This window comes from Pseudomonas sp. UM16 (genome assembly GCF_050312595.1).
Classification (GTDB): Bacteria; Pseudomonadota; Gammaproteobacteria; order Pseudomonadales; family Pseudomonadaceae; genus Aquipseudomonas.
Genome location: NZ_JBNPJT010000010.1, coordinates 1 through 55,141 on the forward strand (window position 1 = coordinate 1; position 55,141 = coordinate 55,141).

At 58.1% G+C, this 55,141-nt stretch carries 57 protein-coding genes and 4 pseudogenes (1 of these 61 cut by a window edge); 25 read left to right on the forward strand and 36 right to left on the reverse strand.

Annotated elements, in window-relative coordinates:
- From ACQRAX_RS13235 to ACQRAX_RS13250, 4 genes are all read left to right on the forward strand, one after another.
- A partial coding sequence (locus ACQRAX_RS13235) for a hypothetical protein (protein ID WP_427867738.1) occupies positions 1–870 on the forward strand: 870 nt, incomplete at its 5' end.
- A 7-nt stretch (positions 871–877) separates the two neighbouring features.
- Entirely contained in the window at positions 878–1,798 is a 921-nt protein-coding gene (locus tag ACQRAX_RS13240) for a hypothetical protein (RefSeq protein WP_412038630.1), read from the forward strand.
- A gap of 7 nt (positions 1,799–1,805) precedes the next feature.
- Positions 1,806–2,744, forward strand: a complete 939-nt coding sequence (locus ACQRAX_RS13245; RefSeq protein ID WP_412038629.1) for a hypothetical protein — start codon at positions 1,806–1,808, stop codon at positions 2,742–2,744.
- Positions 2,745–2,749: 5 nt separating this feature from the next.
- Positions 2,750–3,724 carry a hypothetical protein gene (locus tag ACQRAX_RS13250; RefSeq protein ID WP_412038628.1) on the forward strand — a complete coding sequence of 325 codons (975 nt, stop codon included), beginning with the start codon at positions 2,750–2,752 and terminating at the stop codon, positions 3,722–3,724.
- 104 nt (positions 3,725–3,828) lie between these two features.
- On the opposite strand, the gene alaC is transcribed toward ACQRAX_RS13250, so the two are convergent.
- The 8 genes from alaC to ACQRAX_RS13290 all read right to left on the reverse strand — a co-directional run bounded on the left by alaC (position 3,829) and on the right by ACQRAX_RS13290 (position 12,418).
- Positions 3,829–5,043 carry an alanine transaminase gene (alaC, locus tag ACQRAX_RS13255; RefSeq protein WP_045188219.1) on the reverse strand — a complete coding sequence of 405 codons (1,215 nt, stop codon included), beginning with the start codon at positions 5,041–5,043 and terminating at the stop codon, positions 3,829–3,831.
- Positions 5,044–5,218: 175 nt separating this feature from the next.
- Positions 5,219–6,352 (reverse strand): hypothetical protein, encoded by a 1,134-nt coding sequence (locus ACQRAX_RS13260; protein ID WP_412038793.1) that lies wholly within the window; start codon positions 6,350–6,352, stop codon positions 5,219–5,221.
- Positions 6,353–6,515: 163 nt separating this feature from the next.
- On the reverse strand, positions 6,516–7,403 hold the full coding sequence (gene cyoE, locus ACQRAX_RS13265) for a heme o synthase (protein WP_045188208.1): 888 nt from the start codon (positions 7,401–7,403) through the stop codon (positions 6,516–6,518).
- Positions 7,404–7,414: 11 nt separating this feature from the next.
- Positions 7,415–7,747 (reverse strand): cytochrome o ubiquinol oxidase subunit IV, encoded by a 333-nt coding sequence (gene cyoD, locus ACQRAX_RS13270; RefSeq protein WP_412038627.1) that lies wholly within the window; start codon positions 7,745–7,747, stop codon positions 7,415–7,417.
- Positions 7,748–8,377, reverse strand: a complete 630-nt coding sequence (locus tag ACQRAX_RS13275; RefSeq protein WP_045188204.1) for a cytochrome o ubiquinol oxidase subunit III — start codon at positions 8,375–8,377, stop codon at positions 7,748–7,750.
- Positions 8,378–8,380: 3 nt separating this feature from the next.
- Positions 8,381–10,399 (reverse strand): cytochrome o ubiquinol oxidase subunit I, encoded by a 2,019-nt coding sequence (cyoB, locus tag ACQRAX_RS13280; protein ID WP_412038626.1) that lies wholly within the window; start codon positions 10,397–10,399, stop codon positions 8,381–8,383.
- A 3-nt stretch (positions 10,400–10,402) separates the two neighbouring features.
- A complete protein-coding gene (cyoA, locus tag ACQRAX_RS13285; RefSeq protein ID WP_412038625.1) occupies positions 10,403–11,347 on the reverse strand; it encodes a ubiquinol oxidase subunit II in 945 nt (314 codons plus the stop codon).
- Positions 11,348–11,911: 564 nt separating this feature from the next.
- Complete coding sequence (locus ACQRAX_RS13290) at positions 11,912–12,418, reverse strand: disulfide bond formation protein B (RefSeq protein ID WP_412038624.1); 507 nt, start codon at positions 12,416–12,418, stop codon at positions 11,912–11,914.
- A 227-nt stretch (positions 12,419–12,645) separates the two neighbouring features.
- On the opposite strand from ACQRAX_RS13290, the gene ACQRAX_RS13295 reads away from it, so the two are divergent.
- Positions 12,646–12,909, forward strand: coding sequence for a YebG family protein (locus tag ACQRAX_RS13295; RefSeq protein ID WP_412038623.1), 264 nt, complete (start codon positions 12,646–12,648; stop codon positions 12,907–12,909).
- Positions 12,910–12,915: 6 nt separating this feature from the next.
- Here ACQRAX_RS13295 and ACQRAX_RS13300 read toward each other — a convergent pair whose 3' ends face one another.
- Complete coding sequence (locus ACQRAX_RS13300) at positions 12,916–13,935, reverse strand: Leu/Phe/Val dehydrogenase (RefSeq protein WP_412038622.1); 1,020 nt, start codon at positions 13,933–13,935, stop codon at positions 12,916–12,918.
- A 125-nt stretch (positions 13,936–14,060) separates the two neighbouring features.
- Here ACQRAX_RS13300 and ACQRAX_RS13305 point away from each other — a divergent pair, with 125 nt between their 5' ends.
- Positions 14,061–14,867: a SirB1 family protein gene (locus tag ACQRAX_RS13305; protein ID WP_412038621.1), complete on the forward strand. Its 807-nt coding sequence runs from the start codon at positions 14,061–14,063 to the stop codon at positions 14,865–14,867.
- Position 14,868: 1 nt separating this feature from the next.
- Here the strand turns inward: ACQRAX_RS13305 and maiA are convergent, their stop codons facing one another.
- From maiA to hmgA, 3 genes are read right to left on the reverse strand one after another with little or no spacing between them, the layout of a single operon-like run.
- On the reverse strand, positions 14,869–15,495 hold the full coding sequence (maiA, locus tag ACQRAX_RS13310) for a maleylacetoacetate isomerase (protein ID WP_412038620.1): 627 nt from the start codon (positions 15,493–15,495) through the stop codon (positions 14,869–14,871).
- A gap of 12 nt (positions 15,496–15,507) precedes the next feature.
- Positions 15,508–16,800, reverse strand: a complete 1,293-nt coding sequence (gene fahA / locus ACQRAX_RS13315; protein ID WP_412038619.1) for a fumarylacetoacetase — start codon at positions 16,798–16,800, stop codon at positions 15,508–15,510.
- A gap of 3 nt (positions 16,801–16,803) precedes the next feature.
- Positions 16,804–18,105 (reverse strand): homogentisate 1,2-dioxygenase, encoded by a 1,302-nt coding sequence (gene hmgA / locus ACQRAX_RS13320; RefSeq protein ID WP_412038618.1) that lies wholly within the window; start codon positions 18,103–18,105, stop codon positions 16,804–16,806.
- Between the two features lie 173 nt (positions 18,106–18,278).
- Here hmgA and ACQRAX_RS13325 point away from each other — a divergent pair, with 173 nt between their 5' ends.
- Positions 18,279–19,064, forward strand: a complete 786-nt coding sequence (locus ACQRAX_RS13325) for an IclR family transcriptional regulator (protein ID WP_412038617.1) — start codon at positions 18,279–18,281, stop codon at positions 19,062–19,064.
- 295 nt (positions 19,065–19,359) lie between these two features.
- Here ACQRAX_RS13325 and ACQRAX_RS13330 read toward each other — a convergent pair whose 3' ends face one another.
- The 5 genes from ACQRAX_RS13330 to ACQRAX_RS13350 all read right to left on the reverse strand — a co-directional run bounded on the left by ACQRAX_RS13330 (position 19,360) and on the right by ACQRAX_RS13350 (position 22,985).
- Positions 19,360–19,710 carry a hypothetical protein gene (locus ACQRAX_RS13330; protein ID WP_412038616.1) on the reverse strand — a complete coding sequence of 117 codons (351 nt, stop codon included), beginning with the start codon at positions 19,708–19,710 and terminating at the stop codon, positions 19,360–19,362.
- A gap of 79 nt (positions 19,711–19,789) precedes the next feature.
- On the reverse strand, positions 19,790–20,701 hold the full coding sequence (locus ACQRAX_RS13335) for an SDR family oxidoreductase (protein WP_412038615.1): 912 nt from the start codon (positions 20,699–20,701) through the stop codon (positions 19,790–19,792).
- 128 nt (positions 20,702–20,829) lie between these two features.
- The gene (locus tag ACQRAX_RS13340) at positions 20,830–21,735 is read right to left on the reverse strand and encodes an alpha/beta fold hydrolase (RefSeq protein WP_412038614.1); all 906 of its coding nucleotides are present in this window, start codon (positions 21,733–21,735) and stop codon (positions 20,830–20,832) included.
- Between the two features lie 187 nt (positions 21,736–21,922).
- Entirely contained in the window at positions 21,923–22,609 is a 687-nt protein-coding gene (locus ACQRAX_RS13345; RefSeq protein ID WP_412038613.1) for an LrgB family protein, read from the reverse strand.
- Positions 22,599–22,985 (reverse strand): CidA/LrgA family protein, encoded by a 387-nt coding sequence (locus ACQRAX_RS13350; protein WP_412038612.1) that lies wholly within the window; start codon positions 22,983–22,985, stop codon positions 22,599–22,601. The genes ACQRAX_RS13345 and ACQRAX_RS13350 overlap by 11 nt, the downstream gene beginning before the upstream one ends.
- Before the next feature lie 97 nt (positions 22,986–23,082).
- Between ACQRAX_RS13350 and ACQRAX_RS13355 the strand changes: the two genes are divergently transcribed.
- Positions 23,083–23,970 carry a LysR family transcriptional regulator gene (locus ACQRAX_RS13355; protein WP_412038611.1) on the forward strand — a complete coding sequence of 296 codons (888 nt, stop codon included), beginning with the start codon at positions 23,083–23,085 and terminating at the stop codon, positions 23,968–23,970.
- On the opposite strand, the gene ACQRAX_RS13360 is transcribed toward ACQRAX_RS13355, so the two are convergent.
- Positions 23,971–24,426 (reverse strand): flavodoxin, encoded by a 456-nt coding sequence (locus tag ACQRAX_RS13360; RefSeq protein WP_412038610.1) that lies wholly within the window; start codon positions 24,424–24,426, stop codon positions 23,971–23,973.
- Between the two features lie 139 nt (positions 24,427–24,565).
- Between ACQRAX_RS13360 and ACQRAX_RS13365 the strand changes: the two genes are divergently transcribed.
- Positions 24,566–25,024 (forward strand): PAS domain-containing protein, encoded by a 459-nt coding sequence (locus ACQRAX_RS13365; RefSeq protein WP_412038609.1) that lies wholly within the window; start codon positions 24,566–24,568, stop codon positions 25,022–25,024.
- 71 nt (positions 25,025–25,095) lie between these two features.
- Positions 25,096–25,713 (forward strand): hypothetical protein, encoded by a 618-nt coding sequence (locus ACQRAX_RS13370; RefSeq protein WP_412038608.1) that lies wholly within the window; start codon positions 25,096–25,098, stop codon positions 25,711–25,713.
- On the opposite strand, the gene ACQRAX_RS13375 is transcribed toward ACQRAX_RS13370, so the two are convergent.
- Positions 25,698–26,648 carry a MerR family transcriptional regulator gene (locus ACQRAX_RS13375; RefSeq protein WP_412038607.1) on the reverse strand — a complete coding sequence of 317 codons (951 nt, stop codon included), beginning with the start codon at positions 26,646–26,648 and terminating at the stop codon, positions 25,698–25,700. The two genes, ACQRAX_RS13370 and ACQRAX_RS13375, sit on opposite strands and share 16 nt — an antisense overlap.
- A 223-nt stretch (positions 26,649–26,871) precedes the next feature.
- Between ACQRAX_RS13375 and ACQRAX_RS13380 the strand changes: the two genes are divergently transcribed.
- The 4 genes from ACQRAX_RS13380 to ACQRAX_RS13395 are packed head-to-tail and all read left to right on the forward strand — an operon-like array spanning position 26,872 to position 28,847.
- Positions 26,872–27,441 carry an antibiotic biosynthesis monooxygenase gene (locus ACQRAX_RS13380; protein WP_412038606.1) on the forward strand — a complete coding sequence of 190 codons (570 nt, stop codon included), beginning with the start codon at positions 26,872–26,874 and terminating at the stop codon, positions 27,439–27,441.
- A 55-nt stretch (positions 27,442–27,496) separates the two neighbouring features.
- Entirely contained in the window at positions 27,497–28,195 is a 699-nt protein-coding gene (folM, locus tag ACQRAX_RS13385; protein ID WP_412038605.1) for a dihydromonapterin reductase, read from the forward strand.
- A gap of 24 nt (positions 28,196–28,219) precedes the next feature.
- Entirely contained in the window at positions 28,220–28,516 is a 297-nt protein-coding gene (locus ACQRAX_RS13390) for a DUF1244 domain-containing protein (protein WP_412038604.1), read from the forward strand.
- Positions 28,509–28,847 carry a HopJ type III effector protein gene (locus tag ACQRAX_RS13395; protein WP_412038603.1) on the forward strand — a complete coding sequence of 113 codons (339 nt, stop codon included), beginning with the start codon at positions 28,509–28,511 and terminating at the stop codon, positions 28,845–28,847. Before ACQRAX_RS13390 ends, ACQRAX_RS13395 begins: the two co-directional genes overlap by 8 nt.
- Here ACQRAX_RS13395 and ACQRAX_RS13400 read toward each other — a convergent pair.
- The 8 genes and pseudogenes from ACQRAX_RS13400 to ACQRAX_RS13435 all read right to left on the reverse strand — a co-directional run bounded on the left by ACQRAX_RS13400 (position 28,834) and on the right by ACQRAX_RS13435 (position 37,899).
- Positions 28,834–29,781: an alpha/beta hydrolase family protein gene (locus tag ACQRAX_RS13400; RefSeq protein WP_412038602.1), complete on the reverse strand. Its 948-nt coding sequence runs from the start codon at positions 29,779–29,781 to the stop codon at positions 28,834–28,836. The two genes, ACQRAX_RS13395 and ACQRAX_RS13400, sit on opposite strands and share 14 nt — an antisense overlap.
- Positions 29,782–29,788: 7 nt before the next feature.
- A complete protein-coding gene (locus ACQRAX_RS13405) occupies positions 29,789–30,475 on the reverse strand; it encodes a GNAT family N-acetyltransferase (protein ID WP_412038601.1) in 687 nt (228 codons plus the stop codon).
- Between the two features lie 177 nt (positions 30,476–30,652).
- Positions 30,653–31,867: an enoyl-ACP reductase FabV gene (gene fabV / locus ACQRAX_RS13410; protein ID WP_412038600.1), complete on the reverse strand. Its 1,215-nt coding sequence runs from the start codon at positions 31,865–31,867 to the stop codon at positions 30,653–30,655.
- Between the two features lie 170 nt (positions 31,868–32,037).
- Positions 32,038–32,751, reverse strand: a complete 714-nt coding sequence (locus ACQRAX_RS13415; RefSeq protein ID WP_427867740.1) for a methyl-accepting chemotaxis protein — start codon at positions 32,749–32,751, stop codon at positions 32,038–32,040.
- Positions 32,752–32,892: 141 nt separating this feature from the next.
- Positions 32,893–34,035 (reverse strand): annotated as a pseudogene (locus ACQRAX_RS13420) (HAMP domain-containing protein); the annotation flags it as partial.
- A 189-nt stretch (positions 34,036–34,224) separates the two neighbouring features.
- The gene (gene ampE, locus ACQRAX_RS13425) at positions 34,225–35,058 is read right to left on the reverse strand and encodes a regulatory signaling modulator protein AmpE (protein ID WP_412038599.1); all 834 of its coding nucleotides are present in this window, start codon (positions 35,056–35,058) and stop codon (positions 34,225–34,227) included.
- Positions 35,055–35,621 carry a 1,6-anhydro-N-acetylmuramyl-L-alanine amidase AmpD gene (gene ampD / locus ACQRAX_RS13430; protein ID WP_412038598.1) on the reverse strand — a complete coding sequence of 189 codons (567 nt, stop codon included), beginning with the start codon at positions 35,619–35,621 and terminating at the stop codon, positions 35,055–35,057. The genes ampE and ampD overlap by 4 nt, the downstream gene beginning before the upstream one ends.
- Before the next feature lie 79 nt (positions 35,622–35,700).
- A complete protein-coding gene (locus ACQRAX_RS13435; RefSeq protein ID WP_412038597.1) occupies positions 35,701–37,899 on the reverse strand; it encodes a DUF1631 domain-containing protein in 2,199 nt (732 codons plus the stop codon).
- 251 nt (positions 37,900–38,150) lie between these two features.
- Here ACQRAX_RS13435 and nadC point away from each other — a divergent pair, with 251 nt between their 5' ends.
- Positions 38,151–38,999, forward strand: a complete 849-nt coding sequence (gene nadC, locus ACQRAX_RS13440) for a carboxylating nicotinate-nucleotide diphosphorylase (protein WP_412038596.1) — start codon at positions 38,151–38,153, stop codon at positions 38,997–38,999.
- Positions 39,000–39,056: 57 nt separating this feature from the next.
- Here nadC and trxB read toward each other — a convergent pair whose 3' ends face one another.
- Together trxB and ACQRAX_RS13450 are read right to left on the reverse strand one after the other, a co-directional pair.
- Positions 39,057–40,019: a thioredoxin-disulfide reductase gene (gene trxB, locus ACQRAX_RS13445; protein WP_412038595.1), complete on the reverse strand. Its 963-nt coding sequence runs from the start codon at positions 40,017–40,019 to the stop codon at positions 39,057–39,059.
- A gap of 136 nt (positions 40,020–40,155) precedes the next feature.
- Complete coding sequence (locus ACQRAX_RS13450) at positions 40,156–40,755, reverse strand: peroxiredoxin (RefSeq protein ID WP_045188136.1); 600 nt, start codon at positions 40,753–40,755, stop codon at positions 40,156–40,158.
- 266 nt (positions 40,756–41,021) lie between these two features.
- Between ACQRAX_RS13450 and cysZ the strand changes: the two genes are divergently transcribed.
- The 4 genes and pseudogenes from cysZ to ACQRAX_RS13470 all read left to right on the forward strand — a co-directional run bounded on the left by cysZ (position 41,022) and on the right by ACQRAX_RS13470 (position 43,620).
- On the forward strand, positions 41,022–41,774 hold the full coding sequence (cysZ, locus tag ACQRAX_RS13455; RefSeq protein ID WP_412038594.1) for a sulfate transporter CysZ: 753 nt from the start codon (positions 41,022–41,024) through the stop codon (positions 41,772–41,774).
- Positions 41,775–41,859: 85 nt separating this feature from the next.
- Positions 41,860–42,198 (forward strand): DUF6538 domain-containing protein, encoded by a 339-nt coding sequence (locus ACQRAX_RS13460; protein ID WP_412038593.1) that lies wholly within the window; start codon positions 41,860–41,862, stop codon positions 42,196–42,198.
- Positions 42,199–42,215: 17 nt separating this feature from the next.
- Positions 42,216–42,353, forward strand: a pseudogene (locus ACQRAX_RS13465) (recombinase family protein); the annotation flags it as partial.
- 199 nt (positions 42,354–42,552) lie between these two features.
- Positions 42,553–43,620 carry a DNA methyltransferase gene (locus ACQRAX_RS13470; RefSeq protein WP_412038592.1) on the forward strand — a complete coding sequence of 356 codons (1,068 nt, stop codon included), beginning with the start codon at positions 42,553–42,555 and terminating at the stop codon, positions 43,618–43,620.
- Here the strand turns inward: ACQRAX_RS13470 and ACQRAX_RS13475 are convergent.
- Both ACQRAX_RS13475 and ACQRAX_RS13480 read right to left on the reverse strand, forming a co-directional pair.
- Positions 43,613–44,563 (reverse strand): hypothetical protein, encoded by a 951-nt coding sequence (locus ACQRAX_RS13475; protein WP_412038591.1) that lies wholly within the window; start codon positions 44,561–44,563, stop codon positions 43,613–43,615. The genes ACQRAX_RS13470 and ACQRAX_RS13475 overlap by 8 nt on opposite strands.
- On the reverse strand, positions 44,517–44,801 hold the full coding sequence (locus ACQRAX_RS13480) for a helix-turn-helix domain-containing protein (protein ID WP_427867739.1): 285 nt from the start codon (positions 44,799–44,801) through the stop codon (positions 44,517–44,519). Before ACQRAX_RS13480 ends, ACQRAX_RS13475 begins: the two co-directional genes overlap by 47 nt.
- A gap of 192 nt (positions 44,802–44,993) precedes the next feature.
- Between ACQRAX_RS13480 and ACQRAX_RS13485 the strand changes: the two are divergent.
- Positions 44,994–45,221 (forward strand): annotated as a pseudogene (locus tag ACQRAX_RS13485) (EI24 domain-containing protein); the annotation flags it as partial.
- Positions 45,222–45,304: 83 nt separating this feature from the next.
- Positions 45,305–46,297: a cytochrome-c peroxidase gene (locus ACQRAX_RS13490; protein ID WP_412038589.1), complete on the forward strand. Its 993-nt coding sequence runs from the start codon at positions 45,305–45,307 to the stop codon at positions 46,295–46,297.
- On the opposite strand, the gene ACQRAX_RS13495 is transcribed toward ACQRAX_RS13490, so the two are convergent.
- Positions 46,290–47,225, reverse strand: a complete 936-nt coding sequence (locus ACQRAX_RS13495) for a LysR family transcriptional regulator (RefSeq protein WP_412038588.1) — start codon at positions 47,223–47,225, stop codon at positions 46,290–46,292. The genes ACQRAX_RS13490 and ACQRAX_RS13495 overlap by 8 nt on opposite strands.
- A gap of 150 nt (positions 47,226–47,375) precedes the next feature.
- Here ACQRAX_RS13495 and ACQRAX_RS13500 point away from each other — a divergent pair, with 150 nt between their 5' ends.
- Entirely contained in the window at positions 47,376–48,716 is a 1,341-nt protein-coding gene (locus ACQRAX_RS13500) for an amidohydrolase (RefSeq protein WP_412038587.1), read from the forward strand.
- Between the two features lie 61 nt (positions 48,717–48,777).
- On the opposite strand, the gene ACQRAX_RS13505 is transcribed toward ACQRAX_RS13500, so the two are convergent.
- On the reverse strand, positions 48,778–50,091 hold the full coding sequence (locus ACQRAX_RS13505) for a methyl-accepting chemotaxis protein (RefSeq protein WP_412038586.1): 1,314 nt from the start codon (positions 50,089–50,091) through the stop codon (positions 48,778–48,780).
- 178 nt (positions 50,092–50,269) lie between these two features.
- On the opposite strand from ACQRAX_RS13505, the gene ACQRAX_RS13510 reads away from it, so the two are divergent.
- Positions 50,270–51,484, forward strand: a complete 1,215-nt coding sequence (locus ACQRAX_RS13510) for a glycosyltransferase family 4 protein (RefSeq protein ID WP_412038585.1) — start codon at positions 50,270–50,272, stop codon at positions 51,482–51,484.
- Here ACQRAX_RS13510 and ACQRAX_RS13515 read toward each other — a convergent pair.
- The 3 genes from ACQRAX_RS13515 to ACQRAX_RS13525 all read right to left on the reverse strand — a co-directional run bounded on the left by ACQRAX_RS13515 (position 51,453) and on the right by ACQRAX_RS13525 (position 53,845).
- Positions 51,453–52,556, reverse strand: a complete 1,104-nt coding sequence (locus tag ACQRAX_RS13515) for an NADH:flavin oxidoreductase (protein WP_412038584.1) — start codon at positions 52,554–52,556, stop codon at positions 51,453–51,455. The two genes, ACQRAX_RS13510 and ACQRAX_RS13515, sit on opposite strands and share 32 nt — an antisense overlap.
- A gap of 165 nt (positions 52,557–52,721) precedes the next feature.
- Positions 52,722–53,204 (reverse strand): glutathione peroxidase, encoded by a 483-nt coding sequence (locus ACQRAX_RS13520; RefSeq protein ID WP_412038583.1) that lies wholly within the window; start codon positions 53,202–53,204, stop codon positions 52,722–52,724.
- Positions 53,205–53,359: 155 nt separating this feature from the next.
- A complete protein-coding gene (locus ACQRAX_RS13525; protein ID WP_301840838.1) occupies positions 53,360–53,845 on the reverse strand; it encodes an FKBP-type peptidyl-prolyl cis-trans isomerase in 486 nt (161 codons plus the stop codon).
- Between ACQRAX_RS13525 and ACQRAX_RS13530 the strand changes: the two are divergent.
- Together ACQRAX_RS13530 and pta are read left to right on the forward strand one after the other, a co-directional pair.
- A pseudogene (locus ACQRAX_RS13530) lies at positions 53,814–53,930 on the forward strand (DUF3565 domain-containing protein); the annotation flags it as partial. The gene ACQRAX_RS13525 and the pseudogene ACQRAX_RS13530 overlap by 32 nt on opposite strands.
- Positions 53,931–54,040: 110 nt before the next feature.
- Positions 54,041–55,141 carry the 5' portion of a phosphate acetyltransferase gene (pta, locus tag ACQRAX_RS13535; protein WP_412038582.1) on the forward strand. It continues 996 nt past the right edge of the window, so 1,101 of the gene's 2,097 nt are visible here — the first part of the coding sequence; it begins with the start codon at positions 54,041–54,043; its stop codon lies beyond the right edge, outside the window.

Sequence of the window (55,141 nt, forward strand, 5' to 3'; positions counted from 1 at the left end):
ATACTTGAGGCGAACAAATCGACGGGGGAACAGCCGATGGAGTTGTTTATCGTCGATGAGCACACGGAGCATTATTTGACTTTGCTAGCAGGCGGTGACTTTGATCGCGGACTCCTGACAGGAGTATTAGGCGGAATGGGTGGATGCGCATCGGTGGGGGTTACCTTAATGCTGGCGATGCAAGGTATTTTCGACCCCTTCATGCTTACTTTGGGTATTTTTTTGTTTCTAGTGCCATTCCTATGGGAAACCCTACGCCCCCTACCTCTCCCCATCCTGTTCAACCGCCGAACCCGCGAAGTGTACTTTGATCACGACGGCGAATTATTTCATACTCCGTGGGATGGTATTTCCGCTATAGCCAATGAATTTCAGATAGTTGGCACTCAAATAGGTAGCATTCAAAATACTTCACTGGAAATCCGGGTGTGGAAATTCGAAGAGCCGGAGACAGCACTGATGATCAGCCTTGGGGCGCCGTTCGGAAAATCACTGGCGCTGCAAAAAGGCTTTTGGGAATACATCCGCGCCTATATGAATAACGGACCTTACTTCGACGAACACGGCAATCACAGTGAATCTGATGCGTTTGTAAAAAGCCAGTTAGCCGTGCGATTCAAAATGAGCGACAGCTTCAAACACACCCTAGCTCGGATAAAGCAGGCAAAAAAGGAGGCAGGTGGACGGAATTACTTAGGTGCCGATGATGTGGCAATGCTCATAATCGAGCCGATGCTATACCCCCAGGATCGAATTAAGGAATTCACCTACAGCATTGCAAAACGCCGCTCTCGTAATCGCTGGCCGAGCCTTGTGACTGAGCGTTTGAAAGCCAATGGCCCCACCACGCGTCTTGTTGATCTTGAATGAATTGGATATGAGCACGCCAGAGCAATCCCAATACATCCCCTCACCCACGGTAATACTTGAGGCGCAGAAATCGACAGGGGAACAGCCGATGGAGTTATTTATCGTCGATGAGCACACTGAGCATTATTTGGCTTTACAAGCAGGCGGTGACTTTGATCGAGGATTACTGACAGGCGTGTTAGGTGGAATGGGTGGCTGCGCAATGATCGGGCTTGGCCTTATAGGGGCATTACAAGGAAAGTTCGACATCACCTATATGACGTTTTCTATAGGCATACCTTTATTACTGGTGCCATTCCTATGGGAAACCCTACGTCCCCTACCTCTCCCCATTCTTTTCAACCGCCGCACCCGTGAAGTGTATTTCGATCACAATGGCGAACTATTCCACTCCCCTTGGGATGGAATTTCCGCGATGGCCAATGAGTTCCAGCTGGTGGGCACCCAGATCGGTGCCATGCAAAGTGCTTTGCTTGAAGTTCGAGTGCGGAAGTTTAAACAGCCGGATACGGCGTTAATGATCAGCCTCCGTGCGCCCTTTGGAAAGTCACTGGCGATGCAAAAAGGCTTTTGGGAATACATACGCGCCTATATGAATAACGGACCTTACTTCGACGAACACGGCAATCACAGTGAATCTGATGCGTTCGTAAAAAGCCAGTTAGCCGTGCGATTCAAAATGAGCGACAGCTTCAAACACACCCTGGCGCGGATAAAGCAAGCGAAGAAGGAGGCAGGTGGACGGAATTACTTAGGTGCCGATGATGTGGCAATGCTCATAATCGAGCCGATGCTCTACCCCCAGGATCGAATTAAGGAGTTCACCTACAGCATTGCAAAACGCCGCTCCCGCAACCGCTGGCCGAGCCTTGTGACTGAGCGTTTGAAAGCCAATGGCCCCACCACGCGCCTTGTTGATCTTGAATGAAATGGATATGAGCACGCCAGAACAATCCCAATACAGCCCCTCACCCACAGTAATACTTGAGGCGGACAAATCGACGGGAGAACAGCCAATGGAGTTGTTTATCGTCGATGAGCACACCGAAAACTATTTGGCTTTGCAAGCTGGCGGTGACTTTGATCGAGGATTGTTGACAGGTGTACTGGCAGGAATAGGTGGGATAGGAGGAATAGGGCTGGGGCTTTTCAGTTTTTTGAAAAGCGGTGATTTTAAAGGGCTAAATATAATGCTCGCTATATGCACCCCTTTGTGCATGGTTCCCTTTCTATGGGAAACCCTACGACCCCTACCTCTCCCCATCCTGTTCAACCGACGAACCCGCGAAGTGTATTTCTATCACGACGGCGAGTTATTTCACACCCCGTGGGATGGTATTTTTACCATAGCCAATGAGTTTCAGATAGTTGGAGCTCAAATCGGAAGCATTCAAAACGCATCACTGGAAATCAGGGTGTGGAAATTTGAAGAACCGGAGACAGCGTTGATGATCAACCTTGGGGCGCCCTTCGGAAAGTCACTGGCGCTGCAAAAAGGATTTTGGGAATACATCCGCTCCTATATGAACAACGGCCCTTATTTCGATGAACACGGCAATCATAGCGATTCGGATGCGTTCGTAAAAAGCCAGCTGACCGTACGATTCAAAATGAGCGACAGCTTTAAAAACACTCTGGCGAAAATAAAGCAGGCGAAACAGGACGCAGGCGGCAGAAACTACTTAAGTGGCAATGATTTTTTAAAGTTGATAATAGAGCCTATCTTTTACCCCTTGGCAAAAATAAAGGAACTCACTTACAGCATCGCAAAAAGCCGCACCCGTAACCTTTGGCCGAGCCTTGTGACTGAGCGTTTGAAAGCCAATGGTCCCACCACGCGTCTTGTTGATCTGGAATGTGAGAAAGGAGCATAAGCTGAATGCAAGACAGTGATAGGGAAAACTCAAATCCGATATCCGAAGTTCAGGCTCCACCTGACTATCACCGATGCCTGCCCGTCGAGCTGCACAGCCTAGCGGATGCCTTCATCCATTATCTGCATGAGCTTCCCAATAGCTCACCAGCCAAGTGCCCGGAGTGCGGTCATCCACACTTCCGGCTGGATACCCGGCCAAACCTGCGCCTGCCCTTCTACCGCTGCATAGCGTGCAATAAAGGCTTCAACTGCCTAACGAAGCACCCGTTCTCGAACTATGGCCTGATGCACTTATGGTCGCTCTATGGCCATTACTTGTTAGCGGGTTGGCCTATGCTCGCCACTGCCAAAGCGATGGCTATTTCCCCCAGTACCACAACACGCTGGATCAAGCCTTGCCGGGCGGTGATGGCCAAAGAGTTTCCGGCGCTGTATCACTGGTGGTCTGCGCGACAAGATCGCACCAACCTGGAACCACCCGCGCATATTGCTGCTCAAGCCCAGGCGTTCATGGGTAAGTTAGAGCACTTGCTGACCACTCGGCAGGCCGTCTGCCCGAAGTGTGGCTCGCCTGATATGCAGCGAATTGATCAGCGACGCCCTAACTTCCGCTGTCCTGGCTGTTGGACCACGGTGAGCTTAATTAAAGGCACGTTGCTGTGCCGATTGGGCTATCCAGAACACTGGCTGGGCTTTGCACAAGGGCTGATCAATGGCGAGAGCATTGTCGATTTGCAGCGACGCACTGGACTTTGCGGAATCGCCTGTAAGCGCTGGCAGGTGCGCTTCATGCAGATGATTAAGCTGCAGGGGCACACTGAGCTTGCTCGATGGATTACCTGGCTACGCAGTCGCCGGGTAAAAGAGGTGAGTGACTTTGTGCGTAACGGTGGCCAGCTGGAGGCTGTCACCGGATCTCGTTATTCCGCTGGATCAAAACGGGTTTTTAACACTCCACCCAATCGCCAGCGCAAGTGAAACGCCGTTTCTTGAAGCCTTCAACGCACACGTAAAGCCATATTACTGCAGCCAAGCCCACCCCCACTGAGTGTAGGAGCGGGCTTGTTCCGCGAAGGGTTGCCTTACTTCTGCGCCTTACCTACCCCATCAGCCCGGAACATCTGGCGGATACCGCGCACGGCCTGGCGGATGCGGTCCTGGTTCTCGATCAGGGCAAAACGCACATGGTCGTCACCGTAGTCGCCGAAACCGATCCCCGGCGACACACAGACCTTGGCCTCGGCCAGCAGCTTCTTGGCGAACTCCAGCGAACCCAGGTGCGCGTATTCTTCGGGTATTTTCGCCCAGACGTACATCGACGCCTTGGGGTTCTCGACCATCCAGCCCAGCTCGTGCAAGCCTTTTACCAGCACGTTGCGGCGCTGGCGGTATTGCTCGGCGATATCGCGCACACATTGCTGATCGCCTTCCAAGGCAGCAATAGCGGCTACTTGCAGCGGGGTGAAGGTGCCGTAGTCGTGATAGCTCTTGATCCGCGCCAGGGCGCTGACCAGCTCTGGGTTGCCGACCATAAAACCAATACGCCAGCCAGCCATGTTGTAACTCTTGGACAGGGTGAAGAACTCCACCGCGATGTCTTTGGCACCTGGCACCTGCATGATCGAAGGCGCCTTCCAACCGTCGTAAACGATGTCGGCGTAGGCCAAATCGTGGATGACCAACACATCGTACTGCTTGGCCAGTGCCACAACACGCTCGAAGAAATCCAGCTCGACGCACTGCGCCGTCGGGTTCGAGGGGAAGCCAAGAATCATCATCTTCGGCTTGGGGATCGACTCGCGGATCGCCCGCTCAAGCTCGTTGAAGAAATCGACACCCGGCACCAGGGGCACCGAACGCACCTGGGCACCGGCAATCACGGCACCGTAGATATGAATCGGATAACTGGGGTTGGGTACCAACACGGTGTCACCATGATCCAGGGTGGCAAGCATCAGGTGAGCCAGGCCTTCCTTGGAACCAATGGTAACGATGGCTTCGCTTTCCGGGTCGATCTCGACCTCGTAGCGGTCTTTGTACCACCGCGAAATCGCCCGGCGCAGGCGAGGAATGCCTCGGGATGTCGAGTAGCCATGAGTGTCTTCACGCTGGGCGACCTGCACCAGTTTTTCGACGATGTGCGGTGGCGTTGCCCCGTCGGGGTTGCCCATGCTCAGGTCGATGATGTCCTCGCCACGACGGCGTGCAGCCATCTTGAGTTCGGCGGTGATATTGAAGACGTAAGGGGGGAGACGATCTATGCGCGCAAAGCGGCGCGGCGAACCTTGGTCAGCCATGGTTTCCTCGAAGACGTAAGCGCCCGGAACCGTCCGAGCGACGTTGGCCACTGCGGTGGCCGGTGCCAACAATAGAGCCTGGGCGGTATGGCTGTCCAGTCGGCGCAGCAAAACAAACGTGGGCCTACGCCACTGACAACACAGGCCCAACTTCGTTGGTGTGCTCCGTTGTGGTTCAGCGTATCTCTTTGTATGCCGATTCATCCCAAACAACGGGGGCTGCCAGGGCGCGGTCAGGTTGAAAGATCGCGCCCCTGACACTGGAGAACTCGGCCCCCTTATCACCCAGGCTGACCAAGCGCTCATCCTTCTTGGATTCGGTCAGCAACGTGTAGGAATGCTTGCGCATTGCCTGATACTTGCCATCGTCCCGATTCAGCGCCTCATGGAATGTCTTTAAGTCGTGCTCAGTGAGCTTGAGCATTTTGTCCAACTTCACGCCCCAGCGGGTCAGGCAGACTTCAGCAAGATGCCGGACAATCAAACCAGGCTCAGCCAGCACTTTGCCACTCCCTGCACCATCTGCCGAAGCATTACCCACCAACGTCGCATGGCGGCCCGGCATCGGATAAACATGGCAACGTGTGCTGGTATGGGTTTTCGGAATCACACAGGAAAAGCCCTTGGAGCGCTCATCACGGGAGAAGATGCCTACATATTGCTTCACGTTCTCACCCAACTGCACGCGATGGCTATCAAAGTTTCCGATCCCAGGCACCGGGTCGATGGCAAAGATATTGACCGGAAGCTTCTTCAACTCGCTATCAGCCAGCAAGGCATTGGCCAGCATGTGGCAGCTGACGCCGCCTCGGCTCCACCCCACCAGGTTAATTTGGGTGGGAATGATGCCATCCTTGCGAAACTGCTTGATGATCTGCTCCTGAAGCATCTGCGGAGTAATCTTGCGATCACCATAATTGTAAGTACGCCAGAACCAGGAGGCCGTTGCCGTCGAGTTCGGAATAGGCACACCGGCAGCTTTCAGACGCTGATACTCGTCTTCGCTCAGCGCCTTGCGCTGCCAATTGCTGCACCCCTTGATGATTTGTAATGCATGCTGGACGTTCTCCTCCCAGCCCTTGCCGAACAAGGTCTGGTTCCAGTTGTAGTAACCACCAGGCTCAACGAACAATTCGTCCGCTTGCAGGTTGCCACTGCCTGGCCCGTCTACCGCAATCCAGTGAGCGTACTCCTTGCCTTGATCATTGGCGGCCAAGGTAGAAACCAGCTCGCCGTTCCAGAAACTGGGGTTTCTGTCGTCAAAGCGATGGGAGCCCGTGCCGCAGAAATAAACGGTCAGTACACTCATGTGATTTTCCTCCGTGAATGAGCTTGAGTACCAGCGCACTCTAGTCACGGGGCCTGTGATCCAGCAGAGGGTAGCCCTGCCCTGCTCGGTAGCGCTGCCGAGCGTACAAACAAAAATGCCCCGAGCCTTGCGGCCCGGGGCATTTTTGTTCAAACCATCACACTCAATGTGCGTAGGTCAGCAACAGCTCGGTCGGCACTTTGGTGTCCAGCGACATCATCACGCTCAAAGCAGTGATGGTGAAGATCGAGAACACGAACAGCTTGCGTGCCCACAGCCGATCATCAACCGCCTTGTAACCGGTCCAGGCCATGTACAGCCAGTACATGCCCATGGCTGCGGCAACGGCCATGTAGCTCATACCAGCGTAACCACCCAAGGTCAGCATCAGGGTCGCTACCAGGAATGCCACGATGTACCAGAGGATGTGCTTCTTGGCCACCAGGATGCCGCGCTTGACCGGCAACACCGGAATCGAGGCTGCCAGGTAGTCATTGAAGCGGAAGATCGCGATGGCATAGGAATGCGGCATCTGCCAGAGGCTGAACATCACCAGCAGGGTCAAGGCAGCCAGGTCGAAGCTGTTGCTCACGGCGCAGTAGCCGATCACCGGAGGCATGGCACCCGACAGGCTGCCAACCAGGGTGCCGTGCACCGATTTGCGCTTCAGGTATAGGCTGTAGAAACCCACGTAGATGATGAAGCCGATCAAGCCGAACAACGCCGCCAGGGCATTGGCCTGCACATACAGCAGGCCAAGGCCGGCCACCCCGAGCAGGGTGGCGTAGGCCAAGGCGACTTTCAGCGAGATCTGGCCCTGAACCATTGCACGGTTCTTGGTGCGCTCCATCTTGATGTCGATGTCACGGTCGATGCAGTTGTTGAACACGCAACCGGACGCCACCACCAGCGAAGTGCCAATCACCGTGGCCAGGAACAGCATGAAGTCGACATGCCCTTGCGCGGCAAGGAAGAAACCGCCTGCCACAGAAAGCACGTTACCGAAAATGATCCCCGGTTTGGTGATTTGGATAAAGTGCTTAATGGACATGCCGTCTTACCTCACTTCGCCATCATGCTGGTGTGGATGCTGAACATGATCCACAGCGACAGGCCAACCAACAGGGCAATAACCATTGCCGTGAACAGGAACGTCGTGACGTTGGAGCGCTGCTCAGCGGAACGGTCCATGTGCAGGAAGTACACCAGGTGTACTACGACCTGAATGACCGCCAGGGCCACCACCACCAAGATAGTGATGTCCTTCGGCATGCTTGGGAACATCACCAGGCCGAACGGAATCGCGGTCAGGATCACCGACAGGATGAAGCCGATTACGTAGGACTTGACGCTACCGTGGTTGCCCTCGGCGTGGCTGTTATGTGCGTTAGCCATTTACAGAACCCCCAGCAGATACACAACGGTGAACACACAGATCCAGACCACGTCGAGGAAGTGCCAGAACAGGCTCAGGCAGCTCATGCGGGTCTTGGCGGTACCGGTGATACCGTGCTTGTTGATCTGGTACATCATGACTGCCATCCAGATCAGACCTGCGGTCACGTGCAGACCGTGGGTGCCGACCAGGGCGAAGAACGCCGACAGGAAGCCACTGCGCTGTGGGCCGAAGCCCTCAGCGATCAGGTGATGGAACTCATAGATTTCCATCGCGATGAAGCCAGCACCGAACAGGAAGGTGACGGCCAACCAGCCCAGCACGCCGCCCTTGTTGCCTTTGAACATCTGCAACATGGCGAAGCCGAAGGTGATACTCGAGAACAACAGCAGTGCGGTTTCGACCGCGACAAAATCCAGCTGGAAAATGTCGTGACCCGACGGGCCGCCGGCAAAACTGCCGGACAGCACCGCGTAGGTAGCGAAGAGCGACGCAAACAGGATGCAGTCGGTCATCAGGTACAGCCAGAAACCGAATACGGTCATCTGGCCCGAGTCGTGGTGGTGATCGTCATGCCCATGGTCGTGACCATGAGCATGAGTGTCTGCATTGATTACATGACTGGACATTGATTAAACCTGCTCAAACGATTTGACACGTGCGCCAGCCGCCGAACCGGTAGCCAGGCCCAGAGCCTTCATGCGCTCGCCTTCGATACGCGCCACTTCTTCGGCAGGAACCATGTAGCCCTGATCGTCACGCGCAGCGTGAGCAACGAAGACAGCGATGGTGCCAACCAGACTGGCTGCAACCAGCCACCAGATGTGCCAGATGAAGGCGAAACCGAATACGGTGAGCAACGCACCCATGAACACACCGGTGGAGGTGTTGTTCGGCATGTGGATCGCTTCGTACTTGGCTGGAACCTTGTAAGCCTTACCGGCTTGCTTGGTTTCGTGCCAGGCATCGAGATCGACGTTCTCAGGCATGCTGGCGAAGTTGTAGAACGGTGGTGGCGACGAGGTCGACCATTCCAGAGTACGGCCGCCCCATGGGTCGCCGGTCACGTCCATGTTGTCCTTGCGGTCGCGGATCGAGACGTACAGCTGGATCAGCTGGCAAGCGATACCGAACAGGATCAGCACGGCGCCGAACACGGCCACGTACAGGTAGGGTTCCCACAGCGGGTTGTCGGAGTGGTTCAGACGACGGGTCATACCCATGAAACCCAGTGCATACAGCGGCATGAAGGCCACGTAGAAACCGGAGATCCAGAACCAGAAGGCAGCTTTGCCCCACTTCTCGTTCAGGGTGAAACCGAAGGCTTTCGGGAACCAGAAGGCGAAGCCGGCAATGTAGCCGAATACCGCACCACCGATGATCACGTTATGGAAGTGAGCGATTACAAACAGGCTGTTGTGCAGAACGAAGTCAGCACCTGGAACAGCCAGCAGTACGCCGGTCATACCACCGATGGAGAAGGTCACCATGAAGCCCAGGGTCCACAGCACCGGCGCGGTGAAGCGCAGACGGCCCTGGTAGATCGTGAACAGCCAGTTGAACAGCTTTACCCCGGTTGGAATCGAGATCAGCATGGTCGCCAGACCGAAGAAGGTGTTGACGCTGGCGCCCGAACCCATGGTGAAGAAGTGGTGCAGCCATACCGCAAAGCCCAGTACCGCGATCGCGCCGGAAGCGTAGATCATCGACTTGTGGCCGAACAGGCGTTTGCCCGCGAAGGTCGAGGTGACTTCCGAGAACACACCGAACGCCGGCAGGATCAGGATGTATACCTCAGGGTGACCCCACGCCCAGAACAGGTTGACGTACATCATCGGATTGCCACCAAGTTCATTGGTGAAAATGTGGAAATCCATGTAACGGTCAAGCGTCAGCAGTGCCAGGGCAGCGGTCAGGATCGGGAACGAAGCAACGATCAGAACGTTGGCCCAGGTGCAGGTCCAGGTGAAGATCGGCATGTCCATCAGCTTCATGCCAGGGGCGCGCATTTTCAGCACGGTGGCGAGGAAGTTGACACCCGTTAGCGTCGTACCGAGTCCGGATAGCTGTAGCGCCCAGATGTAGTAGTCGACACCCACGCCAGGACTGTATTGGATACCCGCCAGCGGTGGATAAGCTACCCAGCCGGTCTTGGCGAATTCACCGACACCCAGGGAGACGTTGACCAGCACGACGCCGGACACCAGCAGCCAGAAGCTCAGGGAGTTCAGGAACGGGAAGGCAACGTCACGCGCACCGATCTGCAGAGGCAGGGCCAGGTTCATCAGGCCGGTGAAGAATGGCATTGCCATGAAGATGATCATGATCACACCGTGAGCGGTGAAGATCTGGTCATAGTGTTCGGGAGGCAGGTAGCCCTCGGAGCCGCCGGTGGCCATGGCCAGCTGCGTGCGCATCATGATGGCGTCGGCAAAGCCGCGCAGCAGCATGATCATCGCGACGATGATGTACATCACCCCGATTTTCTTGTGGTCGACCGAAGTCAGCCACTCGGACCACAGGTAGGTCCACTTTTTGAAATAGGTGATTGCACCCACCAACGCGAGACCGCCGAGCGCGATCATGGCGAGTGTCACCATGACTATCGGCTCGTGATACGGAATCGCATCCAGACTTAGTTTACCGAACATCTCTTACTCCTCTGCCCCAGCAGCTGAATGCATACTCACGTCCATCCCTTCGGTACCGGCCGCTTCTTTGCTCTGCTCTTTTTCGTGGACCGGCCGACCGCGGTTCATGCCTTCGTACTTGTCGACGATGGACTGGAACTGCTCAGGCGAGGCCACGCTGTACAGCGCGACTGGATTGTTTTCGCTCGTTTTGGCCAATGCCGCGTATTCAGCCGCATCCAGCTGTTTCGGCGATTGCTTGACTTCGTTCACCCATGCTTCGAAATCAGCCTGGGAGGTGGCGGTTGCCTTGAACTTCATACCGGTAAAGCCTGCACCGCTGTAGTTCGCCGAGATACCGTCGAACACGCCATTCTCGTTGGCGATCAGGTGCAGCTTGGTGGTCATGCCCGCCATCGCGTAGATCTGACCGCCCAGGCCCGGAATGAAGAACGAGTTCATTACCGAATCGGAGGTCACGCGGAAGTTGATCGGGGTATTGGCCGGGAAGACGATCTTGTTGACCGTGGCAATGCCTTGTTCTGGATAGATGAACAGCCATTTCCAGTCCAGGGCGACCACGTCGATCTGCACCGGCTTCACGTCGGAAACCAGCGGACGATACGGGTCCAGCTCGTGGGTGGTCTTGTAGGTCACATAGCCCAGGGCAATGATGATCAGAACCGGGATGGTCCACACCGCCACTTCGATCTTGGTCGAGTGCGACCAGTCAGGGGTGTAGGTCGCTGCCTTGTTGGAAGCACGATACTTCCAGGCGAACGCCAGGGTCATGAAAATGACAGGAATCACCACCAGCAACATCAAGCCGGTAGCGATCAGAATAAGGTTCTTTTGCTCAATGCCGACCTGGCCCTTCGGGTCGAGCAGGGTCCAGTTGCACCCACTGAGTAAAAGCATGCCTAAAAAGGGCAGAATGCCAAACAGTCTGGGGTAACGCTTTTTACTCATTTCACGACCTCTAGAGCAGCTTGCTTCAATGCAATTTGTGTTTTGGTCGCCAACACTTCGTCCTGCCAAGCGTCAGCATTTATGGGATCGAATACGGTTATGCCAGGAGGCCAGCTGCGGCGGCTCGGCATAAACCGGGTATTACGGTGCTTATTGTTTTGACTTCGTAGGCAACAGGCCTGTGTTCAGACCAATTCCATTTGGTGCGGGAAATCACGGAGGGGGGTCAGCCCGGCATCGCCGCAGGCGATGCTCGTCAGAGTCAGCAAAAAAAGCCCTGGGGCTCCTTTAATCCTGCGACTCGCAAGCGGTGCCGAACGGAAATTGGGGGCGATTGTAGATAGGTCGCCAATCAATGACTATGACTAATTGAGCAACAGTCTTTTACAGAATTGACAACAATCAAGTCTGAAAAATCAGTTTCGCGACAGTTTGTCGCACCCTCTTCAATACCCCTGAAGGCCTTGTTTTACAAGGCCTGAAGCTTGATGTAAGTCAATCAATGCGCGACATCTGATGAAAGCTTCATTGCACATCAGACTTGCATCAACACATGACTTTTGTCTAAGCCTTACGGCGGTTGCGATAGATGCCCAAGGGCACCAAAACAGCAGTCAGAATAAATGCCAGCAACGACCATTGCGCCAGTGAAAGGCCCAGCACCGGCGGATAGGGTGTGGCGCAGAAACCGTCAACCTGGAAAACCAGCGGCAGCACCGAAGCCAACGGCAAGCCATCGACAATTGGCTGCAGGGTATCGATGCCGCAGCTCACTGCAGGGTTGGCGAGGATATACACATGATTGCCAGCGGCGGCAATCCCGCCAATGGCACTGAGCACCACCAGGCCTTCGAGCACGGTCAGGCTGCGAGGCCCGGGCATTGCTGCTCCAATGAACGCGAACACGGCGATCAGCAACAGAGCATAGCGCTGCAGGATACACAGCGGGCATGGCGCCTCGCCTAGTACCACTTGCATATACAGCGCACCGCCGATCAAGGCCAGGCAGATTACCCCCAGCAGCACCAGAAAGCGCCGTTCCCGGTGCAGGCGCGATGTTTGCTCGTTCATTACATATCCTTAGTTGACTGAATGGCTCGACGGCCTGCCCGGAATTCTACACGCGCAAGAAGACCTTTAAGAACGGTAAAAGTGCCGCGCCAGGCTGGCATACCCCGCAGGGCAAAGCAGAATGCTCAATTGCCACTATCTTAGTCCTGTGGATTACCCTATCATTAACACTGTACAAATAAACAGTATCGAGCACATCGATATTCAAAAGGCATGTGAGGTGATGAATGGCCGTCGAAGTGGTATACCGCAGCAGCCGCGATCTGGAGCGCTTGTTCATGGATAAAGCCGAAGCTGACCGTCACGACAAGATGCTCGAACTGGCCGAGCTGCTCGCCGAGGTCCTGAAGAAAGCCGTACCGTCGCTGAGCGAACAGCAAGTCGAAGAGGCCGGCATCTATATGGCCAAGAACCGCGACGTGTTCGCCAAGGCCTTCAAGAGCCAGCCCGACGTCTTGGCCGAGCTGCTCGCCGATAGCGCTGGCGAATAAAGATCCTCAGCTATAAATCAAACGCTCGGCAAGCATCTGCGCCACCCGCGCAGGTGAACGCTTTTCTGCCTGGGCGTGGGCAAACACCTCGGTCAGGCGCGAGGGAATACGCGCGAGATGGGCAGTGATTACGCCCAGGTCTTCGCCTCGGTGTTTGAGCGCGACATAGATCAGGCCACCAGCATTGATCACATAGTCAGGCGCATAGAGGATCCCGCGGCTTTCCAGCTGATCGGCCACCTGCAAGGTAGTCAGTTGATTGTTGGCCGCCCCCGCCACTGCCGCGCAACGTAGCTGCATGACACTCTGGCCATTGAGTACCGGCCCTACCCCGCAAGGCGCGAAGATGTCGCAGGGTGTGCTGATCAACATCTCGTTGGCAACCGGACGGGCATTGAATTGCTCGATGGCCAGTTGCACTCGGCCGGGGTCATGGTCGCTAACCAACAATTCGGCGCCGGCGGCATGCAGTTGCTCGGCCAGTGCGTAACCGACGTTGCCCAATCCCTGTACCGCAATTCGCAAGCCTTCGAGGTTGTCGCTGCCCAGGCGTGCCATCGAGGTGGCGCGAATACCGGCGAACACCCCCATGGCCGCATGCGGCGAAGGATCACCGGCCGCCGTGGTACTGGTGACATGCTGGGTGGTCTGGGCAATGCAATCCATGTCCAAGGTCGAGGTGCCACTGTCTACCGCAGTGATGAAGCGACCTTGCAGGGTATCGACAAAGCGACCAAAGGCTTCAAACAACGCTGCACGGTTTTCCACATGCGGGTTGCGGATGATCACGGCTTTGCCGCCGCCCAATGGCAAACCGGCCAATGCCGCCTTGTAGCTCATGCCTTGGGCCAGGCGTATGGCGTCGATCATAGCGCTGTCGTCGTCTGGATAGGCCAGGTATCGACAGCCGCCCATGGCCGGCCCCAGGTGTTCGCTGTGAATGGCGACCACCGCTTTCAAACCGGTTGCCGGGTCGATGCACAGGTGCAGCGATTGCGTGCGAGTGCTTTGCATGAGTGCGAACATCAGCGGGCTCCTCAGTGAGGTGCTGATCCCAGTATAGGACGCGCTTTGCCGATTGATGACAGCACTCGGACCACTGGACGAAAGGCTTGGCCAGCGCTACAAAATAAGCTTGAGCGGAGATTGTCATGAGCCCACGCCAAGCTTGTCTCGCCTGTCTGGAACGTAATCCGGTTGCCTTGCTGGAAGCGGCGCTATGGATCGCAGTAGAGCACGATTGCAATGTTCAGCCGCAGCTGATCATGGCTCAGGTCAAGACCCTGCAGCAGGAGGTCAGCGCCGGCCTGCCGATGCTGCCGCTCAGCGAGCTGGCCCAGCCGTTGTTACGCAGGCTCAGCGCGTTGGGTTTTCAACAGGATGAATTTCACCCGTTACGTCCCCAAGCGGCCCTGCTCGACAAAGTCCTGGAACGTCGCCGTGGTCAGCCGCTGGCCTTGGCCTTGCTGACCCTGGAACTGGCACGAGGTTTGTCGATTCCGCTGGAAGGAGTGAATTTTCCCGGGCATTTCCTCTTGCGCGTACCTGGCGCCGATCACTTGCTCGATCCGTGCGGCGGCCGCAGGCTCTACCCAGCAGATTGCCGCGAACTGCTCGGGCGCCAGTTTGGTCCGCAATTACAGCTCAACGCCGAGCACCTGCTCAGCGCCAGCCCCCAGCAGATGCTCCAGCGTCTGTCACGCAACCTGCGCCAGTTGCATTCGACCCATGACGATGACCTGGCAGCGCTCAAGGATGCCGAACGGGTACTGCACCTGGGCCCAGGCACCGCCAGCGACTACCTGGCCCGCGCCACCCTGTACCAGCACCTCGAATGCCCACAGGCCGAACGCTTCGACCTGGAGCATGCGTTATTGCTCAGTGACGATCCCATCCAGCGCCTGCGCCTGACCGAACGCCTCGGCCAACTGCCACCGCTGACACCATCGCTGCACTAGCTCAAGGCGTGTCAGGCTGCCGTGACGGATGAGCCTGGATAAACGCCGAGTGCTGTTCGGCCAGCGCCGCCACACGGCGGATCCGCGGATAGTCGCCGAGGCTGATCGTGAAACGCTCAGCCGCATACAACTGAGGAATCAAGTACACGTCCGCCAGCCCCGGTTCCTCACCAAAGCAAAAGCCTTCGTCACCGATCAACTGCTCCACCGCCGCCAGGCCCTGGCTGATCCAGTGGGCGATCCACTGGTTGACCTGATCCTCATCGTGGCCCAACTCACGCAGTTGCTTGAGCACACTGACGTTGTGCAGCGGGTGCACATCGCAGCCGATCAGCGCCGCCACGCCGCGCACCTGGGCCCGCAACACAGGCTCCTCGGGCAACAGTGCCGGTTGGGGATAAACCTCTTCCAGGTACTCGATGATCGCCGGGGATTGCACCAGCAATTCACCGGAGTCGATCCTCAGGGCCGGCACCCGTCCCTGAGGGTTGAGCCCGAGAAAATCAGACTGTCCCTGCTCGCCCTTGAGCAGGTTGACTGGCACGTACTGGTACTCCAGTTGCTTGAGCGCCAGGGCGATGCGTACCCGGTAGGACGACGTCGAACGGTAGTAGTTGAACAGATCCATTGCCCTGCCCTCTTACTTGGCTGGAAGAATCTTGCCGCGGCATTCACCGAAACCGATCGATGTCACACCCTCACGCACGCAACGGGCACGCAGAATAATCTCGTCACCGTCCTCAAGGAACTTGCGTACCTCACCGGAAGCCAACTGCACAGGCTCTTTACCGCCCTGGGTGATTTCCAGCAGGCTACCGAACTGACCAGGCTGGGCGCCCGACAAGGTGCCAGAACCAAACAGATCGCCCGGCTGCAGTTGGCAACCGTTGACGCTGTGGTGCGCGACCATCTGCGCGACGGTCCAGTACATGCTTAGAGTATTGCTCAATGTCAGACGATGGGCCGGCAGGTTCTGCTCACGCATGCGCTCGGTCAGCAACAGCACTTCCAGTTCGATATCGAAGGCGCCGCCCGCCTGATCGCGCTTGTCCAGCAGGTAGGACAGTGGCTGCGGGTCGCCCTCAGGGCGCGCAGGTTGTGCACAGCGGAACGGTTCCAGCGCCTCGGCAGTCACCACCCACGGGGAAACTGTCGAGATAAAGCTCTTGGATAGGAACGGGCCCAGCGGCTGGTATTCCCAGGCCTGGATATCACGGGCCGACCAATCATTGAGCAGACAGAAACCGGCAATGTGCTCGGCCGCCTCAGACACGGGGATCGAATCGCCCATCTCATTGCCCTGACCGATCCAGATACCCAATTCCAGCTCGTAATCCAGGCGCGCACACGGCCCGAAGCTCGGCTCGCTGTGCCCGGCGGGCAGCGTCTGGCCCTTGGGGCGGCGCACGTCGGTGCCCGAAGCTCGAATGGTCGAGGCGCGACCGTGGTAACCAATCGGCACGTATTTGTAGTTGGGTAGCAGCGGGTTATCTGGGCGGAACAGCTTGCCGACATTTTTGGCGTGCTCGATACCCACATAAAAGTCGGTGTAGTCGCCGATCTGCGCCGGCAGGTGCAGTTGACAATCAGCGCTGGCCAGCAGCAAAGGCTTGAGGGCAGCCTGGTGTTCACTACGTTCGCCCAGCAGCTCTAGCAGGCGCTCGCGTAGCGCCACACGAGCACCACGGCCCAGGGCAAAGTACGCATTCAGCGAACCGCCACGGGTCGCTTCGACCGCAGCGCGGGCCTCACCCTCGAACAGGCCGGCAGCCAGGGCGCCTTCCAGGTCCAGAATGGCATCGCCAATGGCCACGCCACAACGCTTGACCTGATCGTGATGGGTGAAGACCCCCAGCGGCAGGTTCTGCAGCGGAAAATCGCGATGCCCATTGGCGTGTTCGACCCAACTGCGGGCAATGGCGGACTGATTCATGGGTTATCTCCGATTCGGGGTGAAGGTGCTCGGCAAGGATGCCCAGCAACTATCGTAGTCGGCCTGCAGCTGCGGGCACTCAAGGGCATGGCGGCTCGGGCGCAGCACCTGGCTGGTTTCGAACATGAAGGCCATGGTGTTGTCGATCTTGCTAGGCGCAAGCTCGACAGCGATGGCCTTGGCACAGGTTTCCGCATCCGGACCATGGGCGCTCATACAGCTGTGCAGCGACGCGCCGCCGGGTAGGAAGCCCTCGGCCTTGGCATCGTAGGCGCCCTGGATCAGCCCCATGAACTCGTTCATCAGGTTGCGGTGGAACCACGGTGGACGGAAGGTGTTCTCGGCCACCATCCAGCGTGGCGGGAAAATCACGAAGTCGAGGTTGGCCATGCCCGGCACGCTGGTCGGTGAGGTGAGCACGGTGAAAATCGACGGGTCCGGGTGGTCGAAGCTGACCGTGCCGATGGTGTTGAAACGGCGCAGGTCATATTTGTATGGCACGTTGTTGCCGTGCCAGGCCACTACGTCCAGCGGCGAGTGATTGAGCTCACAACCCCACAGTTCACCGAGGAATTTCTGCACCAACGGCACCGGCCCCTGATGATCCTCATAGTGGGCCACCGGTGCGAGGAAGTCGCGCGGATTGGCCAGGCCGTTGCTGCCAATCGGCCCAAGATCCGGAATACGCAGCGGTGCACCATGGTTCTCGGCGATATAACCGCGGGCCAGACTGTCGAGCAACTCGACACGGAACTTCAGGCCGCGAGGTACTACAGCTATTTCCAGTGGTTCGACAATGAGCACGCCCAGTTCGGTGATCAGGCGCAGACGCCCTTGTTCCGGGACCAGCAGCAACTCTCCGTCAGCGTTGAAGAACACCCGCTGCATGGAACGGTTGGCGCAGTAGTTGTAAATGCTGATGCCGGCAGGCTTCTCGCTCGCGGCATTGGCGGCCATGGCTACCCAGCCATCAATGAAATCGGTCGGTTCGCTGGGAATGTCCTGCGGGCTCCAGCGCAAGCGGTTCGGCGTCACCGCCCCCAGCGGACCACCGGCCAACTGCCGCTCCAGGCGCTCAAAGCGCGGGTGCAGGGCCGAAGGGCGGATGCGATACAACCAGGTACGGCGCATCTCGCTGCGAGTCATAGTGAAGGCAGTGCCGGAGAACAATTCGGCGTACAGGCCGTAGGGGGCTTTTTGCGGTGAGTTCTGCCCGACCGGCAAGGCACCGGGCAAAGCTTCGCTGGCAAATTCGTTGCCGAAACCACTCAAGTATTCAGGGATGGGGGTGCTGTCGAGGTTCATTGAGCCTCCGGGCCCGGTGCAGGCCGGTTGATGGCAGTTGGCTGCGAGCCGCTACGGGTGGCAACACTGCTGCGTTATTTTTATCGTAATTACATTACGCATAACGTAATTTGATTGACGAAGACCGTCAAGCTATAAAGACGCCCACCTGGACCACCCGGATCGAATGCACCATGGCCAAAGCCAGCTCCCCCGCCGATAACAGCGGCAAACAGAAGGTCCGTTCAGCTGAAGTCGGCACCGACATCCTCAAGGCTTTGGCGCAGCTGTCGCCCTCGACCTCGCTGTCGCGTCTGGCCGAACATGTCGACATGCCAGCGAGCAAGGTACACCGCTACTTGCAGGCGCTGATTGCCAGCGGCTTTGCCGAACAGAACCCGGCCACCAACCACTATGGCCTCGGCCGTGAAGCCTTGCGCGTGGGCCTGGCGGCACTGAGCGGGATGGACGTTTTGAAAGTCGCGGCCATGCCGCTGTCGCAGTTGCGCGACGACCTTAACGAAAGTTGCTTCATTGCTGTGTGGGGCAACCAGGGCGCTACGGTGGTTAACATCGAGCCGGCAGTACGCGCGGTGACCGTCGTTACCCAGATCGGCTCGGTGCTGCCGTTGCTCAGTTCATCCACCGGGTTAGTGTTTGGCGCCTACCTGCCGGAGCGTGAGACCGTCGAGCTGCGTGACCAGGAATTGACCGCTCTGAATCACAAAGCCGAAACGTACGAGGCACTGTTTGCCGACATTCGCCAGCGGGGCCTGCATCACGTTCACGGTTTGTTGATGCCCGGTGTAGATGCCCTGTCGGCACCGGTGTTCAACGCCGTGGGCAAGATTGCCGCGGTGCTGACCGTGGTCGGCCCGACCTCCATCTTCCATGCGGATGAACAAGGTCCGGCTGCGCAGCAATTGTTGGCGGCAGCGAAGATGATCAGTTGGCGCATGGGTTACGAACAAGCCCCATAAAATTGCTTACAAAGTCTCACACTCATTCACCGACTGCTGCGCTAACGTGAACCGCGTTGAACTGTTGCCAGAGGTGCAACAGTGAATGTCCAAATCGGCTATTTTTCCTTTCGGCTCAGCAGCTTATTCTTTTTTCAGCTGGACCGCGCCACCACTGGCAGCCGCTCTGGACCGGGCATTTCAAGCGTGCACATCCCGCTTCCCGGCAACAGGTTCACCGACGTTGATTTTGAAGCTCCTTAATCTACGTCTTACTTGGCCGCTGCATTGCAGCGGCCTTTTTTATATTTGCAGTTCAGTCATCGCCATCATCAAAGTGAAAGCGGTGCAACAGCCGGTGAGCGATAGGTGCGAAGATCAAACCGATAGTGGCAACAAAGACCAAGCCGACATACAAGCCATAAGCGGCAAAGAACAGTTTGCCGCCGACGCTATCAGGCAGGATCACCGGCCCTACCCCTCCCAGCAGCAAGGTGGCGTTGAAGATCGCGTCGTGCAAGGGAATGTGCGGTTCGAAGTACAGGTGCCCAAACACGCCGAACAGGATCGAAACGATCAACAGTAGACATGCCGCCAGGCCATGGCGCAGCAAGCGAAAGCGAAACTGCCGAGTGGAAATCACCGCTTCGGCCTTGGACTCGTACATCCTTTGTACTCCTGCATCGATCATGGCCGCCCAGCATAGGCAGGATCATCCGACGACCACAACCTCAGGTAGGCAGGCGCTATTGAGAGAGTCGTTGTAGATTGGCCATCATCTGCTGCAATGCCTCCAGGCTGTCCTGCGGGTGCACAGCGTCAGTAAAATCGCCGATCGCTTGCCAGTTGGCGGCCACATCCTCCGGGGTGAAGCCCTGATGCGGGTTGAAACCCACGCCCAGGCTACGCTCCCAACGTGTTTTGCCCACCCAGCCGCCGCCCACTTCGTACAAACCACCGCTGTCCTGGCAATGCTCGCTGCCCAGGTACACCACCAACGGGCTGACCAGTTCCGGCTTGAGCTGTTCGAACACTTGGGGCGGAATCAGGCCTTCGGTCATGCGTGTGCCACCTGTAGGAGCAATGGCATTGACCAGGATGTTGTGTTTGCGCCCTTCAATGGCCAAGGTCCGGGTCAGGCCATATAGGCCGAGTTTGGCCATGCCATAGTTGGCTTGGCCGAAGTTGCCGTAGATACCCGAGGTCGAGGCGGTGAAAATCACCCGCCCCCAGTTCTGCTCCCGCAGATGCGGCCAGGCAGCGCGGGTCACTTTGTAGGCACCTTCGACATGCACCTGGTAAACCTGCTGCCAGTCGCTGTCGTCCATCTTGTGAAAAGTCTTGTCGCGCAAGATACCGGCGTTGTTGACCAGCACATCGACCCGGCCAAAGGTGTCCAGCGCCTGCTCGACAATACGTTGACCATCAGCCACAGAATCATGGCTGGCCACCGCGGTGCCGCCCACCTCCCGAATCTGCGCCACCACCCGATCGGCGGCTGAGGCACTAGCGCCCTCACCATGGGTCGAGCCGCCCAGGTCGTTGACCACAACCTGCGCACCGTAAGCTGCGAACAACAAGGCATGGGCCCGGCCCAGGCCGCCACCAGCGCCGGTAACAATCACCACTTTATCGTCCAGCCGCAGCGAATCGCTCATGCTCAACACTCCAGGAAATCAGCAAGAAATGCCCGAGTGTCGGCCAGCAGCTACCAGCACACAATCAAGCAGGCACGGGATGAATGGCAGGCGATAAGGCCAGTAGATAGTGACACCGGCTTGGCCCCTCAGGACCAAGCCACCTTCTGCGACAAGTGCGCCAGCGGCTGTTGACGAAACGTCAGGTAGTGGCGCAGCACCTGTGTCGGTGCTTCGGTATGCGGGTAATGACCGATGCCTGGCAGCAGCACGGTATCGGGATGCGGCACCAGCTCCAGGTAACGCTCAAGCATATGGGCGCCAGACACCGGATCGACGGCGCCATTGATAAAGCGCAAGGGCACCCCTTCCTTCTGCATGGCGCCCACCCAACGTTCACGATGAACCGCCCGCTCTGGCACGTAAGTGACCAGTTTGTGCAGGATCCGCGTGCCACGATTAGATGCAATCAAGCTCCAACAATCATCCAGCGCGCTTTCACTGGGACGGGTGCACGGGCCATAGATCTGAGTGACATGGCGCACCAAGTCGTCGCGCCCGAAGGAGCGTGCCACCAGCCAGCCCAATCGGCTGAGCAATAGCTTCTGGATCAGCAACGATCGATGCCGCTCGGGAAACAGCCCACCGTTGAGAAATACACAACTGGCGATGTTCGCACGGCCCTCATGGTGCCGCGCCAGCAACTCCTGAGAGACACTGCCGCCATAGTCATGAGCGAGCAGGTGCACCGGCTGCTCGACCTGCAGGTGTTCAAGCAATGCCTGTTGCAGATCAGCCTGCTCGATCAGGCTGTAGTGGTGATGCACAGGCTTGGCAGAATCGCCAAAACCAAGCATGTCACAGGCGATTAGCCGAAACCGCTGGGCCAATGGCGCCCACAAGTAATGCCAATCCCAACTGGCAGTGGGAAAGCCATGGATAAGCAGCAGCGGCTCACCTTGCCCTGCTGTCCAATAACGAATGGTCTGGTCGCGGAAGGTAAAACTCAGGCCCCGGGTACGCCAGACACACAGTGGTATCTCGGCCAATGGCATCAGCGTAGTCCCGATGAAGAATAGAAAAACGTCGTGTTGAGCAAGGCATCTGTTGCGATCATTGCAATCACCTCGGCACATTCGTGTGCTCTACTGTGAAGCAGTCTAATCAGCCCACAGACAAAGGTAAGTTGCATTGGCAGCCAGCTTATTGGCCTTGTGAGTCAGGCCACAAAATAGCGCAGGTTTACAACATCAAGCTCAACACTGGTGCTGCAAACAGGTTGAGCAGGCCAGTCAGAACCATCACCAGGCCGGCTACAGAACCCTCTTCACCACCCACCTCATTGGCGCGGCTGACCCCGGCGCCATGCGCGCCGACGCCGAACAGCGCACCACGTGCCAAAGGCGTACGCAACGGCAGGAACTTGAGCAAGATTCCACCGAACATTGCGCCGAGCACGCCAGTGAACATCACGAAAACCGCGGTCAGCTCTGGCACACCGCCCAGATCCCGGGCCAGTGGCATGGCAAAGGGTGTAGTAATCGAACGCGGTACTAGCGATAGACTCACCGAGTTATCCAGCGACAACAGATGCGCCAAGCCCCAGGAACTGGCAATCGACGCTGCGCTGCCGACAACCATGCCCAGGGTCAATGCTGGCCAGTGGCGAGCCAACAACGCACGCTGCTGCCAGATAGGTATCGCGAAGGCCACCGTCACCGGCCCGAGCACCGACATCAACCAGTGGGTATCGCGCGAATACTCGGCATAGGCCGTGTTCAGCGGTACCGCAACGGCCAGCAACAGCACCGGAACCAGGATCAACGGCGACAACAAGTAACGACCAGTGCGCCGGTACAACCAGCGACTGCCCAGATAGGCCAGCAGAGTCAGGGCCAACCAGAACAGTGGCATGGGTTCAAGTGTCATGGCGCATCCTCCAGCGGCACACCCACTCCACAGTCAGAGCTGTCAGCACCATGACCATCAAGGTACTCACGCCGATCACCAACAGAATTCGCCAGCCGTCATCGCGCAGCAAGCTGCCATAGTCGAGCAGGCTCATCAGCGCCGGAATAAAGAACAACAGCATCTCTGCCATCAGCAGACCGGCCCCCAGTTGTAAGGCCGCCGGCTTCAGCCAGCCGAACGCGAAGGCCAGCAGCAACAGCGCAAGCCCCATGACACCGCCCGGGATCGGCCAGCCCAGCCATGCTGCCAATTGGCCGCCAACCTCGTAGAGGACAAGGAACACCACCAGCTCAGCGAGCAGGCGTAAAAAACGTTTGATGGATGTCGGTTTCATCGCAAGAGACCTCTTCAAGGCACTATTCTAAAAGCACCTTCCCCACGCTAAAAACGAATTGTTAGACTGGCTTCAATTCCAAAATGGAATCCAGGCAATGGAACTCAAACAACTGCGCAGTTTCGTTGAGGTGATTCACTCCGGCAGCTTCACCCAAGCCTCGCACACCCTGCACATCAGTCAGTCGGCGGTAAGCAAGCAGGTCGCCCAGTTGGAACAGGATCTGGGCGTTGCCCTGCTCGAGCGTCAAGGCTCGCAGTTACACCTGACGGCGGCCGGCAAAATAGTCCTGGAGCGCGGCGAAGCCATGTTGCGCCTGCGCCAGGAGCTGCACAACGAACTCGATGACCTGAGCGAGCTGGGGCGCGGTGAACTGCGCCTGGGCCTGCCGCTGCTCGGCAGTGACGCGCTGTTCGCCCGGCTGTTCGCCGAGTACCGTCGGCGCTATCCGAACATCACCATTCATTTGCTTGAGGGCGGCAGCCGCAATGTCGAGCAGGCAGTGTTGAGCGGCGAGCTGGAACTGGGGGGCAGCCTGACCCCGAACGATCCCGCGTTCGCCTTCCAACCGTTCTGCAATGAACCGCTCGATGCCCTGCTGCCGATTGATCACCCGTTGGCCGGGGCAGATCAGGTCAGCCTCGCACAATTGGCCGACACGCCATTCCTGCTGTATCAGCGCAGCTTCGTGCTCAATGATCGATTGCTCAGCGCTTGCCAACTGTTGGGGTTTACGCCCAAGGAAGGCGGACGCAGTGGGCAGGCCGACTTCCTCGCTGCTCTGGTCGCAGCGGGCCAAGGCGTAGTGCTGCTGCCCAGTGTGGTGGCCCGGGGCCTGGAACGCCCCGGTGTGGTTCGCCTAATCCTGAGTGAACCAAGCGACCTGCGCTGGGACATCGCCTTTATCTGGCGCCAGGGCGCCTACCTGTCACGCGCAGCTCAGGCTTGGCTGCAATTGCTGCGCGAGCAACCGCAAGCGGATTGATCAGCCGCGCAGTACCTTAATCAACTCAGCCAGCCACGGTTCGGCGTCGGTTTCCGGGGTGACTGTTTCGCTGGCGTCCAAGCGCAGCATCGGCTGCACTTCGTTGATACCCAGTTCGGCGAACAGTTCACGCATCTGCTCACCGCCACCGCAGAAGGTATCACCGTAGCTGGAATCACCCAGGCCGATCACGGCACCGGGCAAACCGCGCCAGGCCGCTGGCAGCACATCGCGAATTTCACTGAACAGCGGCATCAGGTTATCCGGCAACTCACCCATGCCAGTGGTCGAGGTCACCGCCAGAAAGGCTTCAGGAGCGAAGCCCTGGAGGTCTTGCAAGGTCGCGCGATTGGCATGCCAGGCCTCGAATCCTGCAGCCTTGAGCAGGGATTCGGCGTGCCGTGCGACTTCTTCGGCGCTACCGTAGACCGAACCGGAAAGGATTGCGACTTTCATAGTGGATTCCGAAACTGAGTAAAAACGTAGGATACTAGCATCCAGCGCTGGCAAAAGGCCTCATTCTCCAGTGTGAGCCACAGACTCAATACTCTAGAATCAGCCGCCACGCGCCAACCAAAACGAGACGGACTTCGCCATGATCAACGCCAAACTGCTACAACGCATGATTGACGCTTCCAATGACGGCATTGTGGTCGCCGAACAGGAAGGTGATGACGACACCATTTTGATCTATGTGAACCCGGCATTCGAGCGGTTGACGGGCTATGACGCCAACGACATTCTCTACCGTGACTGCCGCTTCCTGCAGAACGACGACCGTGACCAGGCCCCTCGTGCGTTAATCCGTGAAGCGATCAGAAGCGGTAAACCAAGCCGGGAAATCCTGCGCAATTACCGTAAAGACGGCACCTGGTTCTGGAACGAGCTGTCGATTACTCCGGTGTTCAACGAAGCCGACCAGCTCAAATACTTCATTGGCATTCAAAAGGATGTCAGCCGCCAGGTTGAAGCCGAGCAGCGCGTGATCGAATTGGAGCGGGAACTCACCCAGGCTCGAGCGCGCATTGCCGAACTGGAAGCCGACGAACGGTAAAAACCAAATCACCGTTTGCTTGTCCATGACGGTGAAGAAACGCATCCACGACTGACACTTCGAGTTCGCCCATGCAAGCAAATGCCCTCCTGACCCAGGACGAGCTGGACTTCATCAGGACCATGCAGCACACGTTCCAGCCCGCCGCGGCTGAGTCGGCGTCGCACCTGACGGTCAATGGCGGCAGCCAGATCAAGGACTTGCTGACCCGTCTGATTGCCCAGGAGCAAGTGACCTTGCAGGCGCAGTTCGAAAACCAGCAGATGAGCTTTCCCCTGCAGCTGGTCGAAGACGAGTTTCACGCCCTGCAGTTACAGCTGGGTGCGCCGCACATCTATGAAGACGGCCCGATGATGCGTCCATGGCGCCTGACCCTGGAAACACCGGTGGCACTGGAAGACGAGCTGGGCCTGAGTACCGGCCTGTGGGTGCGGGAAATTTCGTTCAAGGGAGTGCTGCTGGAAATCCGCGATCAGCCCGAACCACCGCGCAGCTTCGACCTTTGGTTCAGCCCCACCAACGGCGCGCCGATCGCCCTGCACGGCATCCTCCAGCGACGTACCGGCCAGACCCTCGCCGCCTACAACTTGAGCGAGAGTCAGCAGAGCGAAATCGAACGGCTACGCGAGTACATTCTTCAGGCCCATCGCCAAGCCCATCCGGAACTGCACCCTCAGCTGTCCAAGTGACCCGCCAGGTACTGCTGCAAGCGCCGACGCATCAAGCGCCCTTCACTGCCCAGGCACGCCACCTGAGAACCGATCAGGCTGTCTTGGGCCAGCTCCGCAGCGTCTCCGGCCAATAGCAACGGACACTCAAATGCCAGGGCTAAACGCGCCAGTTGTTTGGGCAGGTCCGGCGCCGGGGGATGATTGGAGAACAGCACCAGCGCGTGAGGCGCCATGCGCTCACACACCAGGCTCAACTCTTCCAACGGCTGCCCCACTGCCAGTACTGTCACGGCAATGTCACTGCTACCAAGCAACAGTGCAGTCACCAGCAACTCCAGTTCCCGGCAATGTCCGGGAATTGCTGCCAGCATTACCCTGACAGGTTGCTGGTCAGCCGATAGCTGCAAACGCTGCAGCACCCGACCGCGCAGAAAACTATCGAGGAACAGCCACTCGCTGTGGTGGCCGAAGGCTTCCTGGGTGCTGCGTAACGCCTGCCAGACCGGCATCAGGATGTCCTGAAAAGCCACTACCAGTGGATAACTGCTGAACACCTGACCGTAGACTTGCTCCAGGCGACGCTCATCGAACGCTCTGAGGGCCTGGCGCAACTGCAGCTGCCATTGTTTGAAGTCATCCACAGAGGTCTGACTGCGCGGCGAATCAGCTGGCGGCTTGATGCTTTGGCTACGGGCGAGAATCTTGCCGACCTTGCTCACCGCCACGCCCCGCTCAACCCAACCGAGGATGCTGCGGACTTCGTCAATATCCGCCTGGGAATACAGCCGGTGCCCACTTTCGGTGCGCGTGGGCTGAATCAACCCATACCGACGCTCCCAGGCACGCAAAGTGACCGGATTGATACCTGTCAGACGGGAGACTTCGCGAATGGGAAACAGCTCCTCATGATCGAGGTCGCCAGGGTTCGACGAAGGCTGGGCAGGCTCAAACATTGCCGGAAAACCACGAATTCAGAAGACAAAGCACATTCTACTCTGCACGGCCGGAAGGCGACCATTAGCATTTCTATCTCCGGCGAGCAGCGAGCACTGACGAGTCAGGTTATTTCAGCAATAATCCGTGCGCGCTTTTTGCATGCAAGTAAATGCCGTCCACCACCCCGGACGCATTTCATGGGCAGGCCACCCGCCACGCCCCGTTGCCAGGAGATACACAATGCCTACCCCTCCCGTAACCTTGATGGTCACGCGCCGCGTCGCCGCTGGTCGCTATCAGGATCTGATGAGCTGGCTTCACGAAGGCGAACAACTGGCCACCGACTTCACCGGCTATCTGGGTTCCGGCGTCCTGGCCCCTCCCCCGCAAGGTGATGAGTTCCAGATCATCTTTCGCTTTACCAACGAACAGACTATGCAGGCCTGGGAGCACTCCGCCTCACGCAAGGCTTGGCTGGCGCGTGGCAATGGCCTGTTCGAACAGCCCCAAGAGCTGCGTGCCAGCGGCCTGGATGGCTGGTTCGGCAGCAATCCGGTACAGCGCCCACCGCGCTGGAAACAGGCCGTGGCAATCTGGTTGGCATTCTTTCCGGTTTCGCTGCTGTTCAACCTACTGTTCGGCCACTGGTTGAGCGTGCTGGAGCTGGTGCCGCGCATCCTGCTCAGCACTCTGGGGCTGACGCCGCTGATGGTGTATTTGTTCATTCCATTGTCGACCCGATTGCTGGCCAATTGGCTTAATGCCTCGGCACCCAGCGTCAACCCGCCGGGAGCGCGCAATCCTGCCTAGTTCGGGTATGCTGGGGGCCATCCACGCGAACCTGTAAAAGTTGACCGCCCCCACCATGAACAGCCCAATTCTTGTCACCGGAGCCAGCCAACGAGTCGGACTGGCGTTGGCCCTGAACCTGGCGCAGGCCGGCCATACAGTGGTCAGCGCCAGCCGCAGCAAAAACCCGGAAGCTGCACACCCGAACATCATCCAGTTGCAGATCGACCTGTGCCGCGAAGACGATCGCCTGGCCCTGGTCGAACACCTGCAGAGCAACTACGACGGCCTGCGGGCAATCATCCACAACGCCTCATTGTGGCTCGATGATGACCTGGCCAACCTCAACACCATGTTCAAACTGCACGTCGAGGCGCCGTATCACCTGAACCTGGCCCTCGGTGAGCAACTGCAGAAGCTGGACAAGGCCGACATCATCCACATCTGCGACGAGACCTCCTCACGCGGCAGCAAAAGCCATATCGGCTATGCCGCCACCAAGGCCGCGTTGCAGAATATGGTCCTGTCCTTTGCCGAGAAATACGCACCGACCGTCAGGGTCAACGCCATTTTGCCGGGGCTGCTGATCCTCAAGGAAAACAGCGACGAGGCTTACCGCCAGCAAACCCTGAAAAAAGCCTTGCTGGAATTTGAGCCCGGCGCGCAACCGCTGATTGAGGCGGTGCAATTTCTGCTCGAGAGTCAGTACAGCACCGGCAGCAACGTGGTCATCAACGGTGGCCGCCATCTGAAAAACCGCATCGCGGTAGACTGAACTGTCCTTGTTACGAGAATGACCATGAACGACCAACAGAAACTTGAACTCGAAGCCGCTGCGTTCCGTCGGCTGGTAGCACACCTGGACAGCCGCAAGGATGTCCAGAACATCGACCTGATGAACCTCTCCGGCTTCTGCCGCAACTGCCTCTCCAAGTGGTACAAGGCCGCTGCCGACGAGCGTCAGATCGAAGTGAGCATGGATCAGGCCCGCGAAGTGGTCTACGGCATGCCTTACGCCGAGTGGAAAGCTCAATACCAGAAAGAAGCCAGCGCCGAACAACAAGCGGCGTTCGCCAAAGGAAAGCCCAATGACTGATCTGAACACCCTGCGCCAAAGCCTGAACAGCGGCGAGCATGCCTTTGCCGATACCCTGGCGTTTATCGCAGCGCATTACGATTACCAGCCGCAAGCGTTCAGCAACGGTGGCGTGGAAAATGCCGCCGGGCAAAACGAAGGCTCGTGCAAGACCTTGGGCCTGGCCCTGCTGGAAGGTCTGAGCGATGAAGAAGCCCTGCTGGCGTTTGGCGAACACTATCGCTCAGTAGTGGCCACACCCGAGGGCAATGATCACGGCAATATCCGTGCGCTGATCGAGCATGGCCTGGCCGGGGTGAAATTCGCCGCCCAGCCGCTCAAGGCCCGCTAAAGGTCTTCAGCCGTCCTGGCGTATCGTCAGCCAGTTGCCCCTGCTGCAGCCACTGCAGGGCAATTGGCCAGAGCCGGGCCTGAAAGCGCTGGTGGAAAAAAGCAAAATGGCCGATATGCCTCTCGTCTATGTCGGCAGGGGCAATCCGCAAATGGCTACGCGGACTGGATTCAAAGTAAGCCAACAGCCGCTCGATCGCCGCGACCGTGCCGAAAGGATCATCACTCAAGCTGATCGCCAGGGTTTGCGCAGTGACGTGAGCAAAGGGCAGCTCCACCAGGGCCTTGCCACTGGGACGCAGCTCGTAGGCCGCGGTGAGTGTGCTCCAGTCCTTGACCACCCCGGCCGGGGTGTCTTCCAGCCATCCCAGGCGCTTGCCTGGGAAATAACCGCACAACCGCGTCAGTAGCGGCATCAGCACATGCCATTTGCCAAACAGTTGCCAACGACTGTCGACGGCATAATCGCGCCAGTAGGCAAACTGCGCACCGACCGTGACCAACCTGCGCACACGCCTGGACGACGCCGCCAACCCCGCCGCACAGCCGCCAAAGCTATGACCGACGACATCAATGGGTTGCCCGGGAAACTCGCGCAAGGCACGCTGAACCATCGCCTCGAAATCCAGGGCACCCCAGTCGGTCCATGACGCCTGGAAGTGACGTAGCGAAGCCGGACGCGACTCACCAATGCCACGATAGTCATAGGTCATGACATCGAAGCCGTGGCTGAACAGATACTCGGCAAAACGTGCGTAATAGCGGCTGCACACTGATGTGGCGGCGTTGATGATCACCACCGGGCGCGTGCTGACCACCTGTTCATGGCGCCAACAGCAGCCGCCGAGCGGATAACCGTCGGCAGCGATCTGCACAAAGGGATGCGCGCTGTTACTTGAGACTGGCAGCGGTGGAAACGCTTCGAGACTGCTCATCGACCTCTTATGCCGAAGCCGCTACCCGCGGCGCCGGGACCTTGCGCAGGCCGCAAAGGCGAGAGCCATCGTAACGGGTTTCACGGAACAGGCGCCAGCGTCCGAACAGGCCATACACATGCATCACTCGCCCCTGTTCGTGATAGCCCATACGGATATGCAGTTTCAGCGCCGGGATGTTGTGGCTTTCACAGACGTCTACCACTTTGTTGCAACCCTGGGCGCGCATGGCGTCCCATAGTGCGACCTGGGCATCCACCGACAACCGCGTACCGAAAAAAGCGCGGGTCATTTCGCCACCGAACTCAAAGAACTCCCCAGGTTTTACCGGGAAGGTACAACCGTAATAGTGGCGGTCGTGGTAGTCGCGCATGCTGCCGAAAATAAAGGCCACGGCATCGCCCTTGTCATCCAGGTACATATGCCCGGTATGGCCTTCGGCTGCCAGCTCGCGCATGGTCTGCACGCGGTCACCGAAATAACGGGCAAAAGCGTCGGCGTTTTCCGGGGTGATATCGACCCGCCGTACAGGCGGGTGATCGCGCAGTTTATGCGCAGGGACGGGGCTGACCAGATCGCGCTCCATCCACAGCAATTCCCAGTGGAAGAAGATGTAGCGTTCGCAGAGTGTTTTCAGGGTCTTCTGGAGACCTTTTTGCCTGATCCGCTCTTTTAGTTTCTGCAATCCACTCATGGCGTCTCCTAGTGACCCGGGCGGTTGGAAGGGCAGCTAGAGAGTGGTATAGATCAGCGCGGCGAGGGAATGGCAAAGGGCCATTGACGGACTTGTTTCAAATTGTGTTTCGGTGCTGCAACAGTTGCCACACCTTGACTAAAACAGGTGTGGCAACAAGGCCTTAGCAGCGCCTGGTTACAGCTCGATGCAGTCAAACCGTACGTCGGTAGCCACATCGGCGTCGTAGTCAACGTCTTGGCGCTTGAAACCGAACAGCTTGAGGAACTCGTCCTTGTAGTACTGGTAATCGGTCACGCTGGACAGGTTTTCGGTGGTCACGGTCGGCCAAAGGGCTTTGCAGGCATCCTGGACGTCATCACGCAGTTCCCAGTCGTCCAGGCGCAGACGCCCTTCTTCGTCCAGCGCCGCTGGCGCGCCATCTGCACGGTACAGACGGTCACGGAACAGACGGTCGAGTTGATCCTGAGTGCCTTCGTGAACGTTCTTCTCCTTCATGATCTTGAAGACCATGGACAGGTACAGCGGCATTACCGGGATGGCCGAACTGGCCTGGGTAACCACCGACTTCAGCACCGCGACATTGGCGCCGCCACCGACCTTGGTGTTCAGACGCTTGGCGGTCTCGTCCAGGTCCATCTTGGCCTTGCCCAAAGCACCGTGCCAGTAGATCGGCCAAGTGATTTCAGTACCGATATAACTGAACGCCACGGTACGCGCTTGTGGCGCCAATACGCCGGCGGCATTCAGGGCATCGATCCACAACTGCCAGTCCTGACCACCCATGACGGTCACAGTGTCGGCAATTTCCTGCTCGCTAGCCGGCTCAATCGACGCTTCGATGATGGTGTCTTTGTTGGTGTCGATAGCGGTCGACTGGTACGGCTGGCCAATCGGCTTGAGCGCCGAGCGCACCAGTTCACCGGCACGCTCGCCTGCAGAGGCAGGCAGCTTGCGAACTGGCGACGCCAGCGAATAGACCACCAGGTCAACCTGGCCGCCCATTTCGTTCTTGATCAGTTCGATCACCTTGGCCCGCGCTTCATCGGAGAAGGCGTCACCATTGATCGACTTGCTGTACAGGCCTTCTGCCTTGGCGAACTTGTCGAACGCGGCGGCGTTGTACCAGCCGGCAGTACCTGGCTTGGTCTCAGTACCCGGCTTCTCGAAAAACACGCCCAGGGTATCGGCACCAAATCCAAACGCTGCGGTGATGCGCGCAGCCAGGCCGTAGCCGCTGGAGGCACCGATCACCAGGACCTTTTTCGGCCCATCCTTACGCACGCCCTGCTTGCGGGTGGCTTCGATCTGATCACGTACGTTCAGCTCGCAACCGGTTGGATGCGTAGTGGTGCAGATAAAACCGCGAACTTTAGGATGGATGATGGCCAATGTCTGTACCTCGTCAGTGAATATGCTGAGGGAGCCGAATCGCGGGGACTCGTGGTTCCGTTGCTGTGAGGGTGAGACTACACCCGCAGCGTTGCCGACACATCCGGCTCCCTGGAATCCGTCAGGGCGCTACTTTGTCACAGCGTGGAAAACTTCAGCAACTGCTGATCTCAGACCCTGAACGCGCCGATCAACCGCTTCAACTCCAGTACCTGCGCCGACAGCTGACGGCTGGCATCCTCGGTCTGGTGCGCGCCTTGGGTGGAATGTTCGGCCGCCCGATTGATCTCGACGATGTTCTGGTCGATGTCGTGAGCGACGGCGGTCTGCTGCTCCACTGCAGCGGCGATCTGCTGGTTCTGGTCGACAATGCTGCCCACCGCCCCAAGAATGTTCTCCAGCGCCTGCTGCACCTGCTGTGACTGCCCAACCGTGCCGGCAGCCACCTGGTGGCTGGCATCCATGGCTTTGACCGCTGCACCGACGCCACCCTGCAGCCGGGAAATCATCTGCTCGATTTCTTCGGTGGAGTGTTGGGTGCGCTTGGCCAAGGTACGTACCTCGTCGGCCACCACGGCAAAGCCCCGCCCCTGCTCACCGGCGCGCGCCGCTTCGATGGCCGCATTGAGGGCCAGCAGGTTGGTTTGCTCGGCAATGCTTTTGATCACCTCCAACACCCGACTGATGGCCTGGCTGTCGCTGGCCAATTGGTGGATCACCACCACCGACTGATCGATTTCGCCGGCCAGACGCACGATGTTGCCCTGCTGCGACTCCACCAGGCCACGGCCACTGACGGTCTCCTGATTGACGCTGTGGGCACTGTTAACTGCCGCTGCAGCGCTGCGCGCCACTTCCTGGGCGGTGGCCGACATCTGGTTCATTGCCGTGGCGACCTGCTCGATCTGCCCGCGCTGGCCACTGACAGCCTGGTTACTCCGGGCCGACACCGCATGGACCTGTTCGGCCTGGCGCCCGACTTCGACCACCGTGTGGCCTACCCGCTCAATCAGATCGTGAATACGCCGGACGGTGCCATTGAACACCGCGCCCAACTCCCCCAGTTCATCACGGCTACTGGCGCGAAAGTTCACCGTCATGTCACCGGCAGCGACTTTGTCCATGACCGCGCCCAAGGTTTTCAGCGTGTGGCGAGTCGACGCATAGAAGCCGCCATAGAGGTACATGATCATCAAAAACACCCCGGCCAGTGCCGACACCAGCACAATCATGTGCAGTCGGTGCTCGCCCAGACGTTGCTGCAATTGTTGATCGAGAAATTCGCCGGTGGCGGTGTTCAGGGCGTAGGTCTGCGCCATCAACTGACTGACCTGCTGATAAAAGGCCGACCACGGCGCATCAAGGGTTTCGGCCATCACCACCTGCTCTTCGAACAGTTCGCCGGCCTGTTTCAATGACGCCTGGCTGCTGACGGCCAGGCTGCCCAGGTGCGCTTGCGCCCCTGGCTCGGTGGCCAAAGCATCCTGGACCCTGAGCGCGTAATTGGCCGAGAGCTTGTCCAGGCGTTGGAGCAAATCCTCAAAGCGCGTGCTGACCGCGGAACTGAGAAAGCCCTGGCCCAAGGAATAGGCCCCCATTGCCCGCCCTTCACCCAGCGTCTGGGTGATTTCCGGGGTAACAGTGGTCATCAGCTCGGTTAGCTGGCGAATTGCCGAGTCGCTGTCTTGATTAAGCCCAGCCTGACTGGCAATCACTTTGCTCAGCACCTGAGCCTGGCCAAGCAGTTTGTCCAGGTAAGCGACCTTGCTCAACAACGATGATTCAGCCTGGGCAGCCTTGAGCAGGCTGAGCATTTCATCACGTTTGTCGTGAAAATCCTTGGCTTGGGCTTCGTCGGAACTGACCGCCGTCAGCCCGTTCAAGCGCTGCAGCAGCTGATTCTCCAGCGTACCAATTTGCGCCTCAATGTCTTCTGCCTTGCCCGACTGACCGAGCACGGCATTGATCTGCACCAAGTTGCCCAAGGTTTCCAGATCGCCACGCAACGCCAAACTGTTGCCCAGCAGTTCCAGGCTTTGCAGCTCAACTTCAGTGGCATGAAACTGCGCATAGGAGTCACGGACCAGGTAATAGTTGGTCACCAGCATGGGCAGGAAAAACAGGATACTTATCAGGCTGAATTTCATCCCGAAACTCAACCGATTCATCAGCGCGATGGCCGGATACAACAGGCTCTTCACGGGTGGTCCCCTCCGATTCTTATTGTTCTGCGCGCACAATGGCACTAGGCCACTTATGATTATCACCAGCGCCTGTATAACGCATATCGGAACAGGGTTTTGTAACTTAAGGTAAATCGGAGTGGGGCAGACCAACGGCTGCCCCACCCGCACCCGTCAACCGAGAACAGTCCACAAGGCAAAACAGGCGTACCAGAGCACTGCCGAGCGCAGCAGCAGCTCCCACAGAGAATCCAGACCGACCAGGCCTTCGGGCCCCGCGGGTGCGCCCTGTGGCATATCGCCGGCGACCTGACCGATCGAGGCAATCAGTTTGGGCGCGGGAATATGCCAATTGAGCAGCTCATGCAGCATCACCCGGCTGACCGCGACAAAGTTGCCGACCAACGCAAAGCTCACACCGAGCATCCGCACCGGAGCCCAGTCAAAGGCATGGCGCAATTGTTCAGCACGTTCACGCAATGGCGCCCCATGAGCATGCTCGGCCGTCAGGGCGAGCAAGCGGTAGGCCAGTGCAGCGGCGGGCCCCAACAGGACATACCAGAAGATCACCGCAAAAAAACTCTGATAGGCCTGCCATAACAAATGGCCCTGAACCCGCTCGAGCAGGGTCGATGCATCATCACCGGTCACTCCCAGGTCGCGCTCGGCCACATGCACCGCTGCCTGTTCATCGCCCCGCCGCCAGGCATCACGAAACGGTCCCAAGGAAGCTTTTACATCGCCCCGCCCCAAGCTGTAGATCAGCACCAGCAGGTGCACGGGCAAGGCCAACAGGCCATAGGCAACCGGTTGTAGCACTTGGTTCAGCATGGCCACTACAACCACCGGCATCAGCACCAGGATCGACAGCAGCCACCATGGATGACTCTTGCCGCTGCGCTCCAGCCGCGCAAGTTCAGTGCAAAAGAAACCATCGCGTTGCAGTTGCTGACGCAGTGCCGAGAACTTCTCGACCCACAGCACCAGTAACAACACCAGAAAACTCATGATCTATCCTCACTGTCCTTGAGGGCCGCGCGGTAGCGCGACCAATTGAACGCCGGGCCCGGGTCGGTCTTGCGGCCCGGTGCAATGTCGCTGTGGCCACGAATCCGTTCGCTGCCAATCGCCGGCCACGCTGCCTGGATCTCACGTGTCAGCGCCTCCAGCGCCTGATACTGGGCATCGCTGAAGGGCAACTCATCGGTGCCCTCCAGTTCGATGCCGATGGAAAAGTCGTTGCACGCCTCACGCCCCTCGAAGCTCGACACCCCCGCATGCCAGGCGCGGTCCAGGCAGGACACAAATTGGGTGATTTTGCCGTCACGTTCAATCAGAAAGTGCGCCGACACGCGCAGGTGCTTGATTCCATCGAAGTAAGGGTGTTCGCTTGGGTCCAGACGATTCTGGAAAAATTCCTGGACCTTACCGGTGGCGAACTGCGCCGGTGGCAGGCTGATGTTGTGAATCACCAGCAGGGAGATGACCTCGCCGTCAGCGCGAGTATTGAAGTTCGGTGAAGGGCAGTGGGTAATACCGGCGAACCAACCTGTAGAGCGGTCCAGTTGCATAGAAAATCCTGAAACACGAGGGCACTGCCTCAGTATGCCCCGAGGCGTGACGGGATGCATCGTTAAAACGCGCAGGCTACTAGCGCGCCTGATGACGACGCAACTGGCTGACCACCGAGTCCAGTGCCCGATCAAATAGCAACGTGTCATCAAGCAGGCGCACATCACCACGACGCAAGGCCACCGCCAGCGCCATAGGTGAATACTCGCGCACCTTGAGGCCGGTACGATTGACGAAAATCAGCGAATCGGTGCTGTCGATCTGCGCAATCAACTTGCACCGCTGCACCTCGCCGCCCTCTATCAACTCAAGCCAATTGCCAATACGCAAACGCTGCGCCTGCAACAGCGCCGGGTCATCATCGGCTAGGTGTACTGGGCTCTGAACAGATGGCTCCTGCTCCGGGCTGGGCAACACGATTTCATCAAGCACCAACACCCGCTCGCTTGCATCCTTGAGCGGGGCAATGCCAGCGAACCGAGTCTCGAACACTTGCACGTGCAAGGCTTGCAACTGGGCAAAGAACTCGCGAGTGGCAAAAGGATCGAAAGCGGCACTGGCCAGGCCATCGCGCAGCGCCTTGAGCAGGCCGGGCACCACCTCCAGCAGGCGCAGCCGTGCGGGCGGCTCGCTGTGCAACTCCACACTCCAGATCAGCTCATCCATGGTTTCCAGCGCCCCCAGCCACGGGGTCGAGGTATCCCCGTGCTTGAGGCAGGCCAACAACAGCACCTGGCTCCAGGCCTCTTCAAGCAGGCGCACCACAAACCGCGGCAAGGTTTTGCCCAGCAGCCGGCGATTGAGTTCCTGTTGCACGCGCTGACGTGCCATCTGGGTACGCGCACGGCCTTCTTCGGCATCTCGGGTGCGTTGTTCGAGCAACTCGTTTCGTCGCCGCTCATCACTATTGAAGGCAAGAAACTCGGCAAGTAGATCGGCAAAGATCGCCGGATCATCGTTAAAGTCATTGAGCAGACGCTGGACGATTTTTTCCACCCGCACATACAGCGCGTCGCGCTGACAGTCGTCACTGGCACCCCAGCCCACGGCCGCCGTGGCGATTTCGTTGAGCAAACGCCGGGCTGGATGACTGCTGCGACTGAAAAAACGCTTGTCCAGCACCGCGACCTTGAGCATGGGGATCTGCATGCGTGCGATCAGAGTGCGCAGCGAATGCGGCAGATTGCTGTCGCCATGAATGAAGTCGAAGAGCATCGCGACCAAATTGATCACGTCCTCGTCCACGACCTCAACCTTACGGTAGGTGCCGCTCTTGACGCTGACCCGAGTCAGTAGCTGTTCAAGTTGCTGATGCAGGTTGAAATCGTCGACTTCTGCAGCCGGTGGCACAAAGTGCTGCAGGTGCGAAAGCAGGCGTAACAAGTCTCGGGTACTGATCGGCTGCATGGGCGTGCTGGCCTCCAGACGCGGAGCAACACGTCCACGCACTCTTGCCAACAGGTTTTGCAGGGAAGCAAACACCGCCTGTTCGTTGGCATCGAGCTCAACGTCCTGATCATCGCGCAGATCGTGCTTGATCACATCCTGTGGACTTGGTGCGGGGCGGTCTTGAGTGCGGCGCCGAGGCACCGCTTTGAGCTCGGGCAATACACCGGTGACCAGCAGCAAATGATTGGCTTCGCCATAGAGCTGATCAGCATCCTGCAGAACATAACGCTCGAACAGTTTAAGGATGATCAACTTGACCTTGATACCCACGCCCAGATTGCGTCCGGCCTGGAGAAAATAGCCGCACAGCATCGCCGGTGCCAACGGATTGCCCTGTGTACTAAGGGGTTGCCCGGTCAAGGTGGCAAAGCGCAGAGTCAACTGGTCAAGGGCCAGACCATCACAGGCCAGAACCCGGTTGACCATGGCGTCCACGGTCACGGTGCGCTCCAGTGCATCATTGCCCAACAACGCCGGCCGATCAAAACTTGCGCTCGCCAAAAGTTCAGGCAGCGGCTCACCCTGGCCGATCCGCATGAAGGCATCATAGAAACAGTCGAGGTAACCACGCTCAATGCTCTTGCGTTTGAGGCGCAGGTCGCGCATGGCTTCAAAAAGGAAGTTCTGCTCGCTGTTACTGGTTGCCTTGTCGGCCATCTCGAACAGCGTGTCGTCAGCATTGTCGAACAGCGCCTGCAGACCTTGGCGCAAGTGCAGCGCGGCCTTGTCACGAACCTGCAAAAGCACCACCGGCAGACGAGCAAGAGGCGTAGTAAACGCCTGATCGATGGCGGCCTTGATCGGCACCACCTTGCCGTCGTTATACATCCCGGACTCCTTGCAGGGTTAGTCTTGTTATTAAGCGAGGCTTCGTCAAAGTCATGACGTCAAATACAAGTCGCATTATCTGGCAAAATCAACACACTCGCCAGCGTGGGCTGAAAGTCCTGCGCCGGGGGATAGACTGGTGAATCGGCGAAAAGCTCATTTCGCCTGACCAAAGGTCAGGATGCCGTGCTTGCTGCAACTGCGCCCCGCCCTGCCCTATAATCCCGGGCACTTAGCTTGTGGAGCCTGCCATGCCGAATTTACGCCTCGCCGACCTGACCGCCGAAATCGAAGCCAACGTACGCCGTGCGCTGCTCGAAGACATTGGCAGTGGCGACATCACCGCCCAACTGATCCCGGCCGAGCGCCTGGCCAAGGCCGCCATCATTACCCGCGATGATTGTGTGATCGCCGGCACTGCCTGGGTTGATGCCGTGTTTCGTCAGCTTGATCCTCGGGTGGCGGTGCATTGGCAAGTTAAAGATGGCGAGCGAGCGCAGGCTAACCAGCCGTTGTTTCACCTTGAAGGCCCGGCCCGCTCACTGCTCTCAGGCGAGCGCAGCGCCCTGAACTTCCTGCAAATGCTGTCCGGCGTGGCCACCCATGCGCAGTTTTTTGCCGATAAAGTCGCAGGCACTCAGGTCAAACTCCTCGACACCCGCAAAACCCTGCCGGGCCTGCGCCTGGCACAGAAGTACGCCGTCACTTGCGGCGGCTGTCACAACCATCGTATTGGTCTGTTCGATGCCTTCCTGATCAAGGAAAACCACATCGCTGCCAGCGGTGGTATCGCCCAAGCGATCAATGCCGCCCACAAGATCGCCCCCGGCAAGCCGGTGGAAGTTGAAGTGGAAAGTCTCGAAGAGCTCAAACAAGCCCTGGATGCTGGTGCCGACATCGTCATGCTCGATGAACTGAGCCTGGACGACATGCGCGAAGCCGTGCGTATGAATGCTGGCAAGGCCAAGCTCGAAGCCAGCGGCGGGATCAACGAAAGCACCCTGCGGGTGATTGCCGAGACGGGTGTGGATTACATCTCGATTGGCGCCATGACCAAAGATGTGAAGGCGGTGGATCTGTCGATGCGACTAAGCCTCTGAGGTTTAGCGCAGGCACAAAAAAACCGGCTCAATAGCCGGTTTTTTATGGCAGGACGATCAGAACGAAGCGTTCTGCAGACCGTCCAGGTAACGCTCGACATCCAGCGCCGCCATGCAACCGGCACCGGCAGAGGTGATGGCCTGACGGTATACGTGGTCAGCCACGTCGCCCGCAGCGAACACACCTTCAACATTGGTCGCGGTAGCGTTGCCGTCACGGCCGCCATTGACCACCAGGTAGCCGTCCTTGAGGGTCAGCTGGCCTTCGAACAGCGAGGTGTTCGGGGTGTGGCCGATGGCGATGAACACGCCGTCAACCTTGATTTCATCGAAGCTGCCGTCGTTGTTTTTCAGACGTGCACCGGTGACACCCATGTCGTCGCCCAGGACTTCATCGAGGTTGGCGTTGAGTTTCAGCTCGATCTTGCCTTCGGCCACACGGGCGTTGAGCTTGTCGATCAGAATCTTCTCGGCACGGAAGGTCTCGCGACGGTGGACCAGAGTCACTTTGCTGGCAATGTTGGCCAGGTACAGAGCTTCCTCAACCGCAGTGTTACCACCGCCAACCACCGCTACAGGCTTGTTGCGGTAGAAGAAACCGTCGCAGGTTGCGCAGGCGGAAACACCTTTGCCCATGAACGACTCTTCCGACGGCAGGCCCAGGTAACGGGCGCTGGCACCCGTGGCGATAATCAGTGCGTCACAGGTGTAAGTGGCGCTGTCGCCCTTGAGGGTGTACGGCTTGCTGGCCAGGTCAACGGCATTGATGTGGTCGAACACCACTTCAGTTTCAAAACGCTCAGCGTGTTCCTGCATCCGCTGCATCAGCGCCGGGCCGGTCAGGCCATGGGCGTCGCCCGGCCAGTTGTCGACTTCGGTGGTGGTGGTCAGCTGGCCGCCGGCCTGCATGCCGGTGATCAGCAGCGGCTTGAGGTTGGCGCGCGCCGCGTAGACCGCTGCGCTGTAACCGGCAGGGCCGGAACCGAGAATAATCACTCGCGAATGACGTACTTCAGACATGACACGCTCCTGTCGAGGTGGGCACTGAATTGCCCACATCGTAACGCCGGGATCGCCGGCTGGAATAAAAAAGAACCTGCGAAGCACTTGGGGAAGGCTTTTGGCCGCAGGTTCTGAAAATCGTTAAAGCGCAGCCTTACAGGCTGGCAGCGTTTTCTGCCAGGTAGTCAGCAACGCCCTTGGCGTCAGCCTTCATGCCTTTTTGGCCTGGACGCCAGCCGGCTGGGCAGACTTCGCCGTGCTGTTCAGTAAACTGCAGGGCTTCAACCAGGCGGATCATCTCGTCGACTTCACGACCCAGCGGCAGGTTGTTGACCACCTGGTGCTGAACCACGCCTTGCTGGTCGATCAGGAACGAGGCACGCAGTGCCACGCCGTCTTCGTGCTCGATACCGTAGGCGCGAGCGATCTCATGCTTGACGTCGGCAACCATGGTGAACTCGACTTCGCCAATACCGCCCTTCTCGACCGGCGTGCTGCGCCAGGCATGGTGGGTGAATTGCGAGTCGATGGAGACACCAACCACTTCAACACCCAGCTCACGGAATTTATCCATGCGATTGTTGTGGGCAATGATTTCCGACGGGCAGACAAAGGTGAAGTCCAGCGGCCAGAAGAACAGCACGACGTATTTGCCGCGCAGGGAAGAAAGCTTGAAGCTGTCGACAATCGAACCGTCGCCCAACACCGCCGCCGCATCGAAATCAGGGGCTTGTTTGTTGACCAGAATGCTCATGAAAACTCCTTGAAGATTAGAATTCGAAGGCGTTGAAAAGATGTGCGCACTTTAGCGAGGCCGCAGAGATTAAGGAAATATCCTTAGACAATCCACCTTATAGGCCAGCTCTATTCATCCCTAAGTACTACAGTTGTTTGTCTATGAGGGCTTGCCCGATGGCGTGCCGAGCTTTTGTTACAGCCCGTTGCGCCGATTGCGCCGCGCTTTCGTCGACCGCTCAAACTCGGTAAGGTCATCGCGTTTGCCTTTACCCGGAGTTCTCTATGCAAGCCCCTGTACTCTCTGGCCCTCAGTACCTGCGTGAAGGACTGAAATTGGTCCTGAGCCCGAGCCTGCGCCTGTTCGTGTTACTACCGCTGGTGGTCAACCTGCTGCTTTTCGTCGGCCTGATCTACTTTGCCGGACATCAGTTCAGCCTCTGGGTCGACACGCTGATGCCCAGCCTGCCGAGCTGGCTGAGTTTTCTCAACTACGTGCTCTGGCCCTTGTTCGTCGCCCTGGTGGCGCTGATGGTGTTTTTCACCTTCACCATGCTGGCCAACATCATCGCCGCGCCGTTCAATGGTTTCCTCGCGGAAAAAGTCGAAGTGGTGGTGCGTGGCACTGATGACTTCCCTGCCTTCAGCTGGGCTGAACTGATCGCCATGGTGCCGCGCACCCTGGGCCGCGAAATGCGCAAGCTGGGCTATTTCCTGCCACGTGCAATCGCCCTGTTCATCCTTTCGCTGATCCCGGTGGTGAACATCATTGCCGCGCCACTGTGGTTGCTGTTCGGTATCTGGATGATGGCCATCCAATACATCGACTACCCGGCCGACAACCACAAGATGAGCTGGCAGGACATGCTCGCCTGGTTGCGCGCCAAGCGCTGGCAGAGCCTGGGTTTTGGCGGCATCACCTACCTGGCGTTGATGATCCCCTTCGTCAATATTCTGATGATGCCAGCGGCCGTGGCCGGGGCGACCTTGTTCTGGGTGCGTGAGCGCGGGGCGGAGAACCTGGTGAGCCAACGCTGAACCGGTCATGACTGACAAAGCCCCCATTCGCTAATCACGCTTGAACTGCCCTTTCCCAGCCAACTGATACACAAGGCTGGTACACATGGCATTGATAGCGCAACCATTCCGGCCCCCCGACTCGGGCATCTACTACCTCCGACGCAGGGTGCCGGATGACATTCGACAGGTGATCGGCAAAACTGAAATTCGCCGTTCGCTGAATACACGAAACCATCAACAAGCCAAGGCTGCATTTGTAATCGCATATGCAGAGTCCGAACGTTTTTTTCAACAGATGCGCAGCGGTCATTCGGGCCTGATTGCTTCACCACGTTTTGATCCGTTCCCAATCCCGATCTGTACGCACGCGACCACCGCGAGTGAAAGCGAAAGCTCACCCACCAGAAAGCCCCTAAGGCTGTTGGCGCTGATTGAAAACTGACCCACCCTGCCAATTGAAAAATGACCATGCAAGTTCTAGGCGCTGTAGCCGAATTTGAACGGGACCTTCTGATTGAACGGACCCAGCAAGGATTGATGCGTGCGAAAGCTGAAGGGAAAAAACTTGGTCGTCCGGTCGCAGTGAAAACCACTGCTCCTAAACCCCGGTTTGGGTCCCATGGACAACATAGAGAAGCTAGCGAAATTTGGGACCGACCACTATTTTTGCTTGGTACTCACTTAGTCACCAAATCGCCAGTGCACAAGCATGGCCCGTTCCGTATTCTGTGCTCGAAGGTAGACACTACTGCAAGCTACAGATTAAAATCCTAAAATAGGATTTTTTGGCGGAACCATGAACGACACCGAAACCATCAAAAAGCCACGCACCAGTACTGTTGGGCGCGCTAAGGCTTTGAAGTCATCAGCACCGCCCAGCCAGCCTCTATATGAGGATGGTGCGGTCTCACTCGCATTCGGTAACAGTTTGGATCATTACGATCGCTGGGATACACCCACTGTGATCGTGTCCGATGGTGCTTATGGCATCCTGGGCTTTGAGGGCGACACATCGGATCACCTCAATATCCCAAAGTGGTACGAACCCCATATCGAGGCGTGGAGCAAGCGAGCCACCCCGCAAACCACTCTCTGGTTTTGGAACTCCGAAATCGGATGGGCGGCGGCTCATCCCATCTTGGAAAAGCACGGTTGGCGTTATGTTAACGCCAATGTTTGGAACAAGGGCAAAGCTCATGTGGCAGGGAATGTCAATACCGCCAAAATACGACGTTTCCCCGTTGTATCTGAAATCTGCGTTCAGTATGTATTTGAAGCAAGAATCAATAACGATACGTTGCAGCATTGGCTTTATAAAGAATGGAAGCGAACCGGGCTGACTATGAGATCAGCAAACGAAGCTTGTGGGGTCAAAGATGCAGCTACTCGGAAGTACCTAGACCAAGGTCACCTGTGGTATTTCCCCCCACCTGAAGTCTTTGCCAAAATGAGTGCTTACGCCAACGAGCACGGCAAACCCGAAGGCCGTCCCTACTTTTCACAGAACGGCATCCACCCCATGATGGAGGATGACTGGTCCAAGATGCGTTCAAAATTCTATTGTCCGCACGGCTGGATGAACGTTTGGGATCGCCCCCCTCTCAAAGGATCTGAGCGCATCAAAGTGCCTGATACTGGCAGCAAGGTAGCCCACTTAAATCAGAAGCCTTTGGATCTGATGAAGTTGATCATTGAGGCATCCTCACAGCCCAATGACACGATCTGGGAGCCCTTCGGGGGGCTGTTCTCTGCCAGCCTTGCTGCAAAGCAAACGCAGCGGCGAGCGTTTTCAGCTGAACTTGATCCCGACTATTTTCAGCTAGCTTTGACTCGATTTCAGACCGAACCCGATCTATTTACTTAACCAAGGCCTTTTCGGCATCCACGTCTTGGATGCCAAATTTTTCCGTCAGAGCCGTTTTTAAAGCGGCTGTTCCCTTTTCAGTCTTCATGCCACGAAGTAGCTTATTCCATTGACCAATCGTCATGCCGTGGTACTCCATCGCATAGATGGATTTCGCAAAGGCTTCGACACCGGCATGCCCGACACGATCTAATTTGGCAAAATTAGTATCCAAGCGGTAATCGAATCGGCCCGTCAATATCTTTAACTTCTGCTGATACTCAGCTGATGGTGAGTATTTTTTTGCGTCAGCTCCCCATGATTCAAGCAAACCAGCAGCCTCTGCTAATTTCTGGGATTCAATCTGCAAATTGTCGTTCGCCTGCCACTTGTAGCCTGCGGTATTGGTCTGCTGCAGATTTTTGGTTCGCGTCTTCGTATCCTGCGGTTCCAACACCAAATAACCAGGCGGCTTGTGATAGTGTTCGTCTCGAGCACACGCCACAGACGCCCCTGAAGCGACTGCAATGCCAATGATCTTCGGTCTCCCAAATATTAAGAACTCAGGCAGCCACGCTATCAGCGCAACGTGAGTTTGATCGCCCGAAAAATGGGTTTGACTGTCCTTGAATCGCCCAGTGATTTCGGTTGCCAGTGGGAACCATGCTTTGATTTCAAAACCTGGAGTCGGTTCTACCCCTCCATCAAAGATGATGTCTGGGAATCCAGGATCTTGGCGGATCCATTTTCCTAGCGATTTGAAATCATCTTTCTCGTTCAAAAATTCGCAGGTGTTGAACTCGATCATGTTTCCCAGCAATGGGGACAGCTTCGAGATAATTTTGGCAAGGTTTACTGCCGCTTCTGGGGAAACCGGCTTGCTGACTGCTAGCACGTCAAAGATGTGTCCGGGGAGTTCATTCAGATGCTGACTTGCCGCCTGGATGACTTGGTTTGTATTCATTAGTCGCACCGAGAATGGAATCAAATAGCGCTGCCGCCTCCATACCAAGGGCATCGCAAACAGAAACGAATTCCACTACGTCGAGGCGACGCTCACCGCTTTCGTATTTCGAAACGAAGGATTGAGGTTTTCCGAGGCGCGAGGCTAATTCCGCTTGCGTCAACCCTTGACGCTCGCGAGCCATCGCCATTATTCGGCGGAAAGCCCCATAGGCGGGCGTGTGTAGAGATTTGACCATAACGCGAGTGTCTAACCTCTTCTGGGATATCCCAAATCGGGTTTAGTAGATTCCATCAAAGGAATTTACCCCTTTCCAGAATTGAGTTATGCCGACAGCTTTTCAAGGCATTCATATCACTGATACATTTCCCGCTCACTCCTTTGGGAAAGGGCTGTGAACGACGTGGCTTTCGGGCGGTGTATACCCATTTTCCAATACATCGACTACCCGGCCGACAACCACAAGATGAGCTGGCAGGACATGCTCGCCTGGTTGCGCGCCAAGCGCTGGCAGAGCCTGGGTTTTGGCGGCATCACCTACCTGGCGTTGATGATCCCCTTCGTCAATATTCTGATGATGCCAGCGGCAGTGGCCGGGGCAACCATGTTCTGGGTGCGCGAGCGCGGCGCTGAAACGATGGTGGTACAAGCAAGCTGATCCGCAGCTTGATCTGGGTCACGGCAGCATTCCCCTACAAGGCACATGGTTATTGAAACTATAAGCCTGTAGGGGAGCGCACCATGTATAGACCGTTGACGTTGATGTTTGGATTGATTCTGGGAGGCCAGGCCTGGGCTGCCGCCTCCGCCAGCGAACCGATCCTGCCGGTGCAACCAGCGAAAGTCACTGATACCGCCAAGGTTGAGCTGGGCAAACAACTGTTCTTCGATCCGCGCTTGTCCAAGTCCGGCTTCATCTCCTGCAACTCTTGCCACAACCTGAGCATGGGCGGCAGTGACAACTTGCCCACCTCCATCGGTCACAATTGGCACCAGGGTCCGATCAACTCGCCTACCGTGCTCAACTCCAGCATGAGCATCGCGCAGTTCTGGGATGGTCGCGCCGCCACCCTTCAGGAGCAGGCAGGGGGGCCTATCGCCAATCCCGGAGAGATGGGTTTCACCCATGACCTGGCGGTGGATGTACTGCGTTCCATCCCACAGTACAAAGCCTCGTTCAAGCAGGTGTATGGCGATGATGGCATCAAGATTGACGATGTCACCAACGCCATTGCCGCCTTCGAGGAAACCCTGGTCACGCCTAACGCGCCGTTCGACCGTTGGTTGAAGGGTGACAAACAAGCCATCAGTGCCACTGCCGCGCAAGGCTATCAACTGTTCAAGAGCATCGGCTGCGTCGCCTGCCACAATGGCGAAGCGGTGGGTGGCAGCTCCTTCCAGAAAATGGGCATGGTCGAACCTTACACCACGAAAAATCCGGCCCAGGGTGTCGCGGGCCTGACGGGCAAGGATCAAGACCGCATGCTGTTCAAGGTGCCAACCTTGCGCAACGTCGCCCTGACCTACCCCTACTTCCATGATGGCGCTTATTGGAACCTGGAAGAGGCGGTGGACGTCATGGCCCGCCTGCAGCTGGGGCGCAGGCTGAGCAGCGATGAGGTCGGCCAGATCGTCGCATTCCTCGACACCCTGACCGGCGATCAGCCGAGCTTCAAGCTGCCGATGCTGCCGCCGTCTTCGGCGCAGACACCACGTCCGTCACCGTTCAACTAACGGCCGCGGCAACAATCAGCTCGATGGCCTGGCGGGCAATCGGTGACAAGGTACGCCCGGCATGACAAACAATCGCACTGGCAATGCTGCAGCCACCTCCGGGCAGACCGGGCTGCAGCAACGCCCCCACATCGCCGATTGCACCACTGCGTAAATCCTCCTCAAGCCAGGCACGCCAGGTAAACAACAGCGAGTCACTGCCCAACGTGGTGCTGCGCAACAACTGCAGGTCATTGCAACCCAGGGCCAGTGGCGCTATGGAGCCCTCCGGCAAATCCAGCAAATCACGCAACCGCGCAGGCGCCACATCGTCGAACAGGACCGAACTCCAGGGGTATGCCAGAAGCTGCTGACGCGTGATGGGTGCCTGCTGGTGCATGAGCGGATGGTCGCCACGGCAGAAGATCGACGTAGGCTCAGCCGGCAAGAGCGTGACGACAAAACGCGGGTCGGACAGGCGTCCCGGGTCGCAGGTAAAGGCCACAAAAAACTCGATCTGTTCCTGCTCCAGTTGATGGATCAGGTGGTGCCAATGATTGATTTCGACTTTCATCATCAACTTGGGGATGCGCTTGCGCAGCGTTGTCAGCGCATCCTGCAGATAGAGATTGGCGGCCATCATGCCCGCACCGAAGTTCAACTCCCCGCCATCGGCCTGGGCAATGTCATTGGCCTCGGCGACCAAACGCCCGGCACACCCAAGTAACTCGCGCGCCCTGGCCAGCAATTGCCGCCCCGCGGCGGTGAGCAGGACGGTCCGCGTGTCACGGTCGAACAGACGCACGCCCAAGTCGGCTTCCAGCGATTGAATGCTGCGGCTAAAGGCGGTCTGCGACAAGTTGGCCCGCTCGGCTGCGCGGGAGAAGTGCAACTCCTCGCTGAGCAACACCAGATGGCGGATGCGCTTCAAATCTATTGAGTCAGCCACTGCATCAATCCATGGTTATTTTTGCATTGGACGCACAGGGCATAGATACACAGACTGACTTGCGCATGCAACACAGCGCACCAGAACAACAATGAACTGCCGCAGCGGCCCAGGCCCTGTTGCGCACGCCCCTGTACAAGGAGTTACGCCATGACGTTGCGTCACCATCAGGGCCTACTTGCCCTTGCCGGCCTCAGCGCTTTTGCAGTACATGCCGCCCCAACCGATCTGAAAAGCCAAATCGACAGCCTGGTCAAACAGGACGAAGCGCAGATGATTGCGCAGTTCAAGCAGTTGCACCGTAACCCCGAACTGGCCTTTCAGGAGAAGGAAACTGCAGCCCAGGTGGCCAAGGCCCTGCAGGAGCAAGGCTTCGAAGTGAAGACGGCAATCGGTACTACGGGCGTGGTGGGTATCCTGCGCAACGGCCCGGGGCCGGTGGTGATGTACCGGGCCGACATGGATGCCTTGCCCATCAAAGAGGCTACTGGCCTGGACTACCAGAGTAACAAGGTCACGCCCTGGCTCGACAACCCCAGCCAGCCAGTCATGCATGCCTGCGGCCACGATGCGCATATCACCTGGTTAATAGAAGTGGCCAAAGTCATGGCCCAGCTCAAGGGACAGTGGTCAGGCACCCTGGTGCTGGTCGCCCAACCCGCCGAGGAACTGCTCCAAGGCGCGACCGCCATGGTCAACAACGGCCTCTATGACTTTGCCCCCAAGCCCGATGTGCTGGTGGCAGCCCACGTATCACCGGTCTACCCGGCCGACAGTGTCGGGCTGCGTGAAGGGCCGCGTCTGGCCGGCACTGACCAGATCGACATCGAGCTGCCAGGCCTCGGTGGGCATGGCTCAACCCCTCATGTGACCAAGGACCCCGTCGTGATGGGCGCCATGGCGGTCATCGGCTACCAGACCATCATCAGCCGCATGCTTGATCAATCCAAACCCGCAGTCCTTACTGTGGGTGCGTTTCAGGCTGGGGTAAACAACAACATCATCCCAGGCAGTGCCACGCTCAAACTCAACTTGCGCTGGTATGACCAAAAGGTGCGCGAACGCCTGATCGCCGGGATCAAGTCAGTGACCCATGGCGTGCTGGTAATGAACGATATGCCCGACAGCTACCAAGCCAAGTACACCATGAAGGGCTACTCCACCCCGGTCATCAATGGCAAGGCTCAGACCGAACTGGCACAGGCCGCGCTGGTGCACCAACTCGGCGCCGACAAGGTACTGCCTGGCGTACCACCGGTGATGGGCTCGGAAGACTTCCACATGCTGGCCAGCCCTTACCCGGACACCAAGGTGCTGTTCATCGAGGTGGGGTCGGGCAAACCCGATGTCTACAAAAATCTGGTCGAGAAACAGCAATTGCCAGCGGCGATGAACCACACGCCCGGCTTCGTCGTCGAGCTGCCCGCCATCGCCACTGGCGCTCGGGCAGTTAGCGCGACGCTGAGTGCCTTCTTCAATCAGCCACTCTGAGCTCGCCACGGCCGTCAGGCGCTGCAGCCCTGCGGGCTTCAGCACAGCCGGGCGGCAGCGGTTACCTGAGCTGGCTGGAGAACTGGCCCACGGCGTTGACCACCTTCTTCGCCCCTTCCTGGATCTCGACAATCACCGTGCCGGTTTCGCCCGCCAGACTCAGGCCTTGTTCGGCCTGACGTTTGCTGCTGTCAATGATATCCACCGCAGCCTTGGCGAGCTTCTCGTTCTGCTGCACCACCCGGGCGATTTCTTCGGTGGCAGTGCTGGTGCGCGACGCCAGTTGCCGCACTTCGTCAGCGACCACGGCAAATCCACGCCCCTGTTCACCGGCACGCGCGGCTTCGATGGCGGCATTGAGCGCCAGCAGGTTGGTCTGCCCGGCAATATCGCTGATGGTCTTGATGATCGAACCAATGACCTGCGACTGCTTGTCGAGCGCCTCGATACCCTCGGCCGCCTCCTGCATGTAGCCCTCCAGGCCGCGCATTACTTCAACGGTCTGGGTCACCACATCGGTAGCCTTGCGCGCACTGTTGTCGGTTTCCACCGAGGTGGTGTAGGCGATATCAGCCGCCTCGGCCACGGCCACTTCCTGATTGACCTGGTCGGTGATCACAGTGGCGAATTTGACCACTTTGTAGAGCACGTCGTGGGCATCGATGATCGGGTTGTAAGAAGCCTCCAGCCAAACCACCCGACCGTGCGCGTCCACCCGCTTGAAGCGCTCAGCGACAAATTCACCACGACGCAGGGTGTCCCAGAACGCCTGATAGGCCGGCGCGTTGTATTCCTCCGGCTCGCAGAACAAACGGTGATGCTTGCCGACCACCTGCTCCAGGCGATAGCCCATGGTCTGCAGGAAACGATCGTTGGCCGTCAGCACCTCCCCTTTTAGGTTGAACTCGATCACCGCAGTGGAACGCATCAACGCCTTGATCAGGCTTTCATGCTCACGCGAGGTTTCGATGGTGCGCGTCAGGTCACTGGAGTGCAGGGTGAAATACTGGATGCGCCCATTACTGCCCTTCACCGGTTGCAGAATCGATCGCAGCCAGGCTTCCTCGCCATTGCCACGCAGCAAGCGAAACGCGCCATTTAGGTGCTCGCCGCGGGTAATAGCGGTTTTCATGCGGGTGTAGAATTCCAATTGTTTGACATGCACCGGCACGATTTCTTCGATGTTGCGGCCAAGCAATTGATGGCCGCTGTACAGCATCTCCTTCTCGAAGTTGCTGTTGACCGATTCGATCCGCCCCTGAGGGTCGAGCTGCAACACCAGCATCTCGCTGTCCAGGCTGCTCTTGACCTGTTCAACGGACAACAGCTCTTCGCGCAGTTGCAGGTTTTCTTTTTTCAGTTTGCTGTTGAACATCAACGCTCTCCTGGAGCGAAATCGGTCATTCGAATACTTCTTCATCGGCTGATTGCCAGGCATTCTTGAGCGTATTGCTGGGAAATATTTTTCGCGTTCAAGCGCCAAAAATCGGACATCACAAATCAGTCATGGTTGTGTCACAGGGTCGCAATCGAGGCCGCCGAAACTGGTCTTCATGAGCGCACCAACCCTGCATGTCACCTTGATCAGCGAGACCTTCCCACCCGAGATCAACGGCGTGGCCAATACCCTTGGCCGCCTGATCGAGGGTTTGCGCCAACGCGGCCACCAGGTCGACCTGGTGCGCCCGCGCCAAGCCACTGACCCAGCCCATACAGGTGATGAGCAACTGCTTTGCCGCGGCTGGCCGGTGCCCGGCTATTCGGGGTTGCAATGGGGCCAGGTGTCGATGCACAAGCTGCTGCGCCGCTGGCGTCGGCAGCGCCCGGATGTACTGTACATCGCCACCGAAGGGCCCCTGGGCTTAAGTGCCCTGCGCGCAGCACGCCGACTGGGGATTGCCGTAGTCAGTGGCTTTCACACCAACTTTCAGCAGTACACCAGCGAGTACGGCCTGGGCCTGCTGACCCGATTGATTACGCACTATCTGCGCTGGTTTCATCGGCGTACCCACACCACCCTAGTACCCAGTATCAGCCAACGCCTGGAACTGGAGCGCCGTGGCTTCGATAACCTGACGTTGATGGCCCGCGGCGTCGACAGTCAGTTGTTCAACCCCGGCAGGCGAAATCAGACGCTACGTGAACAGTGGGGCCTGGCAAGTGATGACATTGCCTTGCTGTATGTCGGGCGCCTGGCAGCGGAGAAAAACCTTGGCGTGCTGCAGCACTGCCTGCACGCTGTGCGACAACAGAATCCACAGCGGCGCATCAAGTTGATTGTGGTCGGTGATGGGCCGCAACGCACTGCCCTGCAACAGCAACTGCCCGATGCCGTGTTCTGCGGTGCGCATCGCGATCAAGCCTTGGCCGAACACTATGCCTCGGGGGATATTTTTCTGTTCCCCAGCCTGACCGAAACCTTCGGCAACGTTGTGCTCGAAGCATTGGCTTCTGGGCTGGGCGTGGTGGCCTACGATCAGGCCGCCGCCGGCCAACACATCCGCCACGGCCACAGCGGCGCACTGGCCATGCCGGGGGACGTGGAGGCCTTCATTGATACTTGTAACTGGCTGGTGGAAGACGCAGAAGCCCTGCGGCGGGTGCGCCTGAACGCCCGTCAACACGCCAGTCGCCAAGGTTGGCCGGCGATTATCGAGCAGTTCGAACACCACCTGCGTGAAGCTTGTCACCTGCCGCAACAGCACAACACGGCCACACAGTCAGCCACGCTGGCGATCAAACCAGGGTCGTCAGCGCCTCGCGGCTGAACGGCAGAATGTCCTGCTCGCGACCATCACGAACCTTGGCAGCCCAGTCGGGATCAACCAGCAATGCCCGGCCGACAGCAACCAGATCAAACTCATCATTGCTCAGCCGGGTCAGCAGGTTTTCCAGACTGGCCGGCTGCGCTACCTTGTCGGTGGCAACCATGAACTGCAGGAACTCACCATCCAGGCCGACACTGCCGACAGTAATGGTTGGCTTGCCGGTAAGTTGACGAGTCCAGCCGGCCAGGTTCAGTTGTGAGCCTTCGAATTCCGGTTCCCAGAAGCGCCGGGTGGAGCAGTGGAAGATATCCACACCGGCGTCGACCAGCGGCTGCAGGAAGGCCCCCAGCGCCTCGGCGCTTTCGACCAGGCGCGCGCTGTAGTCCTGCTGCTTCCACTGCGAGAAGCGGAAAATGATTGGGAAGTCCGGGCCGACAGCAGCGCGTACCGCCTGGATCAGTTCAATGGCAAACCGCGAACGCCCGGCAAGATCACCACCGTACTGGTCAGTACGCTGATTGCTTGCCGCCCAGAAGAATTGATCGATCAAGTAACCGTGGGCGCCGTGAATTTCAACGCCGTCCATGCCAATGGCCTGAGCATCACGAGCCGCCTGGGCAAACGCTTCGATCACCTCATCGATATCGTTTTGGCTCATGCCGTGAACCAGGACCTGATCGTCCTTGAGTTTCTCGCTTGGCCCGTAGCCCGGCACGCTGGCGTCCGGTTCAGTACCCAAGCGCCGAACACTGCCCACATGCCAGAGCTGCGGAACAATCCGGCCGCCTTCGGCATGAACGGCTTCGACGACTTGCTTCCAGCCGGCCAGGGCATCATCACCATGGAAACGCGGCACGTTGGGGTAACCGTTGGCGGCCTTGTGGCCAACCGTGGTGCCTTCAGTGATGATCAGCCCGACGCCAGCGGCAGCACGCCGACGGTAGTATTCGACCACCTGAGCATGCGGTACACCACCGGGGCAAAAAGTACGGGTCATCGGCGCCATGACCACTCGGCTTGGCAGCTCGAGGGTGCCAAGCTGGACGGGGGTGAACAGTGCGGTGGTGGACATGCGGCGCTCCAAAGAAGTAGGAATGCGCCTGAGGATAGGGCCGGCTGTGTACTTGGCCCAGTACTATTGATTTGAGTGATTTAGATGCATCGCGGGGTGTTCACCGCCAACAAGGCCGACTCCCACAGTGTAGGAGCCGGCCTTGCTGGCGATGAGGCCATCGAATCAGCCCAAGGCTTTTTCAATGGCTTGTACAACCGTCGCATCATCCGGCGCAGTACGTGGCGAGAAACGCGCCAGCACCCGACCATCCTTGCCGACCAGAAACTTCTCGAAGTTCCAGGTGATGTCGCCAGGGAACTCAGCCCCTTCACCGGCCAGCAAACGATACAGCTGATGGCGGTCATGGCCATTGACCTCCAGCTTGCTGCCCAGCGGAAAGGTCACACCGTAGTTCGTGCTGCAGAACTGCTGGATTTCTTCTTCGCTGCCCGGCTCCTGCCCGGCAAACTGATTGCACGGCAGGCCCAATACGCTGAAGCCCTGCCCCTTGTATTGCTGATACAGGTTTTCCAGCGCCGCGTATTGCGGGGTCAGGCCACACTTGGAGGCGACATTGACCACCAGCACCACCTGGCCTTTGAATGGCGCCAGAGGCAACTCCTGGCCATCGAGCGCCTGCAACTTCAGGTCGTGAAATGCACTCATGACGTACTCCCCTCTCCAGATCCCGGTTGCCGCTGCGGGCTGCAAGCAGTAACACCAGCCCATTAAAAAAGCGCCCTGCCAAGCCGTCTTCCCCTTGTGGAGTGCGACGGACTTGCCCGGGCGCCTTCGCGACTCTCTGAGCTTAGCGCAGAAAATCAGTGCTGATGGCCACCTTCGCCATGAACATGGCCATGGGCTACTTCTTCTTCGCTGGCGTCACGGATGTTGACGACCTTGACCTTGAAGTTCAGGCGCTGGCCAGCCAGCGGGTGGTTGCCATCAACCGTCACGTCGTCGCCGTCCAGATCACGGATGGTAACGATCTGCATTTGGCCATCGGGGGCGGAAGCGTGGAACTGCATGCCCACTTCCAGTTGGTCAACGCCTTCGAACATGCTGCGGTTCAGGGTGCTGACCAGTTCGGCCAGGTATTCGCCGTAGGCGTCTTCTGGCTCGATGGCAACTTCCAGCTCGTCACCGGCGGTTTTGCCTTCCAGGGCTTTTTCCAGGCCTGGAATGATGTTGCCTGCGCCATGCAGGTAGACCAGCGGAGCGCCGCCGGCGGAGCTGTCGATGACCTCACCAGCGTCGTTGGTCAGGGTATAGTCGATGGAGACAGCCTTGTTGGCGGCGATCAGCATGGGGCGAGACCTTTTGCATAAGAATGTAGAACGAACAAGTGTAACCAACGCATCGCCTGAAAGCGAACGCAAGCCAGACAAACGGGTTGCCGAATACTTCATTCGGGCATTTTCCCGTGGCGGGTGCGCTGAGGGTACCGATAGCGATACCCTTGGCAATTGATTCTTTTGCACAGCTCATTTCGAGAAGCTCGCATGCAGACATTTTTCATCGCGCCGACTGACTTTGGTGTCGGCCTGACCTCCATCAGCCTGGGCCTGGTCCGCACCCTTGAGCGCGCCGGGCTGAAAGTCGGCTTCTTCAAGCCGATCGCGCAACCGCACCCTGGCGACACTGGCCCTGAACGCTCCACTGAACTGGTTGCCCGCACCCACGGCCTGAAGCCGCCAAAGCCGCTGAGCCTGGCCCATGTCGAGCGCATGCTTGGCGATGGCCAGCTCGATGAGTTGCTCGAAGAAATCATCACCCTGTACCAACAGGCGTGCGCCGGCAAAGACGTGGTCGTGGTCGAAGGCATGGTCCCGACCCGTCACGCCAGTTACGCCGCACGGGTCAACCTGCACCTGGCCAAAAGCCTGGATGCCGAAGTGATCCTGGTCTCGGCCCCGGAAAACGAAGTGCTCACCGAGCTCTCCGGCCGCGTCGAGTTGCAGGCACAACTGTTTGGTGGGCCGAAAGACCCGAAAGTGCTTGGTGTGATCCTCAACAAGGTACGTACCGACGAAAGCATGAGCGACTTCGCCGAACGCCTGAAGGAACACTCACCACTGCTGCGCGGCGGCGACTTCCGCTTGCTCGGCTGCATCCCCTATCAGGCCGACCTCAACGCTCCACGCACCCGCGATGTGGCCGAGCTGCTTGGCGCCCAGGTGCTCAACGCCGGTGATTACGAACAGCGGCGGATGAACAAGATCATCATTTGTGCACGCACCGTGGCCAACACCGTGCCGTTGCTCAAGCCCGGCACATTGGTGGTAACACCAGGCGACCGTGACGACATCATCCTCGCAGTGAGCCTGGCGGCCATCAACGGCGTACCTCTGGCCGGCCTGTTGCTGACCAGCGACAGCAAGCCTGACCCGCGCATCCTCGAACTGTGTCAGGGCGCGCTGCTGGCGGGCTTGCCGATTCTTTCAGTGAGTACCGGCTCGTATGACACGGCCAACCAATTGAACCAACTGAACAAGGAAATACCCGTAGATGACCGCGAGCGTGCGGAAATCATCACCGACTTTGTTGCCAGCTACCTCGATGCTGACTGGCTGCACCTACGCTGTGGCACGCCACGCGAACTG

Bases quoted from the DNA above. Each gene is read 5' to 3' on its own strand.
- ACQRAX_RS13245 (WP_412038629.1), top strand. From the start codon at position 1,806: ATGAGCACGCCAGAACAATCCCAATACAGCCCCTCACCCACAGTAATA.
- ACQRAX_RS13415 (WP_427867740.1), bottom strand. From the start codon at position 32,751: ATGAACCAGATGTCGGCCACCGCCCAGGAAGTGGCGCGCAGCGCTGCA.
- folM (WP_412038605.1), top strand. From the start codon at position 27,497: ATGAACAGCCCAATTCTTGTCACCGGAGCCAGCCAACGAGTCGGACTG.
- alaC (WP_045188219.1), bottom strand. From the start codon at position 5,043: ATGGCTGACCAAGGTTCGCCGCGCCGCTTTGCGCGCATAGATCGTCTC.
- ACQRAX_RS13515 (WP_412038584.1), bottom strand. From the start codon at position 52,556: ATGTCCACCACCGCACTGTTCACCCCCGTCCAGCTTGGCACCCTCGAG.
- cyoB (WP_412038626.1), bottom strand. From the start codon at position 10,399: ATGTTCGGTAAACTAAGTCTGGATGCGATTCCGTATCACGAGCCGATA.
- ACQRAX_RS13505 (WP_412038586.1), bottom strand. From the start codon at position 50,091: ATGTTCAACAGCAAACTGAAAAAAGAAAACCTGCAACTGCGCGAAGAG.
- ACQRAX_RS13355 (WP_412038611.1), top strand. From the start codon at position 23,083: ATGGAACTCAAACAACTGCGCAGTTTCGTTGAGGTGATTCACTCCGGC.
- ACQRAX_RS13275 (WP_045188204.1), bottom strand. From the start codon at position 8,377: ATGTCCAGTCATGTAATCAATGCAGACACTCATGCTCATGGTCACGAC.
- fahA (WP_412038619.1), bottom strand. From the start codon at position 16,800: ATGAATCAGTCCGCCATTGCCCGCAGTTGGGTCGAACACGCCAATGGG.
- cyoE (WP_045188208.1), bottom strand. From the start codon at position 7,403: ATGTCCATTAAGCACTTTATCCAAATCACCAAACCGGGGATCATTTTC.
- ACQRAX_RS13240 (WP_412038630.1), top strand. From the start codon at position 878: ATGAGCACGCCAGAGCAATCCCAATACATCCCCTCACCCACGGTAATA.
- ACQRAX_RS13470 (WP_412038592.1), top strand. From the start codon at position 42,553: ATGAACGACACCGAAACCATCAAAAAGCCACGCACCAGTACTGTTGGG.
- ACQRAX_RS13490 (WP_412038589.1), top strand. From the start codon at position 45,305: ATGTATAGACCGTTGACGTTGATGTTTGGATTGATTCTGGGAGGCCAG.
- ACQRAX_RS13360 (WP_412038610.1), bottom strand. From the start codon at position 24,426: ATGAAAGTCGCAATCCTTTCCGGTTCGGTCTACGGTAGCGCCGAAGAA.
- ACQRAX_RS13370 (WP_412038608.1), top strand. From the start codon at position 25,096: ATGCAAGCAAATGCCCTCCTGACCCAGGACGAGCTGGACTTCATCAGG.
- ACQRAX_RS13500 (WP_412038587.1), top strand. From the start codon at position 47,376: ATGACGTTGCGTCACCATCAGGGCCTACTTGCCCTTGCCGGCCTCAGC.
- cyoA (WP_412038625.1), bottom strand. From the start codon at position 11,347: ATGAGTAAAAAGCGTTACCCCAGACTGTTTGGCATTCTGCCCTTTTTA.
- ACQRAX_RS13250 (WP_412038628.1), top strand. From the start codon at position 2,750: ATGCAAGACAGTGATAGGGAAAACTCAAATCCGATATCCGAAGTTCAG.
- ACQRAX_RS13450 (WP_045188136.1), bottom strand. From the start codon at position 40,755: ATGAGCATTCTGGTCAACAAACAAGCCCCTGATTTCGATGCGGCGGCG.
- ACQRAX_RS13350 (WP_412038612.1), bottom strand. From the start codon at position 22,985: ATGAAACCGACATCCATCAAACGTTTTTTACGCCTGCTCGCTGAGCTG.
- ACQRAX_RS13340 (WP_412038614.1), bottom strand. From the start codon at position 21,735: ATGCCATTGGCCGAGATACCACTGTGTGTCTGGCGTACCCGGGGCCTG.
- ACQRAX_RS13345 (WP_412038613.1), bottom strand. From the start codon at position 22,609: ATGACACTTGAACCCATGCCACTGTTCTGGTTGGCCCTGACTCTGCTG.
- hmgA (WP_412038618.1), bottom strand. From the start codon at position 18,105: ATGAACCTCGACAGCACCCCCATCCCTGAATACTTGAGTGGTTTCGGC.
- ACQRAX_RS13295 (WP_412038623.1), top strand. From the start codon at position 12,646: ATGGCCGTCGAAGTGGTATACCGCAGCAGCCGCGATCTGGAGCGCTTG.
- ACQRAX_RS13290 (WP_412038624.1), bottom strand. From the start codon at position 12,418: ATGAACGAGCAAACATCGCGCCTGCACCGGGAACGGCGCTTTCTGGTG.
- ACQRAX_RS13300 (WP_412038622.1), bottom strand. From the start codon at position 13,935: ATGTTCGCACTCATGCAAAGCACTCGCACGCAATCGCTGCACCTGTGC.
- ACQRAX_RS13390 (WP_412038604.1), top strand. From the start codon at position 28,220: ATGAACGACCAACAGAAACTTGAACTCGAAGCCGCTGCGTTCCGTCGG.
- cyoD (WP_412038627.1), bottom strand. From the start codon at position 7,747: ATGGCTAACGCACATAACAGCCACGCCGAGGGCAACCACGGTAGCGTC.
- ACQRAX_RS13460 (WP_412038593.1), top strand. From the start codon at position 41,860: ATGGCATTGATAGCGCAACCATTCCGGCCCCCCGACTCGGGCATCTAC.
- maiA (WP_412038620.1), bottom strand. From the start codon at position 15,495: ATGGATCTGTTCAACTACTACCGTTCGACGTCGTCCTACCGGGTACGC.
- ampE (WP_412038599.1), bottom strand. From the start codon at position 35,058: ATGAGTTTTCTGGTGTTGTTACTGGTGCTGTGGGTCGAGAAGTTCTCG.
- ACQRAX_RS13475 (WP_412038591.1), bottom strand. From the start codon at position 44,563: ATGAATACAAACCAAGTCATCCAGGCGGCAAGTCAGCATCTGAATGAA.
- ACQRAX_RS13435 (WP_412038597.1), bottom strand. From the start codon at position 37,899: ATGTATAACGACGGCAAGGTGGTGCCGATCAAGGCCGCCATCGATCAG.
- ACQRAX_RS13400 (WP_412038602.1), bottom strand. From the start codon at position 29,781: ATGAGCAGTCTCGAAGCGTTTCCACCGCTGCCAGTCTCAAGTAACAGC.
- ACQRAX_RS13365 (WP_412038609.1), top strand. From the start codon at position 24,566: ATGATCAACGCCAAACTGCTACAACGCATGATTGACGCTTCCAATGAC.
- ampD (WP_412038598.1), bottom strand. From the start codon at position 35,621: ATGCAACTGGACCGCTCTACAGGTTGGTTCGCCGGTATTACCCACTGC.
- ACQRAX_RS13325 (WP_412038617.1), top strand. From the start codon at position 18,279: ATGGCCAAAGCCAGCTCCCCCGCCGATAACAGCGGCAAACAGAAGGTC.
- ACQRAX_RS13525 (WP_301840838.1), bottom strand. From the start codon at position 53,845: ATGCTGATCGCCGCCAACAAGGCTGTCTCCATCGACTATACCCTGACC.
- ACQRAX_RS13405 (WP_412038601.1), bottom strand. From the start codon at position 30,475: ATGAGTGGATTGCAGAAACTAAAAGAGCGGATCAGGCAAAAAGGTCTC.
- cysZ (WP_412038594.1), top strand. From the start codon at position 41,022: ATGCAAGCCCCTGTACTCTCTGGCCCTCAGTACCTGCGTGAAGGACTG.
- ACQRAX_RS13330 (WP_412038616.1), bottom strand. From the start codon at position 19,710: ATGTACGAGTCCAAGGCCGAAGCGGTGATTTCCACTCGGCAGTTTCGC.
- ACQRAX_RS13305 (WP_412038621.1), top strand. From the start codon at position 14,061: ATGAGCCCACGCCAAGCTTGTCTCGCCTGTCTGGAACGTAATCCGGTT.
- ACQRAX_RS13480 (WP_427867739.1), bottom strand. From the start codon at position 44,801: ATGGTCAAATCTCTACACACGCCCGCCTATGGGGCTTTCCGCCGAATA.
- ACQRAX_RS13510 (WP_412038585.1), top strand. From the start codon at position 50,270: ATGAGCGCACCAACCCTGCATGTCACCTTGATCAGCGAGACCTTCCCA.
- ACQRAX_RS13520 (WP_412038583.1), bottom strand. From the start codon at position 53,204: ATGAGTGCATTTCACGACCTGAAGTTGCAGGCGCTCGATGGCCAGGAG.
- ACQRAX_RS13380 (WP_412038606.1), top strand. From the start codon at position 26,872: ATGCCTACCCCTCCCGTAACCTTGATGGTCACGCGCCGCGTCGCCGCT.
- ACQRAX_RS13395 (WP_412038603.1), top strand. From the start codon at position 28,509: ATGACTGATCTGAACACCCTGCGCCAAAGCCTGAACAGCGGCGAGCAT.
- ACQRAX_RS13335 (WP_412038615.1), bottom strand. From the start codon at position 20,701: ATGAGCGATTCGCTGCGGCTGGACGATAAAGTGGTGATTGTTACCGGC.
- ACQRAX_RS13260 (WP_412038793.1), bottom strand. From the start codon at position 6,352: ATGAGTGTACTGACCGTTTATTTCTGCGGCACGGGCTCCCATCGCTTT.
- nadC (WP_412038596.1), top strand. From the start codon at position 38,151: ATGCCGAATTTACGCCTCGCCGACCTGACCGCCGAAATCGAAGCCAAC.
- ACQRAX_RS13375 (WP_412038607.1), bottom strand. From the start codon at position 26,648: ATGTTTGAGCCTGCCCAGCCTTCGTCGAACCCTGGCGACCTCGATCAT.
- trxB (WP_412038595.1), bottom strand. From the start codon at position 40,019: ATGTCTGAAGTACGTCATTCGCGAGTGATTATTCTCGGTTCCGGCCCT.